The sequence below is a fragment of the Novosphingobium sp. UBA6272 genome (assembly GCF_002440635.1).
Classification (GTDB): Bacteria; Pseudomonadota; Alphaproteobacteria; order Sphingomonadales; family Sphingomonadaceae; genus Novosphingobium.
On the sequence record NZ_DJUW01000028.1, the window covers coordinates 168,585 to 225,366 of the forward strand.

General features: G+C 63.6%; 52 protein-coding genes and 1 tRNA gene (2 of these 53 only partly in view). 23 read left to right on the plus strand and 30 right to left on the minus strand.

Annotation, left to right across the window (positions count from 1 at the left end):
- From B2V17_RS13710 to B2V17_RS13735, 6 genes are all read right to left on the minus strand, one after another.
- Window positions 1-526, minus strand: partial view of a GMC family oxidoreductase gene (locus B2V17_RS13710; protein WP_292998620.1) — the start only. 1,091 nt of this gene lie to the left of the window's left edge; the window shows 526 of its 1,617 coding nt (coding positions 1-526); its start codon is at window positions 524-526; the stop codon falls past the left edge of the window.
- Window positions 523-1,713 (minus strand): mandelate racemase/muconate lactonizing enzyme family protein, encoded by a 1,191-nt coding sequence (locus tag B2V17_RS13715; protein WP_292998622.1) that lies wholly within the window; start codon window positions 1,711-1,713, stop codon window positions 523-525. The genes B2V17_RS13710 and B2V17_RS13715 overlap by 4 nt, the downstream gene beginning before the upstream one ends.
- The gene (locus B2V17_RS13720) at window positions 1,710-3,143 is read right to left on the minus strand and encodes an aldehyde dehydrogenase family protein (protein ID WP_292998624.1); all 1,434 of its coding nucleotides are present in this window, start codon (window positions 3,141-3,143) and stop codon (window positions 1,710-1,712) included. Before B2V17_RS13720 ends, B2V17_RS13715 begins: the two co-directional genes overlap by 4 nt.
- Window positions 3,136-4,434, minus strand: coding sequence for a spinster family MFS transporter (locus tag B2V17_RS13725; RefSeq protein WP_292998626.1), 1,299 nt, complete (start codon window positions 4,432-4,434; stop codon window positions 3,136-3,138). The genes B2V17_RS13720 and B2V17_RS13725 overlap by 8 nt, the downstream gene beginning before the upstream one ends.
- Before the next feature lie 14 nt (window positions 4,435-4,448).
- A complete protein-coding gene (locus B2V17_RS13730; RefSeq protein ID WP_292998628.1) occupies window positions 4,449-6,449 on the minus strand; it encodes a tetratricopeptide repeat-containing sulfotransferase family protein in 2,001 nt (666 codons plus the stop codon).
- Between the two features lie 132 nt (window positions 6,450-6,581).
- Window positions 6,582-9,317, minus strand: coding sequence for a TonB-dependent receptor (locus B2V17_RS13735; RefSeq protein WP_292998629.1), 2,736 nt, complete (start codon window positions 9,315-9,317; stop codon window positions 6,582-6,584).
- Window positions 9,318-9,715: 398 nt separating this feature from the next.
- Between B2V17_RS13735 and B2V17_RS13740 the strand changes: the two genes are divergently transcribed.
- Window positions 9,716-11,095 carry an L-serine ammonia-lyase gene (locus B2V17_RS13740; protein ID WP_292998631.1) on the plus strand — a complete coding sequence of 460 codons (1,380 nt, stop codon included), beginning with the start codon at window positions 9,716-9,718 and terminating at the stop codon, window positions 11,093-11,095.
- Between the two features lie 86 nt (window positions 11,096-11,181).
- Window positions 11,182-11,679, plus strand: coding sequence for a hypothetical protein (locus B2V17_RS13745; protein ID WP_292998633.1), 498 nt, complete (start codon window positions 11,182-11,184; stop codon window positions 11,677-11,679).
- A 9-nt stretch (window positions 11,680-11,688) separates the two neighbouring features.
- Here B2V17_RS13745 and B2V17_RS13750 read toward each other — a convergent pair whose 3' ends face one another.
- The 4 genes from B2V17_RS13750 to B2V17_RS13765 form a co-directional block, all read right to left on the minus strand.
- Window positions 11,689-12,501 carry a crotonase/enoyl-CoA hydratase family protein gene (locus B2V17_RS13750; RefSeq protein WP_292998635.1) on the minus strand — a complete coding sequence of 271 codons (813 nt, stop codon included), beginning with the start codon at window positions 12,499-12,501 and terminating at the stop codon, window positions 11,689-11,691.
- An 11-nt stretch (window positions 12,502-12,512) separates the two neighbouring features.
- Window positions 12,513-13,103 (minus strand): winged helix-turn-helix domain-containing protein, encoded by a 591-nt coding sequence (locus tag B2V17_RS13755; protein ID WP_292998636.1) that lies wholly within the window; start codon window positions 13,101-13,103, stop codon window positions 12,513-12,515.
- A 237-nt stretch (window positions 13,104-13,340) separates the two neighbouring features.
- Window positions 13,341-14,540, minus strand: a complete 1,200-nt coding sequence (locus B2V17_RS13760) for an LL-diaminopimelate aminotransferase (RefSeq protein ID WP_292998638.1) — start codon at window positions 14,538-14,540, stop codon at window positions 13,341-13,343.
- A gap of 42 nt (window positions 14,541-14,582) precedes the next feature.
- Entirely contained in the window at window positions 14,583-15,239 is a 657-nt protein-coding gene (locus B2V17_RS13765) for a DUF2306 domain-containing protein (RefSeq protein ID WP_292998640.1), read from the minus strand.
- On the opposite strand from B2V17_RS13765, the gene B2V17_RS13770 reads away from it, so the two are divergent.
- The 6 genes from B2V17_RS13770 to B2V17_RS13795 all read left to right on the plus strand — a co-directional run bounded on the left by B2V17_RS13770 (window position 15,238) and on the right by B2V17_RS13795 (window position 19,680).
- Window positions 15,238-15,711 (plus strand): hypothetical protein, encoded by a 474-nt coding sequence (locus tag B2V17_RS13770; RefSeq protein ID WP_292998641.1) that lies wholly within the window; start codon window positions 15,238-15,240, stop codon window positions 15,709-15,711. The two genes, B2V17_RS13765 and B2V17_RS13770, sit on opposite strands and share 2 nt — an antisense overlap.
- Before the next feature lie 13 nt (window positions 15,712-15,724).
- A complete protein-coding gene (locus B2V17_RS13775) occupies window positions 15,725-17,587 on the plus strand; it encodes a PHA/PHB synthase family protein (RefSeq protein ID WP_292998643.1) in 1,863 nt (620 codons plus the stop codon).
- A 143-nt stretch (window positions 17,588-17,730) separates the two neighbouring features.
- Window positions 17,731-18,486 (plus strand): phasin family protein, encoded by a 756-nt coding sequence (locus tag B2V17_RS13780; RefSeq protein WP_292998645.1) that lies wholly within the window; start codon window positions 17,731-17,733, stop codon window positions 18,484-18,486.
- A gap of 152 nt (window positions 18,487-18,638) precedes the next feature.
- The gene (gene clpS / locus B2V17_RS13785) at window positions 18,639-19,013 is read left to right on the plus strand and encodes an ATP-dependent Clp protease adapter ClpS (RefSeq protein WP_292998646.1); all 375 of its coding nucleotides are present in this window, start codon (window positions 18,639-18,641) and stop codon (window positions 19,011-19,013) included.
- 32 nt (window positions 19,014-19,045) lie between these two features.
- Complete coding sequence (locus B2V17_RS13790) at window positions 19,046-19,291, plus strand: type II toxin-antitoxin system Phd/YefM family antitoxin (RefSeq protein WP_292998647.1); 246 nt, start codon at window positions 19,046-19,048, stop codon at window positions 19,289-19,291.
- Window positions 19,288-19,680 (plus strand): type II toxin-antitoxin system VapC family toxin, encoded by a 393-nt coding sequence (locus B2V17_RS13795; protein WP_292998648.1) that lies wholly within the window; start codon window positions 19,288-19,290, stop codon window positions 19,678-19,680. Before B2V17_RS13790 ends, B2V17_RS13795 begins: the two co-directional genes overlap by 4 nt.
- On the opposite strand, the gene B2V17_RS13800 is transcribed toward B2V17_RS13795, so the two are convergent.
- Window positions 19,677-20,384, minus strand: coding sequence for a VIT1/CCC1 transporter family protein (locus B2V17_RS13800; protein ID WP_292998650.1), 708 nt, complete (start codon window positions 20,382-20,384; stop codon window positions 19,677-19,679). The two genes, B2V17_RS13795 and B2V17_RS13800, sit on opposite strands and share 4 nt — an antisense overlap.
- 145 nt (window positions 20,385-20,529) lie before the next feature.
- On the opposite strand from B2V17_RS13800, the gene lptF reads away from it, so the two are divergent.
- Together lptF and lptG are read left to right on the plus strand one after the other, a co-directional pair.
- Window positions 20,530-21,738 carry an LPS export ABC transporter permease LptF gene (lptF, locus tag B2V17_RS13805; protein WP_292998652.1) on the plus strand — a complete coding sequence of 403 codons (1,209 nt, stop codon included), beginning with the start codon at window positions 20,530-20,532 and terminating at the stop codon, window positions 21,736-21,738.
- Entirely contained in the window at window positions 21,738-22,835 is a 1,098-nt protein-coding gene (lptG, locus tag B2V17_RS13810) for an LPS export ABC transporter permease LptG (protein WP_292998654.1), read from the plus strand. Before lptF ends, lptG begins: the two co-directional genes overlap by 1 nt.
- Window positions 22,836-22,838: 3 nt before the next feature.
- On the opposite strand, the gene B2V17_RS13815 is transcribed toward lptG, so the two are convergent.
- Window positions 22,839-23,897 (minus strand): fatty acid desaturase family protein, encoded by a 1,059-nt coding sequence (locus tag B2V17_RS13815; RefSeq protein ID WP_292998656.1) that lies wholly within the window; start codon window positions 23,895-23,897, stop codon window positions 22,839-22,841.
- Between the two features lie 49 nt (window positions 23,898-23,946).
- On the opposite strand from B2V17_RS13815, the gene B2V17_RS13820 reads away from it, so the two are divergent.
- A complete protein-coding gene (locus B2V17_RS13820) occupies window positions 23,947-25,155 on the plus strand; it encodes an N-acetyltransferase (RefSeq protein ID WP_414690814.1) in 1,209 nt (402 codons plus the stop codon).
- Between the two features lie 172 nt (window positions 25,156-25,327).
- Here the strand turns inward: B2V17_RS13820 and B2V17_RS13825 are convergent, their stop codons facing one another.
- Window positions 25,328-26,569 carry a dicarboxylate/amino acid:cation symporter gene (locus B2V17_RS13825; protein WP_292998658.1) on the minus strand — a complete coding sequence of 414 codons (1,242 nt, stop codon included), beginning with the start codon at window positions 26,567-26,569 and terminating at the stop codon, window positions 25,328-25,330.
- A 91-nt stretch (window positions 26,570-26,660) separates the two neighbouring features.
- Here B2V17_RS13825 and glmM point away from each other — a divergent pair, with 91 nt between their 5' ends.
- From glmM to thiD, 3 genes are read left to right on the plus strand one after another with little or no spacing between them, the layout of a single operon-like run.
- A complete protein-coding gene (gene glmM / locus B2V17_RS13830; protein WP_292998660.1) occupies window positions 26,661-28,004 on the plus strand; it encodes a phosphoglucosamine mutase in 1,344 nt (447 codons plus the stop codon).
- Window positions 27,997-28,221 carry a DUF1272 domain-containing protein gene (locus B2V17_RS13835; protein WP_292998662.1) on the plus strand — a complete coding sequence of 75 codons (225 nt, stop codon included), beginning with the start codon at window positions 27,997-27,999 and terminating at the stop codon, window positions 28,219-28,221. The genes glmM and B2V17_RS13835 overlap by 8 nt, the downstream gene beginning before the upstream one ends.
- The gene (thiD, locus tag B2V17_RS13840; RefSeq protein WP_292998664.1) at window positions 28,221-28,970 is read left to right on the plus strand and encodes a bifunctional hydroxymethylpyrimidine kinase/phosphomethylpyrimidine kinase; all 750 of its coding nucleotides are present in this window, start codon (window positions 28,221-28,223) and stop codon (window positions 28,968-28,970) included. The genes B2V17_RS13835 and thiD overlap by 1 nt, the downstream gene beginning before the upstream one ends.
- Here the strand turns inward: thiD and B2V17_RS13845 are convergent.
- Window positions 28,967-29,839, minus strand: a complete 873-nt coding sequence (locus B2V17_RS13845; RefSeq protein WP_292998666.1) for a TIGR00730 family Rossman fold protein — start codon at window positions 29,837-29,839, stop codon at window positions 28,967-28,969. The two genes, thiD and B2V17_RS13845, sit on opposite strands and share 4 nt — an antisense overlap.
- Window positions 29,840-29,943: 104 nt before the next feature.
- Window positions 29,944-30,017, minus strand: a tRNA-Gln gene (locus tag B2V17_RS13850).
- 144 nt (window positions 30,018-30,161) lie between these two features.
- Between B2V17_RS13850 and B2V17_RS13855 the strand changes: the two genes are divergently transcribed.
- Together B2V17_RS13855 and B2V17_RS13860 are read left to right on the plus strand one after the other, a co-directional pair.
- Complete coding sequence (locus B2V17_RS13855) at window positions 30,162-31,355, plus strand: Ppx/GppA phosphatase family protein (protein WP_292998668.1); 1,194 nt, start codon at window positions 30,162-30,164, stop codon at window positions 31,353-31,355.
- Window positions 31,352-32,011 carry an RlmE family RNA methyltransferase gene (locus tag B2V17_RS13860; protein ID WP_292998670.1) on the plus strand — a complete coding sequence of 220 codons (660 nt, stop codon included), beginning with the start codon at window positions 31,352-31,354 and terminating at the stop codon, window positions 32,009-32,011. The genes B2V17_RS13855 and B2V17_RS13860 overlap by 4 nt, the downstream gene beginning before the upstream one ends.
- Before the next feature lie 216 nt (window positions 32,012-32,227).
- Here B2V17_RS13860 and B2V17_RS13865 read toward each other — a convergent pair whose 3' ends face one another.
- Window positions 32,228-33,115, minus strand: a complete 888-nt coding sequence (locus tag B2V17_RS13865) for a c-type cytochrome (protein WP_292998672.1) — start codon at window positions 33,113-33,115, stop codon at window positions 32,228-32,230.
- Window positions 33,116-33,229: 114 nt separating this feature from the next.
- On the opposite strand from B2V17_RS13865, the gene B2V17_RS13870 reads away from it, so the two are divergent.
- Both B2V17_RS13870 and B2V17_RS13875 read left to right on the plus strand, forming a co-directional pair.
- A complete protein-coding gene (locus B2V17_RS13870) occupies window positions 33,230-35,137 on the plus strand; it encodes an acetyl/propionyl/methylcrotonyl-CoA carboxylase subunit alpha (protein ID WP_292998674.1) in 1,908 nt (635 codons plus the stop codon).
- Window positions 35,138-35,297: 160 nt separating this feature from the next.
- Entirely contained in the window at window positions 35,298-36,824 is a 1,527-nt protein-coding gene (locus tag B2V17_RS13875) for an acyl-CoA carboxylase subunit beta (protein ID WP_292998675.1), read from the plus strand.
- Between the two features lie 37 nt (window positions 36,825-36,861).
- On the opposite strand, the gene B2V17_RS13880 is transcribed toward B2V17_RS13875, so the two are convergent.
- Window positions 36,862-38,319 (minus strand): glycerol-3-phosphate dehydrogenase, encoded by a 1,458-nt coding sequence (locus tag B2V17_RS13880; protein ID WP_292998677.1) that lies wholly within the window; start codon window positions 38,317-38,319, stop codon window positions 36,862-36,864.
- A gap of 5 nt (window positions 38,320-38,324) precedes the next feature.
- Window positions 38,325-39,593, minus strand: a complete 1,269-nt coding sequence (locus B2V17_RS13885) for a multidrug effflux MFS transporter (protein ID WP_292998679.1) — start codon at window positions 39,591-39,593, stop codon at window positions 38,325-38,327.
- Window positions 39,594-39,669: 76 nt separating this feature from the next.
- Here B2V17_RS13885 and dinB point away from each other — a divergent pair, with 76 nt between their 5' ends.
- Window positions 39,670-40,803, plus strand: coding sequence for a DNA polymerase IV (dinB, locus tag B2V17_RS13890; RefSeq protein WP_292998763.1), 1,134 nt, complete (start codon window positions 39,670-39,672; stop codon window positions 40,801-40,803).
- 2 nt (window positions 40,804-40,805) lie between these two features.
- On the opposite strand, the gene B2V17_RS13895 is transcribed toward dinB, so the two are convergent.
- From B2V17_RS13895 to B2V17_RS13940, 10 genes are all read right to left on the minus strand, one after another.
- Complete coding sequence (locus B2V17_RS13895) at window positions 40,806-41,282, minus strand: NUDIX domain-containing protein (RefSeq protein WP_292998681.1); 477 nt, start codon at window positions 41,280-41,282, stop codon at window positions 40,806-40,808.
- Window positions 41,270-41,890, minus strand: coding sequence for a 6-phosphogluconolactonase (locus B2V17_RS13900; protein ID WP_292998765.1), 621 nt, complete (start codon window positions 41,888-41,890; stop codon window positions 41,270-41,272). The genes B2V17_RS13895 and B2V17_RS13900 overlap by 13 nt, the downstream gene beginning before the upstream one ends.
- A gap of 62 nt (window positions 41,891-41,952) precedes the next feature.
- Window positions 41,953-42,501: a hypothetical protein gene (locus tag B2V17_RS13905; protein ID WP_292998683.1), complete on the minus strand. Its 549-nt coding sequence runs from the start codon at window positions 42,499-42,501 to the stop codon at window positions 41,953-41,955.
- 46 nt (window positions 42,502-42,547) lie between these two features.
- A complete protein-coding gene (phoB, locus tag B2V17_RS13910) occupies window positions 42,548-43,237 on the minus strand; it encodes a phosphate regulon transcriptional regulator PhoB (RefSeq protein ID WP_414690815.1) in 690 nt (229 codons plus the stop codon).
- Window positions 43,237-43,929: a phosphate signaling complex protein PhoU gene (gene phoU, locus B2V17_RS13915; RefSeq protein ID WP_292998685.1), complete on the minus strand. Its 693-nt coding sequence runs from the start codon at window positions 43,927-43,929 to the stop codon at window positions 43,237-43,239. The genes phoB and phoU overlap by 1 nt, the downstream gene beginning before the upstream one ends.
- Before the next feature lie 11 nt (window positions 43,930-43,940).
- Window positions 43,941-44,705 (minus strand): phosphate ABC transporter ATP-binding protein PstB, encoded by a 765-nt coding sequence (gene pstB / locus B2V17_RS13920; RefSeq protein WP_292998687.1) that lies wholly within the window; start codon window positions 44,703-44,705, stop codon window positions 43,941-43,943.
- Between the two features lie 4 nt (window positions 44,706-44,709).
- Window positions 44,710-45,603 carry a phosphate ABC transporter permease PstA gene (pstA, locus tag B2V17_RS13925; RefSeq protein WP_292998689.1) on the minus strand — a complete coding sequence of 298 codons (894 nt, stop codon included), beginning with the start codon at window positions 45,601-45,603 and terminating at the stop codon, window positions 44,710-44,712.
- Window positions 45,596-46,975, minus strand: coding sequence for a phosphate ABC transporter permease subunit PstC (gene pstC, locus B2V17_RS13930; RefSeq protein WP_292998691.1), 1,380 nt, complete (start codon window positions 46,973-46,975; stop codon window positions 45,596-45,598). The genes pstA and pstC overlap by 8 nt, the downstream gene beginning before the upstream one ends.
- Entirely contained in the window at window positions 46,975-48,009 is a 1,035-nt protein-coding gene (locus B2V17_RS13935; RefSeq protein WP_292998693.1) for a substrate-binding domain-containing protein, read from the minus strand. Before B2V17_RS13935 ends, pstC begins: the two co-directional genes overlap by 1 nt.
- Window positions 48,010-48,072: 63 nt before the next feature.
- On the minus strand, window positions 48,073-49,059 hold the full coding sequence (locus tag B2V17_RS13940) for a sensor histidine kinase (protein WP_292998694.1): 987 nt from the start codon (window positions 49,057-49,059) through the stop codon (window positions 48,073-48,075).
- Between the two features lie 549 nt (window positions 49,060-49,608).
- On the opposite strand from B2V17_RS13940, the gene B2V17_RS13945 reads away from it, so the two are divergent.
- Genes B2V17_RS13945 through B2V17_RS13960 form a run of 4 tightly spaced genes read left to right on the plus strand, consistent with a single transcriptional unit; the run spans window position 49,609 to window position 53,146 of the window.
- On the plus strand, window positions 49,609-50,733 hold the full coding sequence (locus B2V17_RS13945; protein ID WP_292998696.1) for a glycoside hydrolase family 68 protein: 1,125 nt from the start codon (window positions 49,609-49,611) through the stop codon (window positions 50,731-50,733).
- On the plus strand, window positions 50,723-51,469 hold the full coding sequence (locus B2V17_RS13950) for an ROK family protein (RefSeq protein ID WP_292998698.1): 747 nt from the start codon (window positions 50,723-50,725) through the stop codon (window positions 51,467-51,469). Before B2V17_RS13945 ends, B2V17_RS13950 begins: the two co-directional genes overlap by 11 nt.
- Before the next feature lie 11 nt (window positions 51,470-51,480).
- On the plus strand, window positions 51,481-51,612 hold the full coding sequence (locus tag B2V17_RS13955; protein ID WP_292998699.1) for a hypothetical protein: 132 nt from the start codon (window positions 51,481-51,483) through the stop codon (window positions 51,610-51,612).
- Window positions 51,599-53,146, plus strand: coding sequence for a tryptophan halogenase family protein (locus B2V17_RS13960; RefSeq protein WP_292998700.1), 1,548 nt, complete (start codon window positions 51,599-51,601; stop codon window positions 53,144-53,146). Before B2V17_RS13955 ends, B2V17_RS13960 begins: the two co-directional genes overlap by 14 nt.
- An 80-nt stretch (window positions 53,147-53,226) precedes the next feature.
- Here B2V17_RS13960 and B2V17_RS13965 read toward each other — a convergent pair whose 3' ends face one another.
- Together B2V17_RS13965 and B2V17_RS13970 are read right to left on the minus strand one after the other, a co-directional pair.
- The gene (locus B2V17_RS13965; protein ID WP_292998702.1) at window positions 53,227-55,689 is read right to left on the minus strand and encodes a TonB-dependent siderophore receptor; all 2,463 of its coding nucleotides are present in this window, start codon (window positions 55,687-55,689) and stop codon (window positions 53,227-53,229) included.
- 235 nt (window positions 55,690-55,924) lie between these two features.
- Window positions 55,925-56,782, minus strand: partial view of a LacI family DNA-binding transcriptional regulator gene (locus tag B2V17_RS13970; protein WP_292998704.1) — the 3' portion only. It continues 150 nt past the right edge of the window; only the last 858 of its 1,008 coding nucleotides appear in the window; its start codon lies off the right edge, out of view — the gene reads right to left on this strand; its stop codon occupies window positions 55,925-55,927.

Genomic DNA, 56,782 nt, shown 5'->3' on the forward strand with positions numbered 1-56,782 from the left:
TGAAATCGCGGCTTGCGGGCAGCCCCAGACTCTGCCCGGCGGCGATGAAGCGATGGCACAGCGGGTGCACCTTGCCCGAGATGTCGCTGACGTGCTGCGGACCGCCCTGCCCGCGCCAGCCGGGCTCGACGATCTCGCTATCCTCGGCCTTGATGAAGAAGGGCAGCACATCCTGCCAACCCCAGCCGGGATTGCCGAGATCGCGCCAGTCGTCGAAATCGTGCGGCTGGCCGCGAACGTGGACCATCGCGTTGATCGACCCCGACCCTCCGATTGCCTTGCCGCGCGGCCAATAGGAACTGCGCCCGTCCAGCCCCGGCACCGGATCGGTATCGTACATCCAGTTGACGCGGGAATCGAAGAAGGTCCGGCCATAGCCGATCGGCAGCTGGATCCAGACCGTCCGGTCGCTGCCCCCGGCTTCAAGCAGCAGCACCCGCGTGCCCGGACATTCGGCCAGCCGGCTTGCCACAACACAGCCGGCGGTGCCCGCGCCGACTACGATATAATCGTATTCGGTGCTCACTGACTGACCGGGTGCTGCGTCATATCCAGGTGCAGCATGTCGCCGGTGTAAGGATGGGCCGCAGCCACCTCCTCATCCAGTTCGATCCCCAGCCCCGGCGCGGTCGGCGGGATCACATGGCCTTGCTCGAACTGCATCGGGGTCTTGAGGATCTGCGCGTGGAACCCGCTCCAGTCCTCAATGCTTTCCAGAATCAGGAAATTGGGCGAACAGGTCGCCAGCTGGACATTGGCCGCGCCGACCACCGGGCCGCAATAGAGGTGCGGCGCGATCTGGACGTGGCGGACCTCGGCCATCCCGGCGATCTTCTTGGCTTCGAGCAGTCCGCCGACCCGGCCCAGGTTCATCTGCAGGATCGCCGCCCCTCCGCAATCGAGCAGGCGTGCGAAATCGTACTTGGTGGCCAGCCGCTCCCCCGTCGCGATCGGGATCGAGGTGGCACGGGCAACCTTGGCCATTTCTTCGGGCGCGTCGGGCGGAACCGGCTCTTCCAGCCATAACGGATCGTACTTCTCCAGCCGCCTGGCCAGCCGGATCGCTCCCGCCGCGGTCATCTGCCCATGGGTGCCGAACAGCAGGTCGGCCTTGTTGCCTACCGCTTCGCGCAGTTTCCGGCAGAACCGTTCCGACAGATCGAGCGCTTCGAGCGACAGCTGCCGCCCGTCAAAGGCAGAATAGGGTCCAGCCGGATCGAACTTCAGCGCGGTAAAACCCATGTCGAGATAGAGCTGTGCGCGCTCGGCGGCGAGATCGGGATCGTGGTAGACGTCGGTTTGATCGTCCGGGCGCGGGTAGATGTAGGTATAGGCGCGCAGCTTTTCGTGCACCTGCCCGCCCAGCAGCTTGTAGACCGGCTGCCCGGCCTCCTTGCCGACGATATCCCAGCAAGCCATTTCGAGCGCCGAAAGCACGCCCATCACCGTCAGGTCGGGATGCTGGGTGAACCCGGCGGAATAGACCCGCCGCCACATGCTTTCGATATCGTGCGGATCGCGCCCTTCGAGGTAGCGTGCGAACATGTCCTCGCACAGTTGCGCCACAAGGTGCGGCGAGAACGGCACGCAATAGGCCTCGCCCAGCCCGGTCGAGCCATTGTCGGTCTCAAGCTTGACGAACACGAAATAGCGCCCGCCGAAATGCGGCGGGGGGTTGCCGACCACGAAGGTCTTGATGCCGGTCAGTTTCATGCGCCGTAGCCGTTCATCACCTTGAGCTCGAGGAAGTCATGTAGCCCCCATTCGCCCCATTCGCGCCCGTTGCCCGATTGCTTGTAGCCCCCGAACGGTGAGCAATAGTCTTGCCCCGCGCCGTTGATGTGGACGCTGCCGGCGCGGATCTGCCGGGCGACGCGGCGCGCGCGCTCCAGGTCCAGGCTCTGGACATAGCCGGCCAGGCCATAGGGGCTGTCATTGGCGATCCGCACCGCCTCGGCCTCGTCGGCGAAGGGGATCATCACCAGCACCGGACCGAACACCTCTTCGCGGGCAATGGTCATCTGGTTGTTGACCGAGGCAAAGATCGTCGGCTTGACGAAATAGCCGCGCTCAAACCCATCGGCGCGGCCGGGGCCGCCGCAGACCAGCTCTGCGCCCTCATCGATCGCGACCTGGATCAGCCGCTGGATCTTGTCGAACTGGGGCTTGGAAACCACCGGGCCGAGGTGTGATCCGGGCTGAGCCGGATCGCCCAATTTCACCCCGGCGGCAACGGACCGCGCGATTTCAACCGCGCGGTCGTACGCCGAAGCCTCGACCAGCATCCGGGTCGGCGCGTTGCACGATTGGCCGGTGTTGTTGAAACAGTGCAGCACGCCGCGGGTGACCGCAGTCTCCAGCCCGGCAACGTCGAACAGCACGTTGGCCGACTTGCCGCCAAGCTCGAGCGAGACGCGCTTGACGGTATCTGCGGCGGCTTTGCTCACTTGAATTCCGGCAGCGGTCGATCCGGTAAAGGAAACCATGTCCACTTCCGGGTGCGCGGTCAGCGTCGGGCCGATACGGGCGCCGGTGCCGTGGACCAGGTTGAACACCCCGGCAGGAAAGCCCGCTTCCTCGACGAATTCGGCGAACAATTGCGCGGAGAGTGGCGCAACCTCGCTCGGCTTGACCACCATGGTGCAGCCGGCGACCAGCGCGGGGCCGATCTTGGCGGCGAGCTGGTTGATCGGCCAATTCCACGGCGTGATCAGCACGCAGACCCCGATCGCCTCGTGCACCAGCAGCGCGCCCGAACCGATCGGGCGCTCCCACTCCATCGCGCGTGCGGCGCGGATCGTGTCGCGCAAGTGGCCGGGGCCGCATTCGGCCTGCGAATTGTGCGACAGATCGTGCGGCGCGCCCATTTCGGTGGTGATTGCGCGGACCATTTCGTCATGGCGCCGCTCGAACACGGCAATCAAACGCTCGACCAGCGCGATCCGGGCATCGAGCGGAGTCTGCGACCAGGCTGCGAAGGCCGCCCGCGCCGCCTGCACAGCCGCGTCGGCCTCCCGCGGGGTGCACAGGGCGACCCGTGCGCAGACCTCTTCGGTCGCGGGATTGATCGCTTCGAAAATATCGACAGCCTGTTCCGGCGTGATCCACCGCCCGTCGATGTAGGACTTCAGCGGATCAGACATAGCCGATTGCCCGCTTCTGATCCTCGACGATGTACTTTTCAGCGCGCCAGTAGTGGAACGCGGCCCACAGCCCGGTGGGGGCCAGGACCAGTTGGGCAAGACGCAGCGAGGCTGCGTCAGCCGGGCCGCCCGCTGCGAAATAGTCGCTCAGCGAGCCGACGATCCACGGCGCGACGATCAGGTTGAGGACATTGGCGATCAGCAGCGAAATTGCCACCGTCATCGCCCGCATCCGCGGTGACGAGAGGTTCTGGCACAGCGCGAAGGCCGGGCCGATGTAGAAATAGATCGCCGGGATGAACAGCCACCACATCAGTTTGGCCATGCCAAGGTCATGCGTGTAATAGGCGAGGAACGAGGGGATCGTGGCGAGCCCCGTCACCACCGCCAGCAGCCGCGCGATCTTGCGCGGATCGGTATAGGCCGGGCGCGCGACGACCCAGGCGGTGAGCAGCGAAGCGCCGATCCCGCCGAACATGTAGATCCAGCCGAGCAGCCCGCCCGCCTCACCTTCGTTCATGCCATAGGTGCGCTGCAGAAACAGCGGCGTGAACCACATCAGGCCCCAGCCCCAGAAGGCCGAAAGGCCGCTGGCCCACAAGGCATGCACCGCCGACTTCTGTGACCACAGGAACTTGATCGTCTCGACCACGGTCGGTGCCTTTTCCTCGGTCACCGCATCGAGCCGGCCGCGCACCGGTTCCTTGATCGTGACCAGGATGATCAGCGCCAGAATGATCCCTGGCACGCCCAGGACGAGGAATGCCGCGCGCCAGCCGTGCAGGGTGGAGACATAGCCGGCGATATCGGAACCCAGCCACGCCCCGAGCGGCGCGCCCAGCGCGAAGACGGTCATCGCCATCGAGCGGCGGTCGGCCGGGAAATAGTCGGCGATGATCGCATTGCAGGCCGGGGTCCCGCCGGCTTCGCCGATGCCAACCCCAACGCGGGCCAGCAGCAGGTCGAAGTAGCCTTTGGTATAGCCGGTTACAGCAGTCATGAATGACCAGATCGCAACCGAAGCGGCCAGCAGCCGGGTCCGGTTGGAACGATCGCACAGCCATGAAAGCGGGATCCCCATCACCACATAGAACAGCGCGAGCGGGATGCCGAGCCAGGCAGTTTCGGTATCGCTAAGCCCGAATTCCTTGCTGATCGGTCCGAGCAGGGTGGAGAGGACATACCGATCGGCGATACTGATCGTGTAGACCAGCATCATGATGATCAGCACATACCAGCGTTGACCCAGCGTCGGCGTATCCACGCCCTCTGGTGTTGCCTTGGTAGCCATGTCCCCGTCCCCTTTCAGTTTGCGACCAGTTCCGGCCCCAGGACCTCGCGAAGCGGGTCCAGGTATTCCGAAAACTTCTCCCATTGATCGACGCCGCTCTTGAAGATCGGCTGCCGGACCTGTTCCGAACTGGCGGTACGCACCGCGCGTTCGGTCTGGTGAAAATCGAGGCAGGCCTGCTCGAACGGCAGGCCGCAGAAATCGAGCAGGCGGCGGACCTGGGTTTCCAGATCGGCCACCACATCCTCGTAGCGGGTCAGCAGCACCTGACCCGGCATGACCCGGTCCCAGTGGTCCATCAGCTGGACATAATCGCGGTAATAGGTCCCGACTTCGCGCAGACCGTAAGTGAATTCCTGCCCTTCGGCGAAGAGCTGCTTGAAGCCCGAAAAGCAGCAGCCCATCGCGCTGCGCCGCGCATCGATGATCTTCGCGTTGGGCAAGATCAGCTTGATCAGGCCGATGTGGCGGAAGTTGTTAGGCATCTTGTCGATAAAGAAGGGCGTGCCTTCCTTGCGGTAGATGCGAGTGTCGCGAATGTATTCCTCGCCAAAGCGGGCCAGGTCTTCGGTGCTCAGCTCGGCCAGGTTCGCGGGATAGGCCGATGCCTCGCCCGGGATGCCCCGCCGTTCCAGCTTGTTGGCCAGGGTCAGCACGTTGGGCAGCTCGGCTGTCCCTTCAACCTGGCTGTGCGAGGCGAGGATCTGTTCGAGCAGGGTCGATCCCGCGCGCGGCAGGCCAACGATGAAGATCGGATCGGGCGCATCGCAGCCCGCACCCTTGAACCGGTCAATCAGTTCCGGATCAAAATATTCGCGCTGCCGTCGCATTTCATTCGACAGGCGCTCGGGCGTGTAGCCCAGATCGTCGCGCTTCAGGCGGTTGCCGCGCTCGTAATAGCCGAAGGAATCGCCATAGGCGCCGCGATCTTCCAGTGCCTTGCCCAGCGCGAAACAGAGGTGATAGCGGTCCTCCAGCGCGGTGGTCGGCAAGTCCTCGAACTCACGCATCTGCGCGATCTCACTGTCCTCGAACTGGTAGGTCTTGAGGTTTGCCAGGCTCCAATAAGCATCGCCATAGTCCGGGCGCGCGGCATAGGCACGGCGGTAGACCGTGATCGCATCGTCCTGCCGCCCGACGGTTTTCAGCGCGTGGCCATAGGTCAGGTTTACGCCGGGATTGCCCGGCATTTCGCGCAGTAGCGCCTCGTAGGTTTCCAGCGCCGCGTCGAAATTGCCGACTGCCAGATTCTCGTTGGCGTAGAGCATCTCGAATTCGGGGTTGCCGGGTTCCTTGGCCCGCAGCTCGACCGCCTCGACCAACGCCTGTTCGAATTTCTGCCGCTTGCGCAGCACCTTTACGTAATCGAAGTGCGCGCTGACATTGTCGGGTTCCAGCACCTTGCAGGATTCGAGCAGGAATTCCGCCTCGTCATAGGCGTTGAATTTCATCCCGATCTCGGCGAGCAGCCGCATCGCCTCGACATGGTGGCCGTTGCGCTGCAGGAAGGCGCGGCACAGCTGCTCGGCCCTGGCCAGCTTGCCTTCCTGAAGGAAGCTGGCAACGCTCTGCAGTTCAGGCGGGAGGCTGGACAGATAGAGGTACTGGCGCTGGGCAAAGTCGGCCTGCGTCGCCCGGCCGACCGCGCCCTGCAGTTCCGCCAGCTGGCGCCAGCTGGCGGCGAGCGCGCCGTTGTGGCTGATTGCGCGCTGATAGGCGAACAGGGCATCTTCGCTACGACCGAGCGCGCGCATGCAATGGCCGCGTTCCTGCCAGGCCCGGCCATAGCCGGGCTGCAGTTCCAGCAGCCGGGCCAGCGTCACCAGCGCGGAAACGCTGTCGCCGCCGATCCGCTGGGCGGCAGCCTTGGTATACAGGGCTTCGGTATTGTCAGCATCACCAGCCAGGACCTGGTCGCAGGCGGCGATGCAATCAGCGATCTTCCCGGCCTGGAGCAGGCTCCGGGCCTCGCGCAATGCGGCTTGCGTCTGTTCGGGAGCCGAAAGCGTCTCCACTGTCACCCGATCTCCCCCTTTCGTCATACGTCGTATTCGGAAGATTGTGGTGCACCAACCGCGCCGATGGCAATGGCTAATCGCGAAAAGAGAAGCGGGGCCCGGTTCTGCAACCGGACCCCGCCAATTCACTTACATGCTGTACGAGACGCGCATCCCGACCGTGAACGGACGGTTGGTGGTCACGCGGCGTTCACCGTCGTTCGCGCTGGTATAGATCTGGGCGCGTTCGTTGGTGATGTTGTCGGCGAAGAGTTCAAGCCTCCAGCCATCCTTGCCGGCGCCAACGGCGGCCGAAAGGGTGTTATAGGCATCCATCTTCTGCGCGGCCGGGAGCGGTGCAATCACGTCGCCCGGACGGACCAGAACACCGTTGTAAAGTACCGGGGTCGAAGCCGCATAGCCCAGCGTCGGGTTAAACGACTGGTAGCGGATGTCGACGTTGTCGATCACGTCCGAGAAGCTGCTGCCCACGTGGTGGAACGCCACGTTGATATAGGGCTTCAGGCCCGACCCGGTTTCCCATTCGTAGTTCATGCGAACGTTGAACTGGAACTTCGGGCTCAACGCGAGCGGGCTGCCAAGCGGACGCAGAACCTGGGTGTTCCGGCGGTACTTGGTCAGTTCCGAGTCGTTGTACGAGAACGCCCCGTTGAGGGTCAGTTCAGGCGTTGCGCGCCAGGTCATATCCCCTTCCACACCATAGATCCTGGCATCGACCAGGTTGGTGGTGAAGGTCTGGTTGGAGATGTTCTGGTCGAACACGGTCATCTGGATGTTGGTCCAGTCGATCCGGTATGCTGCCAGGTTGATCTGCATCCGACGGTCAAGCAACGAGAACTTGCCGCCCACTTCATAGTTCTGGACCTTGTCCGGAACATAAGTGCCAAGCCGGACGAAGTCGGCCTGGGTCGGGCAGATCGCGCTGGGTACGCGGCACGGACGGCGGTTGAAACCACCCGGACGGAAGCCGTCCGAATAGGTCACATAGACCAGCGAGTTATCGAACTTGTAGGTCAGGTTGCCCTTCCACAGCACGCCCTTGTACTTCGCGGGCGAAGCGGTGGCGTAAAGCTGGTTCAGGTTGGCGCTGACCCCGTATGTGGTCGGCGGGCTGACCGCAGCGCTGTAAGTCCCGGTCAGCGGATTGTAGATCCCGCGTGCGCCGGTGGCGAAGCTGGTCTGCGACGACCCGTTGATCGAAGCGCTTTCGTTGTAATAACGGAAACCGCCGGTCACAGTCAGGGCTTCGGGAACGATGTCGAACGAAGCTTCGCCATAGACCGCGAACTGACGGTCACGGCGCTTCACATCGTTGAAGAAGCCGACCTGCAGGTCGCGCACGCCCGGATCGTTGGGGTTGGTCGGGAAGGCCGCCGGGCCAAGGTTGGCAGAACGGCGATAAATGAAGCCTGCGGCCGGCTGGAGGTACGACCAGTCCGTGTTGTCCCACAGCTTGTTGACGTCATAGAACACGCCCAGCGTACCGCGGATCCGTTCGCCGGCCGGGGTGGTGATGCGCGCTTCATGGGTCCACCGCTTGGTGGTGTTGCGGACCTTGTAGCTCTTGTTCGGGGTGTAGCAGGTGTTGCCGATATTGCCGTTATAGGCAGCGGTGTAATAGACCCCGCGGTCACACTCGTAATAAGGCACATAGAGGCCGATGTTCGAGTAACCGGCATAGTCGGCGGTCTGAACCGCCTTGTGGTGCAGGTACGAGCCCGTGTAAACCAGATCGAGCATGCCAAGACGGCCGTTGATCGTCCAGGTCGTCAGGTCAGCCTTGTCTTCCAGTGAGTTCGGGTTGAACTTTGTGACCTTGAGATCGCCAACATCGGGTTCATAATCGAACACGCCGTCGGTATCGAGCTGCTGACGCATGTGCATCAGGTCAAGCGACCAGTCGTCGGCCGGCTTGAAAGTCAGCGAGATGCGGCCGCCGCGATAAGTCGCATCGTTGTAATTGTCTTCAACCAACGCATCGTTGTTGATCGTCTGCCGGGTCGGAGCGTTGTAGAGGTAGGCCCCGCCCGAGGTGCCGCACGACGGCACGCCGCCGACCAGAACCACTGATTGCTGGCAAGCCTGCAGTGCGCGCATCACCAGCAAGGGGTTGCCGGTCGGGAGGCGGCCGGCCTGGCCCACGTTCGCGTTGAACGGCATCTGATAGGTGCCGGCTACGTTGTCGATGTAACCGCCCTGGCTGTCAGCATAGGCGACAAAGCGGATGCCGAGCGTATCCTTGATGATCGGCACGTTGACATAGGCATCGCCGCCGACGCTGTCATCACCACCCTTGGTGAAGGAGTAGCTGGCGTTGAACCCGGCCTTGAAGTCCGACAGATCGGGCTTGTTGGTGATGTAGCGCAGCGCGCCGCCCATGGCGCTGGCGCCGAACAGCGTACCCTGCGGACCCGCCAGCACTTCGACGCGCTGGAGATCGACCGCATAGACATCGAGGTTGCGTCCGACCAGCGAGGCCGGAGCGTCGTTGACATAGAGCGCAACGGTCGGCTGTGCACCAGCGGTACCGGCGATCTGCAGCCCCGGCGAGTCAGTCGACAGACCGCGGATGAAGATCGACGAAGCGCCCGGCCCGCGCGAAGCGGTGCGGACGTTGGGAAGGAATTCAACCAGCTTGTCGAGCTTGGTGATGTTGAGATCGCTCAGCGAGTCTCCGCCCAGCGCCTGGATCGCAACCGGAATCTTGTTCGCAGCTTCCGAACGGCGGGTCGCGGTCACAACGATGTCGCGCACGCCGCCTGCTTCTTCTTCACCAGATGCGGCATCCTGCGCATATGCAGGCGCCCCTGCCCCCATGATCGCAAAGGCGATCGCGGCAGATGACAACTTCAAGCTAGCTTTCATTTCAAATCCTCCCCCTGGACATCCAGGCACCAAACGCTGCTCCAAGCCCAGCAATGCAAGGTATGACCAAGCCGCAAGGCACGACGAAATCACATTTTCGCATGAGGCCATGCCTAGGCCTGCAGGTTGGCACTCACCCGTCGTCGTTCGCGCGGCGCCTGCGAAACTCCCACATCTGCGAGGGGCAGACTGGCATGCGCCCTCAGTCAAACAAATGAGGGTTTTTTCCGGATCGGTAAACTTCCTTTGCCTTGTATCACTGAGCCTGACGTGTGGCATTAGTGCGGATAAACAAACGTCCCGCGATTTGGCACCGCAGCTTTGCGCGGGTAAGGCGGATCAGCGCAGCACCAGACTGCTACGTGGGCAAATCCGGCCGGGAGGAGTGGCACCATTCGATGAGCTTCGGGGTTTTCGACCTGTTCAAGATCGGGGTTGGTCCGTCCAGCTCGCACACTGTCGGCCCGATGGTTGCGGCACGGCGTTTTTCCGAATGGCTCGAACGGCATGGCCTGCTCGATGGAACCGCTGCGATCGCGGTTGATCTTTACGGATCGCTGGCCCTGACCGGCAAAGGACACGCCACCGACACCGCGGTAATCATGGGCCTGTGCGGCGAAATTCCTGCGACCGCCGATACCGAAGGCACCCCTGCCCTGCTCGCCCGGGTCACCAGGAGCCGGCGGGTCACCCTGCTTGGCAGCCATGCCGTAGAATTCGACCCGGAACGCGATCTGGTCTTTCACATGAAGCAGCGCCAACCGTTCCATTCCAATGCGCTGGCCTTCACCGCCCGCGATGCCGAAGGTGAGATCCTGACCCGGCGGATGTATTATTCGATCGGCGGCGGCTTCGTGGTCGATGAGGATGAAGCAGGCGGAGCGAGCGACACTGCAAACGACGGTGTCAAGCTGCCCTACGATTTCGATTCCGCTGCCGAGCTGCTGGCGCTGGGTGACAGCACCGGTCTCAGCTTCGCCGAATTGATGCTGGCGAACGAATGTGCCCGCCTGCCAAGGGCTGAAGTGCTTGCCGGGCTGGACCGGATCGCTGCAGCCATGAGCGATGCGATCGATCGCGGTTGCCGCAACGAAGGCGTGCTGCCGGGCGGGCTAAAGGTAAAGCGACGCGCGCCCGGCCTCGCCACCGAACTGGCCTCGCGCCATGGAACCAACCTTGGCGACCCGCTGGGGGTGCTCGACTGGATCAACCTCTGGGCCATGGCAGTGAACGAGGAAAATGCCGCTTGCGGGCGTGTCGTTACGGCCCCGACCAATGGTGCGGCCGGGATCATTCCCGCCGTGATCCGCCTGCATGACCGTTGCTATGGCGGAACAGCGGACAGCCGGCGCACCTTCCTGTTGACGGCCGCCGCGATCGGCGCGCTCTACAAGAAGAACGCCTCGATCTCGGGCGCCGAAGTCGGCTGCCAGGGTGAAGTGGGCGTGGCCTGCTCGATGGCCGCAGCGGGGCTGACCGCAGCGCTGGGCGGAACCAATGCCCAGATCGAGAATGCAGCGGAAATCGGGATGGAGCACAACCTGGGGCTGACCTGCGATCCGGTTGGCGGGCTGGTCCAGATCCCTTGTATCGAACGCAATGCGATGGGTGCGGTCAAGGCGATCGACGCCGCACGGCTGGCACTGACCGGCGATGGATCGCATTATGTCAGCCTCGACAAGGTGATCGAGACCATGCGCCAGACCGGGCTCGACATGCGCGACAAGTACAAGGAAACCTCGCTCGGCGGCCTGGCTGTGAACGTAGTCGAGTGCTGAATAGCGACAGCCGACATGGCAGTGGACAATCGCGCGCCCGGAGTTAGGCTTGGCCCTATTCGCTTGCCGAAAGGGGGACTTCCACCATGCGCCGTTCGATCACTGCCGCTCTGGCTATCGCCATGTCGCTTGCACCGGCTTTGGCCCAACCAGCCAGGGCCGAGACCATGCCAAAGTTCTACGTCTACGGCGAAGATGACACACCCTCTGATATGCGGACATGCAAGGTAACTCATGCTGCGGCGATCAGCGCGGTCCAGTCCGAACTGCGAAATGGCGGCATCGTGATCCAGACCGACTCCAAGGATCCGGAAGCGGTGATGGACGCTTATGTCAACATCACCGCCATGCCGATCCCGTCCGCCGCTGCCAGTTGCACCTACAATTTCGAGCTGAACTTCGAATCCTTCAACGAGGTGCCCAACCCGTTCACGACCGCCAGCGAGTTCACCAAGCTGACCTATTGCAGCAAGGGTTCGCTGATGGTCTGGGACAAGGGCAGCGCGCAGGGTGCGATCAACAGCAAGCTGCGCGAATATGTCAGCGAATGCCTGACCAAGTACAAGGGCCGCAACAGCCGTTGAGGAACCGCATCACGGGTCGGTGAATTCGCCCCGGCGCTTTTCCATCTGGCTCATCACCGCCTCGATCTGGTTCTTCGAGCCGATCAGGGCTTGCTGTTCGACGCTTTCGGCCATCAGGATTTCATCCGTTCCGATTTCAAGATAGCGGTTGAACAGCCGCTTGGCCGCGCGCTGGGCATTCGGGTTGCGGTTGGCGATGTCCGCGGCGATCGCAGTGGCGCGGGCGTGCGGGTTGGCATCGACATAGGTGGCGAAACCCAGCTCCTTGGCATCGGCCCCGGTGAATTCGCGGTTGGTGTAGGTCAGTTCGCGCAGCACGTCATCGCGCACCAGGCCCTTCCACAGCGCATAGCCGGCCATGTCGGGGACCAGACCCCATTTCATTTCCATGACAGCCATTCGCGCTGCCGGATCGACCACGCGAATATCCGCGCCGCTGGCAATCTGCAGCCCGCCGCCGAAGCAGACGCCGTGAACAGCGGCGATCACGGGCACCGGCAGCTTGCGCCACTGCATCGCGACCTGCTGGGGCTGATTGGCATTGCCGTGAGTCCGCTCGGTCAGCGGCACGCGGTCATGCCGGGATGTGTTGGCCATGCTGGTCAGGTCAAGCCCGGCGCAGAAGCTGCGCCCTTCGCCAGACAGCACCACAGCGCGCAAACCCTTCAGATCATGCAGCACCCGGCCTGCATCCAGCAGCGCGGCAAACATGTCAGGATCGAGCGCGTTCATCTTGTCGGCCCGGATCAGCCGGACCTGCGCCACACCATCGTCACCAAGCGAAATGCTGACCCGATCGGCCGGGTTCACTGCCAGTCCCATTAGAACGCTCCCTAAGCACCTTGCTGCGCAAGGACCTGTTCCTTGCCGATCCGCAGGTATCCGTCCAGTGCCGAATCGTGCACTCCACCGATTGCCGGGCGATCGGGCGATAGTAGTCGATAGGAACCGTCTGCCATGGTTTCAACCAGACCATCCAATCCGGCTAACCGCAGCTTGGCGCGCAGTCGGCTGACGTGGACTGCCAGGCTGTTGGTCTCTGGCCTGAAGGCCAGCCGCCAGACATCGCACAGCAATTCGCGCGGGCTGACCGCTTCGCCCGGGTGATCGGCCAATCGCCACAGCAAGGCAAACTCGCGGGGGTGCAGGCCAAGCGCGCGCCCGGCCACAAAGGCCTCGCGGGCCAATAGGTCGATCTTCAACGCGCCGTGATTGCGGTAGCGCGGCAGCGACTGGGCGAAGTGGGCCAGCCTCAGCACCCGATATTCGAGTTCTTCCAGTGTCGTGCCAAAATCGATCGCATCGCCGAAGCCCATACGCAGCATCCGGGCGCGCTCGGACGAATCTGAAACGTCCAAAAGCATTATCCATTTGCGCTGGGCCGCACCGATCCCGGTCAGCTGCAGCCATTGCGACAGCGGCAAGTCCTTTGGTCGGCCTAAAACGGCGTGCGCGGGATCGCAACCCGACAAACTTGCGTTGCCAAGCAGCTGCCAGCCAAGCCGGCGCAGGTCGTAAGCAGCGGGAACAGGCCCCGCCGAAAACCAGCGAAACTGCCGCACAATGGCCTCACTCAGACAAAACCCACCCTGCGGCCATGGCTGCACCGAATACCGCAATCGCGCAAGAGTTTACCAACTGAGTTACGGGATCGGAACGACTCAGGCAGCAGAACTGTTGATACCCATGCTTTGGAGATAGCGCTTGATGTTACGCGCGGCTTGGCGGAGCCGCTGCTCGTTCTCGACCATGGCTATTCGGACGAAACCTTCGCCCTCTTCACCATAACCAACGCCCGGTGCCACCGCGACTTCGGCATGGGTGAGCAGCTGCTTGGAAAATTCGAGGCTGCCCATCTCCTTCAGTGCCGGAGGCAAGGGCGCCCAGGCGAACATCGAAGCGCGTGGGCTGGGAATTTCCCACCCGGCCCGGCCGAAGCTTTCGACCATCACGTCACGGCGCTTCTGGTATAGCGCTCGGTTGGCCTCGACGATGTCCTGCGGGCCATTCAGTGCGGCGCAGGCGGCGGCCTGGATCGGGGTGAAGGCCCCGTAATCGAGGTAGCTCTTAACTCGCTTCAGCGCCGCGATCAGCCGCTGATTGCCGACAGCAAAGCCGACCCGCCAGCCGGCCATGCTGAAGGTCTTGGACATCGAGGTGAATTCCACCGCGACGTCCTTCGCGCCGGCCACCTGCAGGATCGAGACCGTCGGGTTGCCGTCGAAGTACAGCTCGGAATAGGCCAGATCGGACAGGACCCAGACCTTGTTCTCTTTCGCCCAGGCCACCAGCCGCTCGTAGAACGCCAGGTCGACCGTCTCGGCCGTCGGGTTCGAAGGATAGTTGACGATCAGGATTGAGGGGCGCGGCACGGTGAAGGCCATCGCCCGCTCCAGCGCGCGCCAGTAATCCTCGTTCGGGGTGGTCGGGACCGAGCGGATCGTCGCCCCGGCGATGATGAAACCGAAAGTGTGGATCGGATAGCTGGGATTGGGGGCCAGGACCACGTCGCCCGGGCCGGTGATCGCCGTGGCGAGGCTGGCGAGCCCCTCCTTGCTGCCCATGGTCATCACCACTTCGGTTTCGGGATCGAGGTCCACACCGAAGCGGCGACCATAGTAGTTGGCCTGGGCCTTGCGCACCCCGGGGATCCCCGAAGAGGCAGAATAACCATGCGCATCAGGCTTTTGCGCGACTTCGCATAGCTTGTCGATCACATGCTGCGGCGGCGGCAGATCGGGGTTGCCCATGCCAAGATCGATGATGTCCCTACCGGCGGCGCGCGCCGCGGCCCGCATGCCGTTGACTTCGGCGATGACATAGGGCGGCAGTCGCTTGATGCGGTAGAACTCTTCGGACATGGAACCTTTCCTGGTTGCGCGGCCGGATTGGGCGCAGGAGCCTTATCGGGGAAGCGGCGCGATTGCGCCAGTCCGTTTGAGAAAAAAGGCCATGGCGAGGAGCGGCAGCGTCCAGGCGATCCAGGCATCGATTGCATAAAACTGCTGGTACTGGCGGGGATGACCATAGAGCGCGAACAGCGCCAGGTAGATCCGGAAGAACACCGCCCCGGTGGTGGTCGCCGCCATCAACAGCATGCAGGCCCGGTGCTGCGCGATCCGGCCATGGCGGACATGCCAGATCCCTAGCCCCAGCAAGGCCAGCCAGACCGCGCCTTGTGCAGCAAAGCCCCAGGAGGAAACCGCCGTGACCGGAGCGACCAGCGCCACCGGAAATGCGGTCAGCCCTGCTACCACTACAACCGGAACGGTCACGCGCGCCAGCCGCCGATGCCAGGCTGGACGACTGCTCGCAAGGATCATCGCCGGCACCAGCAGCAAGGCCAGACCTCCGGTGATCATGTGTGCCGGAAATATCCAAGGCAGCAGCTCAACCTTGATGTAGAGCGCTTCGGGAAAGTCCTCGACAAGCCACGGCGCGCGCAGGGCTTTCCAGGCGGTCTGGATCAGGAACAGGCCGACTGCCAATGCAATTGCAGCCATTTCGGCGCGGCGCCAGCCACCTTTCGCCCGGACCGGTTCGCCAGAGGAGTTTGCCATGACCGCCTTATTCCACCGCGCCGCCACCTTGTCGATTGCATTGACGGCGATCGCCAGCATGAGTCCCGCTGCCGCCGCGCCGAGCAGTCCGTACTGGGGGCGCTGGACGGTGACCGACCAGAGCGGTCCGTTCTCCAGCCGCGGCCGCGAGTACAAGACGATCGATATCGCGCCCTGCGGCAAGGATTTCTGCGGAGTGAGCGTTGCCGATAACGGCAAGTGCGGACCAACCCTGTTTCGCTTCCTGATGAAGCGCGCCGACGGTGAACAGGAACTGCGCGGCCACGGGAAATGGGGCTCGGCGCGCAAGAATGTCTTGATCTGGCTCTACGATGGCGAGGACGGCAAGCCCAAGCAAAACATGCAGCTCTATCTCGGCGACGGCTATGACTTTGGCGAGCGATCGGAAAACATGCCGAAATTCGACTCCACCTATCGGAAATCCGGGGTCGCGCGCTGCACCGCACGCTGATAGAACTGCGGGGATGACTCAGCCCCCCGATCCCACCGCCCTGCTCGGCCAGTTGTTTACCGCGCCGCAGCAGCTGTTCAGCCAGTTCACCCCCGGCGAAGGCGGCAAGCCTGGCGGGGACCTGGCGCAGTGGACCGATGTAGCCCAGCGGCTGCAGGCGATGTGGTTCGATTTCCAGCGCGAACAGGCCGAAGGGGCCATGGCCCGGCTGCCCGCAATGCTGTCTGACCCCGCCAGTTTCGCGGGGATCATGCAGGGCTGGCTCAAGACCCTGCCGCTGACCAATCCGGAAACCCAGAAGCGGATGTGGGAAGACAGCCTGGCGCTATGGGAATCGGTGCTGGGCCAGTACGGGATCGGGCCCAAGGCCGGCTCTGTCGGCGAAGGCGGGCCAGATCTTCCGCGCAAGGACCGCCGCTTTGCCGATCCCAAATGGCGCGAGCAGCCGTTCTATGCGCTGGTTCACCAGACCTACCTGATGCTGGCTGAGCAGGTCATGGCCATGGCCGATGCGGCGGAGCCCGGCGATCCGGCCAAACGTGAGCAATTGAAGTTCGCGGCCCGGACCCTGGTCGAGGCGCTCAGCCCGGCGCATTTTCCGATGCTCAACCCTCTGGTGATGGAAAAGGCGATTGAGAGCCGCGGCGAGAGCCTGGTCAAGGGGTTCGAACACCTCCTGGCCGATCTCAAGCGCGGGCAGCTGACTCATGTCGATCCGCAGGCCTTCAAAGTGGGCGAGAATATCGCCACCACCCCTGGCAAGGTGGTTCTGGAAACCCGGCTCTTCCAGCTTATCCAATACAGCCCGACGACGGAAAGCGTGCTGGAAGTGCCGCTGGTGATCTTCCCGCCGTGGATCAACCGGTTCTACATCCTCGATCTTTCCCCGCAGAAAAGCTTCATCCGCTGGGCGGTCGAACAGGGGCTGACGGTGTTCGTGGTTTCCTGGAAATCGGCCGACGCCAGCATGGCCGACGTGGTCTGGGACGATTACATCCGCGCCCAGATCGAGGCGATCGATCATGTCCGCGAGCGGCTTGGCGTCGGCTCGGCCCACACCATCGGCTATTGCGTGGCCGGAACCACGCTGGCGGCAAGCCTGGCCGTCCTGGCCCGCCGCGGCGAGGCGGACAAGGTCAAGAGCGCGACCTTTTTCACTGCGCAGGTCGATTTCGAAAAGGCGGGCGAGCTGAAGGTCTTCATCGACGAGCAGCAGCTTGGCGCGCTGGAAAAGCTTTCCGCCGAGACTGGCTATCTCGACGGGCGCTACATGGCGGCCACCTTCAACCTGCTGCGCGGCAACGATCTGATCTGGAACTATGTCGTCAACAATTACCTGCTGGGCGGCGACTATCCGGCCTTCGATTTGCTGCACTGGAACGGCGATGTCACCAATCTGCCGGCCAAGTGGCACATGGAATACCTGCGCGATCTCTACCGCGACAACCGGCTGGTTGTGCCCGATGCGCTGAGCGGCGATGGCACCCCGATCGATCTGACCCGGATCGAAACCCCCGCCTATATCCAGGCCGGGCGCGAGGATCACATCGCCCCGGCCGAAAGCGTCTGGAAGCTGATGCACCATCTGCGCGGGCCCAAGACCTTCCTGCTGGCGGGTTCCGGGCACATCGCCGGGGTGGTCAATCCGCCGACGGCGAAGAAGTACCAGTACTGGACCAATCCCGGCCCCGCCGACAGCCTGGCCGATTTCGTGGCCGGTGCGGTCGAAACCCCTGGCAGCTGGTGGCCGCACTGGATCGAGTGGATCCGCCGCCAGGATCAGGGCGAAGTCCCCGCCAAAGGCAAGCGTGCGCCCGGCGGCAAGGACGATACGGTGATCGAGGAAGCCCCCGGGAGTTATGTGAAGTCGCGGTAAATTACTGATTTTCCTAGTGCTTTGCGGCTTATGCTGCACTGCACAAAAATCTCTTGACTTCGCAAGTGCAATACCTATTTTGTGCACTGCAACATGAACCGCGCCATTTGTCCGGTGCGGAACCCTTGCGAAGGATTTATACCATGGCCGAAGCCACCGAAGCCAAGATCGATGCCGCCAAGGCCGAAGCCGCGGCCGAGAAAGCCTATGCCGCTGCCGCCGCTGCTGCGCCGGTGAAGGCCGAAGAAAAGACCGTTGCGGCAAAGCCTGCTCCGGTCGCCAAAGCGGCCCCGGTCGCCAAGAAGACCGCTGCCAAGCCTGCGGCCCCCAAGACCGTCATCAAGAAGGCTGCCGCCCCCAAGAAGGCTGCGGCGAAGAAAATCGTGAAGGCCGCTGCACCCAAGAAGGTTGCCAAGGCCGTTAAGACCACCCCCAGTTTCAAGGAAACCATCATGGCCAAGACCGAAACCATCACCGAAGACTTCACCGCGAAGATCAAGGAAACCCTCACCGACGCGCAGGACCGCGCCAAGCTGGCGTTCGAACGCAGCCAGGCGATGTTCGGCGAAGCCGGCGAATTCACCAAGGGCAACGTTGAAGCCCTGGTCGAATCCGGCAAGGTGCTGAGCGCCGGCATGCAGGACCTCGGCAAGGAATATGTCGCCGATGCCAAGACCGCATTCGAAACCGTCCAGGCCGATCTGAAGGATCTGGCTGCGGTCAAGAGCCCGGCTGACTTCTTCAAGCTGCAGAGCGAAATCCTGCGCCGCAACTTCGACGCCGCCGTCGCTTCGGGTTCGAAGCATTCGGAAAAGGTCGTCAAGATCGCCGGTGACGCTTTCGCCCCGATCCAGAACCGCGTCAGCCTCGCGGTCGAAAAGGTCAAGCAGGCCGCCTAAAGGCAGCTGTTCCTCGCGGCTCGGCGCTTCCTCTCCCCGCCGAACCGCGAGCCTGACAGCCAGGGCCGGACAGCACATCGTTGCTGTCCGGCCCTTCGCTTTGTTGCGAGAGCACTTGTCCTTAACCCTCGAGATGCGATATTTCACCCACCATGCACCATCCGACCGACCTTGAACTGCCCTTGATCCGCGCTGCCGGCGATGCCGACGGCGAAGGCGATTCGGGCGGTCAGGGGCAGATCGGGCTAGCCACCAAGACCCGTGCCAAGCCGAAGAAGCCTAGCCAGTTCAAGGTCTTGTTGCTGAACGACGATTACACTCCGATGGAATTCGTGGTGATGGTGCTGAAGCGCTTCTTCAGCATGGACCTGGAACAGGCGACCCGGGTAATGCTGCATGTCCACCAGCGCGGAGTCGGCGTCTGCGGGATCTTTCCCTACGAGATTGCCGAAACCAAGGTGAACCAGGTGATGGATTTCGCCCGGCAGAACCAGCACCCGCTACAGTGTACGCTGGAGAAGGCTTGACTTAGCTAAGTAAGTTAGCTAAGTTAGCCAACATGACTACAGTCACCGTCCATGAAGCCAAGACCAACCTTTCGCGACTGATTGCGGCTGTCCTCGCCGGCGAAGAAGTGGTGATCGCGCGCGGCAAGGTTCCGGCAGTAAAGCTGGTGCCGATTGAGCCCAAACCCAAGCGGGTGCCCGGGCTTTGGAAGGGCAAGGTGGAAATCGGCCCCGAATTCTTCGAGCCTATGTCGGATGACGAACTGGCCCAGTGGGAAGGTCGGGACGACGAGTTTTGACAGCCTATCTGCTCGATACCCATGCACTGATCTGGTGGATGTCAGCGAACCCCAGACTGCCCGCGAAGGCCGCTGTCACTATAGCTGCACCCAACTCGACCATTTATGCGAGTGCGGCCAATGCCTTTGAGATCGCCTTGAGATATCGGCTCGGCAAGCTGCCGATTGCGGCGCCTATCCTCGACAACTATGAGGTAGATCTGGCTTCGGTTGGCATATCGGAGCTGCCGATCTCAACCCGACATGCCCTTGCCGCCGGTGACCTTTCAATTGACCACGGCGATCCATTTGATCGGCTGTTGATTGCCCAGGCCAAAGTCGAGGACCTGACCCTGATTTCGAACGAGCAGATATTCGACCGGTTTGGTGTCAAACGCCTTTGGGATTAGCCGACAGTCGTCCCGAACAGGCTGCCGATCGCATAGGTCGCGGCCATCGCGATCACGCCCCAGAAGGTCACCCGCAGCGCCCCCTTGACGATCGGCGCACCCCCGACTTTTGCGCCGGTCGCGCCGAGCACCATCAGGAACACCAGCGATGCGAGCGAGACGCCCATCGGAATCGCGCCGAATGACAGCAGCATCGCCGTAACCAGCGGCAGCGCTGCGCCAACGGCGAAAGTCCCGGCAGAAGCCAGCGCCGCCTGAAGCGGCCGGGCGCGGTGCATTTCGGCAAGACCCAGTTCGTCGCGGGCATGGGTGGCCAGTGCGTCGTGCGCAGTCAGGGCTGCCGCGACCTGCTTGGCCAGGGCCTCGTCCAGGCCCCGCTCGCGATAGATCTGGGTCAGCTCGGCCAGTTCGAACTCGGGCTGCTCGGTCAGTTCATTGCGCTCGCGCGCCAGATCCGCGGCTTCGGTATCGGCCTGGCTCGAGACCGAGACATATTCGCCCGCCGCCATCGACAAGGCGCCCGCAACCATCCCCGCAACGCCGGCCACCAGCACTTCCTGCTTGGCACCGGCCGCCGCCGCGACGCCGACGATCAGACTGGCGGTCGACACGATCCCGTCATTCGCGCCCAACACGGCGGCGCGCAGCCAGCCAATCCGGTCCACGGCGTGGGTTTCGTCGGGCTTTCCCGGGATCGGCTGCATGCTGTCGGCTCCACTGCTGCTATCTTGACGCCCACATAGCGCCGACAGTGGTCCCAAACCATGACACAGCGCAAACCATTTGCGCTTTCGCCATTGCTCCGGGGCGGTTATGGGACAGGTCAGGAACCAGAGCGCCCAGCCCCCAGTGAAATCCATCCCCGCCATTGATCGCTATATCTTCCGGCTGGTGCTGGGGCCGATGCTGGCTGTGTTTGTCATCGCCGCGTCGCTGCTGGTGCTCGACAAAATGCTCAAGCTGTTCGAGTTCGTCGGCAACGAGGGCGGGCCGGTCAGCATCGTGTTCCGGATGCTCGCCAACCTGATGCCCGAATATGCCAGCTTGGCCATTCCGCTGGGGCTGCTGCTCGGGATCCTCGCGGCTTTCCGCAAACTGGCGACCACCAGCGAGCTCGACGTGATGCGGGCGGTTGGACTCAGCTATACCCGGCTGCTGCGGGTCCCCTATGCGATCACGCTGGTGCTGGCGGGCTGCAACCTGCTGATCGTCGGCTACCTCCAGCCGCTGTCGCGCTACTGGTACGAACAGCTCGATTTCGAACTGCGCTCGGGCGCGCTGGGCGCCTCGATCAAGGTTGGGGAGTTCACCACCCTTCAGGACCGGATGGCGCTCCGGATCGAGCAGTCGAAGGACAACGGCCACCAGCTGTCGGGAATCTTTGCCCGCTTTTCGTCCCCCAAGGGCCAGGTATTGACCATTTCGGCGCGGGAAGGCCGGTTCCTGGCGCTGAAGGACCATCCCGATACCATCATTCTGCGCCTGACCGACGGCCAGATCATCCAGGACGAGCCGGGTGCCAGCCCCCGCGTGCTGAGCTTTTCGCGTCACGACCTGCCGATCGACCTGCCCGCGCTGGAGAAATTTCGCGAACGCGGCGGGAACGAGCGCGAATATATCCTGCCCCAGCTGCTGCGGATCGGCTGGAGCGACCAGGTAACCCCGAAACTGCGCAACGAGGCGCGGGCCAGCCTCAACTTTCGGCTGGTCGAGGTGGTGATGATGTTGCTGTTGCCGCTGCTGGCGGTGGCGCTGGCAGTGCCGCCCAAACGCTCGACCTCGCCGCTGGGGGTATTCGTCTCGATCGTGATGGTGGTGGCCTATCACAAGGTCAACGAATACGGACAGGCGGCCGGAGCCCAGGGCCGCTTCTCGCCCGAGGTGATCCTGTGGGGTCCGTTCGTGATCTTCGCCGCGCTGATCCTGTGGATGTACTGGCGGGTCGCCTATGTGCCCGGCGGCCAGCCGATCGGCGCGCTTGAGAAATTCTTCGCGACGATCGCCAAGAAAGTCACCGCGCTGTGGAAGCGGCAGCGGCGCAAGGTCGGGACCGCCTGATGTTTGCCGGCATGTTCCCCTCACGCACCTTGACACTGTACCTGGTACGGCTGTTCGTCACCCGGATCCTGGGTGTCCTTCTGCTGCTCGTGCTGGTCTTGCAGATGCTCGACCTGCTGTCGGAAAGCGGCAAGATCCTGGCCGTACCGGGCAATGGCCAGGGCGAGATCTGGTATTACCTGTCGCTACGGGTGCCTCAGCTTATCGCCCGGTTCCTGCCCTATTCGGTGCTGCTGGCCACGCTGTTCACCTTCTGGCCGCTCAACCAGAACAGTGAAGTAATCGCGATGCGCGCGGCCGGGCTTTCCGCGCACCAGGTGCTGGCGCCGATGCTGCTGACCGCTGCCGTGATCAGCCTGGCCAGTTTCGTCTTCAACGAAACCGTGGTGACCCGCACTACCGGCACGCTCAAGCAGTGGAGCGCGCTCAAATATGCGCCGCTGCCCAAGGAAACCGGGATCAAGGCCAATGTCTATCTGCGCGACGGCACCGATATCCTGACCGCCACAAAAGTGACCGGCGAGGGCGATGCGATCGTCATGACCGGGGTGACCTGGTACCGCCGCGACAATGGCGGAATGGTGGTCGAACAGCTGCGCAGCGACCGCGCCAGCTATGCCGCACCCGGCTGGCGGCTGGAGAATCCGCGCCGCTTCGAGGTGCGCACTACCATGCAGCAGCAACTTGGCAGCCAGGTGGTAGGCACAGGGATTACTCCGGCGCAGGTGATGGTCGGCAAGGTCGATCCTGACGGCCAGAACGTGTTCGAACTCTATCGTTCAATCCAGGCGCTCAAGGCTTCCGGGCGCCGCACCAGCGAGCTTGAAGGCAAATGGTGGCACAAGTTCTCGGGCCCGCTATCGGCGCTGCTGATGCCGCTGCTCGGCTCGGTTGCGGCATTCGGCCTTGCCCGCTCGGGCCAGCTGCTGGTCCGCGCGATCGTCGGGATGGCGCTGGGCTTTGCCTATTTCGTGGTCGACAACGCCGCGCTGGCGATGGGCAACTTCGGCGGCTACCCGGCACTGGTTGCGGCCTGGGCTCCGTTCATGCTGTTCTATCTGGTCGGTGAGACCGTACTGGTCAGAACCGAGGAATAGAACTCAGTGCCGGACCATTGTGCTGCGCGCGATCTTGGCCAGCAGCGGCATGAAACCGGTGTAGCTGGCCTTATCAAAGGTCGAACCCGCCCCGAGATGCGCGCTGATCCGCCGGTGCGCCTCGCCCAGCGAGTGATAGGGCATCGAGGGCAGCAGGTGATGCGTCGCGTGATAACGCAGGCCGACCGGGGCCCACAGTGGAGCGAGCAGTTCGGGCGGCGGAACATTGACCGAATCAAGGTATTGCCCGGTCACTGTCATCGCCGCGCCATCGTTCTCCCACAAGTGCGCCACCAGGGTGCGGATCTGGTTGAGCACGGCCGTGGCCGAAACCACCGCGATTGCGATCAGCAGCGGGCGCCAGCCCCATACCTGAGTGCTCGCGAGCAGCGCCCACGACCAGACGAACACGCCCGCTTCCTGCCAGAATACCATCCGGGCAAAGTCACCCTCGGGCGGGCGGCGGCGGAAATCGGGGTTGATCGAGAGCGACGAGGCGCGCTCCCACACCAGCTTGCGCAGCGGGGGGATCACCAGCCCGAGCGGCACCAGCACGGCTGAGCGGATCAGCAGGCCGATCGGCAGCAGCGCCGCGATCAGGATGAAGGCCGGCAGCCGCCAAGGCTCCATCAGCGCCAGCGGCATATATTCCGGATCCTCCGCCGTACCATAGCGGGTCCGGGCGTGATGCAGGGTGTGCACCCCTTCGTACATGAACGAGGGCGTCAGCATCGGAATCCCGACCAATAGGTTCCAGACGAAACGGAAGCCCGGCAGCGCGGTCTTGTGGATATGGGTCAGCTCATGGATGAACAGCAGTGCACGGTAGAGCGTGAACACGCCGACAAGACCCGCCAGCCAGGCCTGCCAGCCGCTCAGCAGCACCGCACCGGCGATCCCGGCATAGCCGACCGCCGCCGAAACCAGCATGTCGGGCCAGTAGATCTCGGGCCGCGCAGCCGAAATATCGCGCGTCAGCTCGACCGCCGCGCGCAGCATTGCCATATCGTCGGGAATCGCCGACTTGGCCGGTGCGGCAGTAATGTTTTCCTGTACGGTCATTCGCAAAAGGGTCCGTGTGGTGGGCACATGCCGATCCATCGGCTTGACAATGTGGCTATGGCAAACGCAGGTCGCATTGACCCTGAACAAAGGCAGCATCGTGGCAGAACCCGAGATAATTGTCGCACCCGTGGCGGGCAAGGCCGACCTCAACGCTTTTATCGATCTTGCTTATCGGTTGAACCGATCCGATCCGAGCTGGGTGCCGCCATTGCGCAACGAAGTGGCCGAGCTGCTCAACCCGGCCAAGAACCCGTTCTTTGAGCACGCCGATGTGCAGTTGTTCCTGGCCCGCCGCGGCGATGCCGTCGTCGGGCGGATTTCCGCGCACATCGATCACCTGGCGACCGCGATGGACCCGGCCCAGGGCATGGGCCCGAGCACCGGCAACTGGGGCCTGCTCGAGGCCGAGGATCAGGCGGTGGCCGCGGCCCTGATCGCGCGGGCCGAGCAATGGCTGAGGGAAAAGGGCATGACCCGCGTGCTCGCCCCGCTGTCGATGTCGATATGGGAGGAACCCGGCCAGCTGACCAAGGGCTTCGATCACCCGCCTACAGTAATGATGGGCCACCAGCCGGAACGCTATCAGCATTATATCGAGGCGCTGGACTATGTCCCGGCCAAGCTGCTGCGAACCTATGACCTCAATATCATCAAGCCTTTCCCGCCGCTGATCGAGCGGATCGTCCAGTCGGGCGAACGCAATTCCAAGATCCGGGTGCGCAATGTCGACAAGGCGAAGTTCGATGCTGAAGCCGCGATCATCCTGCACATCCTCAACGATGCCTGGTCCGACAATTGGGGTTTCGTGCCCTTCACCGACCGCGAAATCGCCTATGCCGGCAAGAAGTTCAAACCGATCGTCCGCGAAGACCTGATCCAGATCGCCGAGTACGAGGGCGAGCCGGTGGCCTTCATGATGACCCTGCCCAACCTCAACGAGCAACTGATCGGGATGGGAGGCAGTCTGTTCCCATTCAATTGGGCCAAGCTGTTGTGGTGGTTGCGCAAACCCGCGACCAAGACCATGCGGGTGCCGCTCATGGGCGTGCTCAAGAAGCACCAGGGCAGTCGCCTCGCCAGCCAACTGGCCTTCATGATGATCGAGAACATCCGCCGCAATGCGGTGAGCCGCTATGGCGCCACGCGCGGCGAGATCGGCTGGGTGCTCGATGACAATCAAGGCATGAACGCCATCGCCGATGCGATCGAGAGCAAGGTCAACAAGGAATACACAATCTACGAGAAGAGGTTGTAGGTTTGTCCGGCTGACGCCAGTGCGGACAGGCATCCGCCTGTCCTTTGCAACACCAGCCCGCGCTCCCGGCCCAACCACCCGTTAAAGGTTACCCTGTGGGTGGTTGGGCCGGGGGCGCGGGCTGGTGTTGCAAGCCAATCGCGGAGGCGATTGGCGTACCAGGCAAAGACTCCTATTCCCGATCCACTGCCGAAGTCACCGCCACGTCCATCGTCACATTGCCGAGCGTACGCATGATATCGGGCAGCATCTCGACCGCGACCAGCAGCGCCAAGGGCGCAATCGGCACCCCCATGGCGTTGGCGATAGGCCCGACCGAGATCACGAAACTGATTGTTCCGGGCAGCGAGACCGAGCTCAGAGAGACGAGGAAGGCGACGAACACCCCTGCCGCCAGGGCCGCCGTCGATAACGGCGTTCCGGTCAGGTGCGCGGCATAGATCGCGACGCCCATGTTCATCGCCGGGCTGGTCGCGCGGAAGATCGCCACCGCGAGCGGCAGGGTGAAGTCGGCGGTCGCCTCGCGCACGCCCAGCCGCCGCGTCGCGGCCAGCATGGCCGGCAGGCTGGCGAGCGAGGACTGGGTCGAGATCGCCACCGCATTGACCGGCAGCATCGCCCGGGCAAAGTCGACCAGCCGCCGTCCGCCCAGCGTCGCCGCCACGACATAGCCCGCCAGCAGCACCACAAAGCCGGCCGCGCTGACCACCACGATGTAGTGCGCCAGCGCCCCGATCGCGTCGGCTCCGGTCTGCGCGCCGAGCGACACCGCGAGGCCAAACACGCCGAGCGGGGCGAGCATCAGCACCCAGCCGACGATCACCATCATCGCCCCGGCCAGCCCTTCGAAAAAAGTCATCACCGCCTGGCGCTGCGCCGCGCCGATCCGGGTCAGCGCCAGCGCAAACAACGAAGCGAAGATCACCACCGGCAACATCGCGCCGCCGGCTGCGGCTGCGAAAATGTTCTCCGGCATCATTGCGTTCAGGATATCGGCAACGCCCGGCACCTTGCCGGCATCGGCAGGCCCGCCGCTGAGCGCCGCGACCGCCTTTTCCGGGACCGGAAACATGGCCAGCAGCGCCGGAACCAGCAACGCCGACATGGTTCCGGCCGCCAGCAAGACCATCACGAACAGGCCGACCGCGCGGCGCGCCAGATGCCCGCCGCCTGCCGCAGCCAGGGTCTGCGAGATCCCGGTCACCACCAGGCCGATTACCAGCGGCAGGATCGTCAGTTGCAAGGCGCGCAGCCACAGGCTGCCCATCGGCCCGGCCACGGCCAGCAGCGAATCAAGCGCCGGAGTGCCCTTGAGCAGGATCGCCGCGACGAAACCCAGCACCAGCGCGGCAAAGGTCAGCAAGGCGGGCACGCGGATTTCCGGAAAGGCGCCGGCCGCCGGTTGCTCTGTCATCGATGCTCCCCGAAACTGTTTCTGGGGCGTGACTTTAGCGCCGCAAACCGACATAGCAATTTCTTGAAGCTTCACCTGTTACGGGACGCCCATGGGACGCAACTATTTCGGCACGGACGGGATCCGGGGCAAGACCAATGCGGGGGTGATGACCGCCGCCGTGGCGATGAAGGTCGGCCAGGCCGCCGGCACCCGCTTTCTGCGCGGCAAGCATCGCCACCGGGTGGTAATCGGCAAGGATACGCGGCTTTCGGGCTACATGATCGAGAATGCGCTGGTCGCCGGCTTCACCAGCGTGGGGATGGACGTGGTGCTGACCGGGCCGCTGCCGACTCCGGCAATCGCCATGCTGACCCGCGAACTGCGCGCCGACGTTGGCGTGATGATCTCGGCCAGCCACAACCCCTATGAGGACAACGGGATCAAGCTGTTCGGCCCCGATGGCTTCAAGCTGTCCGACGAAGACGAACTGGCGATCGAGGCGATGCTGGGCCAGGACCTGGCGCTAGCCCCCGCGGCCGAGATCGGCCGGGCGCGCCGGATCGAGGATGCGCGCGGGCGCTATATCCACGCGGTCAAGGGTTCGCTGCCCGACGACGTCCGGCTCGACGGGCTGAAGATCGTGGTCGATTGCGCCAATGGCGCGGCCTATCAGGTTGCGCCTTCGGCGATGTGGGAACTGGGCGCGGAAGTGATCGCGGTCGGGGTTCAGCCCAACGGCGTGAACATCAACGACAAGTGCGGCTCCACCCATCTGGCGCTGATCAAGGAGACCGTGGTTGCCAGCGGGGCTGACATCGGCATCGCGCTGGATGGCGACGCCGACCGGCTGATCGTGGTCGATGAAAAGGGCCAGACCGTCGATGGCGACCAGATCATGGCGCTGATCGGCACGCAACTGGCGGCGCGCGGTGCCTTGCGCGGCGGCGGGGTGGTAGCGACCGTCATGTCCAACCTCGGGCTTGAACGCTTCCTCGCCGGGCAGGGCCTGACGCTGGAGCGGACCAAGGTTGGTGACCGCCACGTGCTTGAAAAGATGAAGGCCGATGGCTTCAATCTGGGCGGCGAGCAATCGGGCCACATGATCCTGCTCGATCACGGCACCACCGGCGATGGCACCGTGGCGGCGCTGCAGGTGCTGGCCGCGCTGGTCCAATCGGGCAAGAAGGCGAGCGAGCTGCTCCACCTGTTCGATCCCGTGCCGCAGCTTTTGAAGAACGTCCGCTTTGCCGGTGGGAAGCCGCTCGACAATGACCGGGTCAAGGCGGTGATTGCCGAGGCCGAGGCGGCGCTGATCGGCAAGGGCCGCCTGGTGATCCGCCCATCGGGCACCGAACCAGTGATCCGGGTGATGGCTGAAGGCGACGATGGAAAGCAGGTCGAACAGGTCGTCGATGCGATCTGCGACGCGGTAAAGGAAGCAGCCGATGCTTGAGATGCGCCCCGATTGCGAAAGGTGCGGCACCGATCTGCCGGCCGAACAGCCCGGTGCCTTCATCTGCAGCTTCGAATGCACCTTCTGCACCGAATGTGCTGATCTGCTGGACGAGCGCTGCCCCAACTGCGGCGGCGAACTGATGGACCGGCCGAGCCGGGCGAAGCATCTGCATGCCAAGCACCCGCCCAGCACCGTCCGCAAGTTCAAGGGATAATGCCCCCGCCCCGCATCCTTGTCATTGCCGGGTCCGACAGTTCCGGCGGCGCGGGCATCCAGGCCGATATCAAGACCATCACCATGATCGGTGGTTACGCGATGACCGCGATCACCGCGATCACCGCGCAGAACACGCTGGGCGTCACAGCGGTGGAAGTGCTGTCTCCCGAATTGATCGCAGCACAGATCGATGCCTGCGTCAGCGATATCGGGGTCGATGCGGTCAAGATCGGGATGCTGGGCTCGCCCGCGATCGCCGCCGTGGTGGCCGAGCTGCTGGAGGCGCTGAGCGTGCCGGTGGTGTTCGATCCGGTAATGATCGCGACCAGCGGCGCGGCTTTGGCCGATTCGGCGACGATCGCCGGATTTGAGCGCCTTATGCAGCTGGCCATTCTGACCACCCCCAACGTCTCTGAACTGGAAGCTTTGGGCGGCCACGAGGGAATGCAGGCCCGCCGCATCGCCTACCTCGCCAAGGGCGGCGATGCAGAAGGCGAGCGGGTGGAGGACGCGCTGGTCCTGCCCGGAGAGGCGCCGCACGTCATGGCCGCAACGCGAATCCACACCCGCCACACCCACGGCACCGGCTGCACGCTGTCCAGCGCAATCGCAACCTATCTCGGCAAGGGCCTGCCGCTCCCCGAAGCGGTTGACCGGGCCCGGCTGTTCGTCCGCTCCGCGCTGCGCGCCGCGCCCGGCTTCGGCGCCGGGCACGGCCCGCTGGGGCATACCGAAGCGCGCGGCTAATCCAGCGCGTAGAACTCGCGGATCACGGCCCAGGCCTCCTCGGCAGTCTCCACCCGGTGGAACAGCTTGAGGTCGTCCGGGTTGATCACCCCTTCCTCGGCGAGCGCCTCGAAATTGACCACCCGGTCCCAGAACGCCTGGCCGAACAGCAGGATCGGGATCGGCTTCATCTTGCCGGTCTGGATCAGGGTCAGCAGTTCAAAGAATTCGTCGAAGGTTCCGAACCCGCCCGGGAACACGGCAACCGCCTTTGCTCGCAGCAGGAAGTGCATCTTGCGCAAGGCGAAATAGTGGAACTGGAAGGCCAGCCGCGGGGTGACGTAGAGGTTGGGCGCCTGCTCGTGCGGAAGGACAATATTGAGCCCGATAGTCTCGGCCCCAGCCTCGACCGCGCCGCGGTTGGCCGCTTCCATGATCGATGGCCCGCCGCCCGAGCAGACCACGAACTGACGCATGCCCTGCTCAACGATGTTGCAGCTGCTGGCGATGTGGGCAAGCTCGCGGGCGATGTCATAGTACTTGGCGTTGGCGGCAAGCCGCTCGGCCACGGCCTTGCGCTCGGGCGGAGCATTGGCAACCAGTTCCGCCGCCGTTTCGGGCGAAGGAATCCGCGCCGAGCCATAGCAGACCAGGGTCGAGCCAATATTGGCCTCGTCCAGCAGCATTTCGCATTTCAGCAGTTCGAGCTGGAACCGGACCGGCCGCAATTCCTCGCGCAGGAGGAAGTCGGTATCGCGAAAGGCCAGCTTGTAGGCCGGGCTGCGGGTTTGCGGGGTGGAGTGATCCTGCGATTCGACAAAGCCTGCTTCCTGCTCGGCCTTGTAGAAGCGGCGACGATGGAGCCGCTTTTCCTTTTCTTCTTCTGTCATTGCCTTCTTTTCGCTGGTTCCGGCACCGCTGTCAAAGCAGAACGCCAATCAGCGCCGTGGCCGCGTTTGCTGCAGGACGGGGTCTGGTTCTTACGAGGGGGAATTGGATGCCCGACAAGGATTCGAACCTTGATTGACGGAGTCAGAGTCCGCTCTCTTACCATTAGAGGATCGGGCAATCAGGGGCGTGCCTCTAGTGCCGCCGCGCCGCCCCGTCAAGCGCGCGAAGCGCCCTGCCCTTGCCCTGCTGCGCCGAGAGGTATAGCATCGCCTTCAGGTACCCGCCGCAACGGCCGGGAAAACGATAAAGAGTGCAGTGAACATGGCGGACAACCCTCCGCCGCCAGGTGGTTACGATGGGCCAGGTGCCCGCGAGGATTCCGGCAAGCCCGCAGCGGCTGACCATGCGAATCCGTGGAATGACCGCCAAGGTGGCCCCGGCCGGCCCCAATCGGGCCTGTGGCAGCAAGTGCAGCGCGCCCTTCCGTTCCATCGACAGGCCTTCGCAGCGATCGATCTTGGCACCAACAATTGCCGCTTGCTGATTGCCCGCCCCCAGGGAGAAAACTTCGTGGTGGTCGATGCCTTCAGCCGGGTCGTGCGATTGGGCGAAGGTCTGGCGCAGACCGGACGGCTGAGTGATGCCGCGATGGACCGGGCACTGGGTGCGCTCCACATCTGCGCCGACAAGCTTAAGCGCCGCAATGTCCACCTTGCCCGCTCGGTCGCGACCGAGGCCTGCCGCCGGGCCGAGAACGGAGCGGACTTCATCCAGCTGGTACGCGAGGAAACCGGCATCCTGCTCGACATAATCAGCGCAAAGGAAGAGGCCCGCCTGGCCGTGCTGGGCTGCCACCTGCTGCTCGAAGCCGGCGAAGGGCCGGCGGTGGTCTTCGATATCGGTGGCGGCTCGACCGAACTGGTTCTGGTCGAAACCCGCCCCGATGCGCCGCCACTGATCCATGACTGGCAGAGCGTGCCCTGGGGCGTCGTCTCGCTAACCGAAAGCTGCATGGCCGAACCTGCCGATGAAGCCGGCCGCGCAGCCCGCTATGCCCAGATGTGCGACCTGGTGCGCGGCAGCCTGGCCCCTTTCGCAGAGCGCGCGGCGGCCTGGCTGGCAGCGCGTGACGGCACCGATCAACCGCGCCTGCTTGGCACCAGCGGCACGGTCACGACCCTGGCCAGCCTGCATCTGGAGCTGCCGCAATACGATCGCAGCGCTGTTGACGGGTTGATCGTTCAGTCCGATTCGATGCGCGTGCTGTGCCAGTCGCTGGCCGCCATGCCGCCCGAGCAGCGCCGGGCCCAGCCCTGCATCGGCCGCGAGCGGTCCGACCTGGTGGTGGCTGGTTGCGCAATCCTTGAAGTGATACTCGACCTTTGGCCCGCCGACCGGCTCGGCGTGGCCGATCGCGGAATTCGCGAAGGAATCCTGCGCGGCCTGATGGCCTCAGGCGGGGCCGGCGACCGCGCCCGCGCGGCGATCCGCCGAATCAAGCAGGGTGCAGCATGAGCCGGTCCGGGAAAGATCCGCACGAGCGACTGCGCACCGCCAAAAAGCGCAGCACCAGCTCGGCCCGTTGGCTGACCCGTCAGCTCAACGATCCTTACGTCAAGCAGGCAAAGGCCGAAGGCTGGCGCAGCCGAGCCGCTTTCAAGCTGATCGAGCTCGACGAGAAATACAGCCTGCTCAAAGGCGCCCGCCGGGTGGTCGACCTTGGCATTGCTCCAGGCGGCTGGGCCCAGGTCGTGCGCAAGCGCAACCCCAAGGCGGCGGTGGTCGGGATCGATCTGCTCCCCACCGATCCGATCCCGGGGGTCACTATCTTCCAGATGGACTTTATGGCTGATGAGGCCCCGGCAGCACTGACCGAGGCATTGGACGGCCCGCCCGATCTGGTGATCTCCGACATGGCCGCCAACACCGTCGGCCACAAGCAGACCGACCACCTGCGGACCATGGGCCTGGTCGAGACCGCCGCCGACTTCGCGATCCAGCACCTCAGTCCTGGCGGAGCCTTCGTCGCCAAGGTCCTGGCCGGCGGGACCGACACCGAATTGCTGGCCTTGCTCAAGCAGCACTTCACCACCGTCAAACACGGCAAGCCGCCCGCGAGCCGCAAGGACTCGTCGGAATGGTACGTGATCGCGCAAGGCTTCAAGGGTTGAGCGTCTATCCGCCCAACTGAGGTGAAGTCTCCCCTCCCCGGCGGGGAGGGGTTGGGGGTGGGGGCTCCAACCTGGCCCGGCCCCCCATCCCAACCCTTCCCCCGGGGGAAGGGCTTTCTTTAGGCCCATCCCGTCAGCTTGATCCCATGGGAGCGCCCCAAACGAAGAGGGCGGAGCCTTGCGGCCCCGCCCCTTCGTGCTTCCTGGCAGGCGGCCTTACTTGACGCTCTTCAGGTAGGCGATGATATTGGCGCGTTCCTGGGCGTCGGAGAGACCCGCGAAGGACATCTTGGTGCCCGGGGCGAACTTGGCCGGATCGGTCAGCCAGGCGTCCATGGTCGCTTCATCCCACTTGCCGCCCTTGGCCTTGAGCGCATCGGAGAACGCATAGCCGCCGCGGCCCTGGGCCACGCCTTCGCCCATCACGCCAGCCAGGTTCGGGCCGATCCCGTTGGGACCACCGGGAGTGGCATTGTGGCAGGCAGCGCACTTGGCAAAGCTCTTCTGCCCCTTGGCGGCATCGCCGACGACGGCAGCAGCTTCAGGCGCGGCACCGGCAGCCGGAGCCTCAGGCACGGCCGGCAGCGGCAGATTCGAACCCTTCGAGTTGAGGTAAACAATCAGGTTCGCGCGTTCCTGCGGATCGGACAGCCCAGCGAAGCTCATCTTGGTGCCGGGCGCAAAGGCCGAGGGGCTGGTCAGCCACGCGTTCATGCTGGCCCAGTCCCACTTGCCGCCCTTGCCCTTGAGTGCTTCGGAGAAGGCAAAGCCGCCGCGGCCCTGACCCATGCCTTCACCCATCACGGCGTAGAGGTTCGGCCCGAGGCCGTTGGCTCCGCCCTGATCGATGGTGTGGCAGCTGGCGCACTTGGCAAAGGTCTTTTCGCCCTTGGCCATGTCGGCCTTGGCGAGGAAGGCCTCGAACGGGGTCGCATCGGCTCCGCCTTCGCCTTCCTGGACGACACCGGCAATCTCATAGCCCATCTTTTCGGGCCGCTGTTCCTTGCCGGCATGGAAATAGCGCGAGCTGACGGCCGAGAGGCCGAGCAGGACGATACCGGAAAACAGCGTCCACCCGGCAATGGTGTTGAAACGGTCTGACATATTGTGCCCCGTTGGGAATCCGCCTTAGGAGTTTCGCGGGCCGCTCTAGTGTCGCGTCGCGCTGTGCGCAAGGGGCATTGCAGCAAGGCAATTTGCAGCCTAGCCACTGTCCCCATGTTTTCATCGCTGCTGATCGCCAACCGGGGCGAAATCGCCTGCCGGATCATCCGTACCGCCCGCCAGATGGGGATCCGCACGGTCGCGGTCTATTCCGATGCCGATGCGCGTGCGCTTCACGTCCGCCAGGCCGATGAGGCCGTGCACATCGGCCCCAGCCCGGCGCGCGAAAGCTATCTGGTCGGCGAAAAGATCATCGCCGCCGCCAAGGCCAGCGGGGCCGAAGCGATCCATCCGGGCTATGGCTTCCTGTCAGAGAATGCCGATTTCGCCCGCGCGGTTATCGCCGCCGGGCTGATCTGGGTCGGCCCCCGGCCGGAATCGATCGAGGCGATGGGCCTGAAGGACGCCGCCAAGAAGCTGATGGCCGAGGCCGGGGTGCCGGTGACGCCCGGTTACATGGGTGAGAACCAGGACCCGGACTTCCTGGCCGGGCAGGCAGCGGCGATCGGCTATCCGGTGCTGATCAAGGCGGTGGCCGGCGGCGGCGGCAAGGGCATGCGGCGGGTCGATGCCGCCGAGGACTTCGCCGATGCACTCGCTTCATGCCAGCGCGAGGCGGCGGCAAGTTTCGGCAACGCGCATGTGCTGATCGAGAAATACATCCTCTCCCCCCGCCACATCGAGGTGCAGGTGTTCGGCGACAGCCACGGCAATGTCGTCCACCTGTTCGAACGCGATTGCAGCCTCCAGCGCCGCCACCAGAAGGTGATCGAGGAAGCCCCCGCGCCGGGGATGGACGAAGCAACTCGCACCGAACTCTGCGCCGCCGCCGTTCGCGCGGCCAAGGCAGTCGATTACGAGGGCGCCGGGACGATCGAATTCATCGCCGACGCCAGCCAGGGCCTGCGCGCCGACCGGATCTGGTTCATGGAAATGAACACCCGCCTGCAGGTGGAGCACCCGGTGACCGAGGAGATCACCGGCGTCGATCTGGTCGAATGGCAACTCCGCGTCGCCAGCGGCGAACCGCTGCCGCTGCAGCAGGACGAACTCAGCATCAACGGCTGGGCGATGGAAGCGCGGCTCTATGCGGAAGACCCGGCGAAGGGGTTTTTGCCGAGTGTGGGGCGTTTGGAGCACTTCTACCTGCACGACGAAGAACGGATTGAAACCGGTGTCGAGCCAGGAGATTTCATCTCCCCTTTCTATGATCCGATGATCGCCAAGATCGTGACACGTGGGGCCGACAGAGAAGAAGCACGCCTTGCATTGATGCGGACGATCTCGAAGTCCTTTGCCGCTCCGATCAGAACCAACAGCGGCTTCCTTTTCGCGTGTTTGGCAAGCCCGACTTTTGCAAGCGGCCAGATTACCACTGGTTTCATCGGCGAATCGCAAGATTCTCTGATGCCTCCGACCAAGCCAAGTCCAGCGGCTACGAACCAGGCCGCCGCCGCTTTGCTTGCTGCCCGCTCGGAGTTTGGAGGTATCGACTCCGAAAACGCTCCGGCTGGGCTCCAAAATTTTCGCCTGAATGCGCCATTTGACGAACAGCTGCGCATGGAAAGTCGAGGGGTAGTCGTGCTTGGAAACGCTGCTCAGTCGGCGGGCAGTTTTCCTGAGACTGGACCTTTCTACACCGCGCTAGCGGACGGAGCCGTGGTCGTTACCGAGTTTGGTGAGGCCTTTGTGTTCATTGCTCCACCCGCCATCCGCAGCACCGGCCACCACTCAGCACACGACGGCGATATCCTCTCCCCCATGCCGGGCAAGGTCATCGCGGTCGAAGTTGCCCAAGGGCAGGCCGTTACAAAAGGCCAGAAGCTGCTGACTCTGGAAGCGATGAAGATGGAACACACGCTGACCGCGCCGTTCGATGGCACGGTGGCCGAGCTGAACGCCGAGCCCGGCGCACAGGTTCAGGTCGAGGCGCTGCTGGCGCGGATCGAGGTAAGCGAATGAGCGGTACCACGCAAATCCTCCCCCTTGGGGGAGGGGGACCATCCGCAGGATGGGGGAGGGGTTCGCGCGGTGATCGCGACTTGGCCGGCAAAGCCCGGATCACCCGCCTGTACCCCTCCACCAGCTTCGCTGGTCCCCCTCCCCGTAGCGGGGAGGATGCATGACCTGGAAGCCTGAGGTCGAGGAACTGCGCCAGCGCCGCAAGCTGGCCGAGCAGATGGGCGGCTCCGAAAAGGTCGCGCGGCAGCATGGGCGCGGCAAGCTGGATGCGCGGGCGCGGATCAAGGGCCTGGTTGATCCCGGATCATTTCGCGAGATCGGCAAGATCGCCGGCAAGGGCCAATATGACGAAAACGGCGAGCTGCGCGATCTCGCCCCCAGCAACCTGATCTTCGGCCGGGCCGATATCGAAGGCCGCCCGGTGGTGGCGAGCGCCGACGATTTCACCGTGCGCGGCGGGGCCGCCGATGCGGCGATCCGGCGCAAGTTCGAACAGTGCGAGATGATGGCCCACAGCCTCAAGATTCCGCTGATCCGGATGATCGACGGCACCGGCGGGGGCGGCTCGGTCAAGACGCTGGAGATGGTCGGGGCGACATACGTCCCCGCGGTTCCCGGCTGGGGCGACGTGGTCAAGAACCTTGAGAGCGTGCCGGTCGTCGCACTGGCGCTTGGCCCCACGGCGGGGCTCGGCGCGGCGCGGGTGGTGGCGAGCCACTATTCGATCATGGTCAAGGGCCTCAGCCAGCTGTTCGCCGCCGGGCCCGCCGTGGTCGAGGCGATCGGCGAGGCGAGCGACAAGGAGAGCCTGGGCGGTTCGATCATCCACACCCGCAACGGCGTGGTCGACGAGGAAGTCGCCAGCGAGGCCGAGGCCTTTGCCCAGGCCCGGCGCTTCCTGTCCTACCTGCCCAGCGCGGTCGGCCAGCTCGCCCCGCGCACCGCGAATAGCGACCCGGTCGACCGCAAGGACCCATCGCTGATCAGCCTGGTGCCGAAAGAGGCCAAGCAGGTCTATTCGATGCGCAAGTTGCTGAACGCCGCGTTCGACAAGGGCTCGGTCTTCGAAATGGGCAAGCAATGGGGCCGCGCCGCGATCACCGCCTTCGCCCGGCTCGATGGCTGGCCGGTCGCGGTGGTGGCCAGCGACCCCAGCTTCCTCGGTGGATCGTGGGAAGCCAAGACCAGCGAGAAAGTCGAACGCTTCATCAAGCTGGCCGACCAGTTCCGCCTGCCGGTGGTCCATCTGGTCGACAACCCCGGGTTCATGATCGGGCGCGAGGCCGAGATGACCGGGACGATCCGCTATGGCGTCCAGGCGATGAACGCGATCTACAAGGCCACCGTGCCGCTGTGCTCGGTGGTGGTCCGCCGCGCCTATGGTATCGCCGGATCGGCGATGAGCAACGCCGAGACCTTTCAATACCGCTTCGCCTGGCCCAGCGGCGACTGGGGTAGCTTGCCGATCGAAGGCGGGATCGAGGTGGCCTACAAGAGCGAGATCGAGGCGGCCGAAGACCCCGTGGCGCACCTTTCCGCGATTCGCGACCGGCTCAACCGCGTACGCAGCCCGTTCCGCACCGCCGAGATGTTCGGGATCGAGGATATCATTGATCCGCGCGAGACCCGGCCCCTGCTGTGCGAGTTCGCTGATCTGGCCTGGAAAGCGCTGGGGGCGACTCCATAAGATCCTCTCCATTTTGCGCAGCCAGATGGGGAGGGCCTCAGGAGGCCAGGTACTTCTCCAGCTCCGCAGCCTGCTCCTTGCTCAGCCGCAGTCCCAGCTTGGTCCGGCGCCACAGCACGTCCTCGGCGCTGGCCGCCCATTCCTCGGCGACGAGGTAATCGACCTCGGCCTGGCGCAGCCCGCCGCCGAAATCGCGGCCTTGCGGGCGCTCCAACCAGATCCGCGCGCGGGTGCCATAGGCGCGAGCGATCCGGTCGGCGTCCTCTTCGTTAAGGAAGGCGAAGTCCCGGCGGAGGCCCGCCTTCAGCGCCTCGATCCCGTCGATCGCAAAGTCCCCGCCGGGCAGCGGCATATCGCGGGTCCAGCCCTTGCCGCTGAGCGCGGGAAGCCGCCGCGCCATCAGGTCGACCGCTTCTTCGGCAAGGTGGCGATAGGTCGTGATCTTGCCGCCATAGACCGACAGCAAGGGCGCCCCGGCTGCCGCATCGGACAGGTCGAGCCGGTAGCCGCGTGTCGCCGCCTCGGGCTTGCCGCTGTTGTCACTGACCAGCGGGCGCACCCCGGAATAGGTCCAGACCACGTCGGCCGGGGTAACGTGTTTGGAGAAGTAACGGCTGGCCCCGTCGCACAGATAGGCAATTTCCTCGGCGCTGGCCTCGACCTTGTCGAGCGAAGCATCATGATCGACATCGGTGGTGCCGATCAGGGTGAACTGCCGCTCATAGGGGATCGCGAAGAAGATCCGTCCGTCGGGCAGCTGGAAGAAATAGGAATAGTCGTGATCGAACATCTTCGGCACGACGATGTGGCTGCCGCGGACCAGCCGCATCGCATAGTCGGGCGTTTCGCCGACCAGCGTTTCCACCTCGAGAACCCTTGGCCCTGCCGCATTGACCAGCGCGCGGGCGTGGAACGTCTCGTTCCCGGCCTCGATCCGCCACAGCCCATCCTCGCGTCGTGCTCCGGTGACGCGGGTGCGGGTGCGGACCGCCGCGCCGTGTTCGACCGCGTCCCTGGCGTTCAGCACCACCAGCCGGGCATCGTCGACCCAGCCGTCGGAATATTCGAACCCGGTCGAGAACCCGCCCTTGAGCGGACCGCCCGCGGCATGGTGGCGCAGATCGACCGTGCGGGTGGCCGGAAGGCGCTTGCGCCCGCCGATGTGGTCATAGAGGAACAGCCCCAGGCGTAGCAGCCAGCGCGGGCGCAGGCCTTCGACATAGGGCAGAACGAAGCGCATCGGGTGGATGATGTGCGGCGCGATCCGCCACAGCGCCTCGCGCTCGCTGAGCGCCTCGCGGACCAGGCCGAATTCGTAATGCTCAAGATAGCGCAGTCCGCCGTGGATCAGCTTGGTCGAGGCCGAACTGGTCCCCTGGGCTAGGTCGCCGCCTTCAAGCAGCAAAACCTTCGCCCCGCGACCTGCCGCATCGCGCGCGATCCCCGCGCCGTTCACGCCGCCGCCGATCACTGCAAGGTCGTAGATCTCGCTCATGTTCGTCAATGCACTCCCGGATCAGCCACAGGCCGCGCCTGACCCGGTGGAGTCAAGCGGCGGAACAAGCGTCCATTCTCGCTGTAAAGGACCAGGACCAGCGCGAGCAAGCCGCCAGCCAGCAGCGCGGTGGCAAGCGGGCGCGCGGTGCCATCGAACGACTGGCCGATCGCCCCGCCAAGCAGCGACGACAGCACCGAACGTGTAAACATCTGCACCGAAGCGGCGGCACCGGCGATCCGTCCGAACGGCTGGAGCGAGATCGAAGTGAAATTGGCCCCCATCAAGGCACACAAACACATCTGCGCGGCCATCATCAGGGCGAATTGGCCAAGCGTTTCATCGCCGGCATAGGCGCGTGACACCTGCAATGCGGCCAGAGCGATGAAAGCCAGCAGCGCGCTGTGCGAAACCCGCCGCGCACCAAACCGTTCGACGATGCGCGAATTGACCAGGTTGGCCATCGCCATGCACCCCGCCATGCCCGCAAAATAGAGCGGAAAGGCCTGCCCAGCACCGAAATGCTCGGCAACCAACTGCTGCGAGCTGTTGAGAAAGCCGAACAACCCGGCCCAGACCAGGCCACTGGCGAGAACATAACCGATCGACGCGCGATTGCTGAGTGCCGTACCCATGTTGATTGCGATGCGCCGCGGTCGGATCTCTTGCCGGTTCGCGGGATCAAGCGTTTCGGAAAGCCGCAGCCAGACCCAGCTTGATACTGCAACCGCGAGCACCGCGGTCAGTCCGAAAATCCAGCGCCATCCGGCAAATTGCAATACGGCCTGGCCGAAACTCGGTGCCAGAACCGGCACGATCATAAACACCAAGGCTGTGGTCGACAGCATCCGCGCCATTCTGTCACCCTCGTGGCAATCGCGAACGATCGCGCTGGGCATGACGGTAAGCCCCGCGCTGCCCAAGGCCTGGATACCGCGCAGCACCAGCAATGTCGTAAAATCCTGCACAAGCGCGCAGGCAAGCGCGAGTACGGTGTAGATTGCCAGGGCTCCGAACAGCACCGGTCGCCGTCCAAAGCGGTCGGCCAGAGCGCCAGGCAGCAAGGCCCCGATCGCCGATCCGAACAGGTAGACACCGATCACCAGTTGCCGGTGGTTGGGATCGGTTGAGCCTAGTTCCGCAGCTATGGTTCCCAGCGCCGGCAGCATCGAATCGATGCTGAGGGCCTGCAGCGCCATCAGCGAGGCCATCATCACGATGAACTCACGCTCGCCCAGTGGCGGACGGGAAGGAGTGGAGCCGGGGCTGGACATGGCAGCGCCATGGCCGCAACCAGCCCCGCTGGCCAGTGCATTTTCGTCACAGTCCTATTCGCGCTATCGTCAGGTCATGGCACAGGACGACGCAGATTCGGACGATCAGACTTCCGAGGCAAATGGCCTGCGCAAGATCATCCACGTCGATATGGACGCCTTCTACGCCAGCGTCGAACAGCGCGATGAGCCCGAACTGCGCGGCAAACCGGTCGCGGTTGGCGGCGATGGACCGCGCGGGGTGCTCACCACCTGCTCCTATGAGGCGCGCAAATTCGGCTGCCGATCCGCCATGCCCTCGGTCACCGCCAAGCGGCTTTGCCCGCAGCTGATCTTCCGCCGCCCGCGCTTCGCGGTCTACACCGCAATCTCCCGCCAGATCCGCGAGATATTCCTGGATTACACGCCCCTGGTGGAGCCGCTCAGCCTGGACGAGGCCTTCCTCGACGTTACCGACGACCTCAAGGGGATCGGCTCCGCGACCCGCATCGCCGAACTGATCCGCGCCCGGATCAAGGCCGAAACCGGGCTGACCGCCAGCGCCGGGGTTTCCTACAACAAGTCCCTCGCCAAGCTGGCGAGCGACCGGAACAAGCCCGACGGGCTCTGCGTGATCCGCCCCGGCGAAGGCGCGCAGTTCGTCGCCGGCCTTCCGGTCCGGCGGTTCTTCGGGATCGGCCCGCGCGGCGCGGAAAAGATGGCTGCACTGGGGATCGAGAGCGGCGCCGACCTGCGCGACAAGGATATTCATTTCCTGCGCCAGCACTTCGGCAGCCAGGCCGACTACCTCTACCGCGCGGCGCGGGGGATCGACCTGCGCCGGGTCAAGGCCAACCGCGCACGCAAGTCGCTGGGGGCAGAGCGCACGCTCGACAAGGACATCTCATCGGGCTCGGCGCTGCGCGAGGTACTCGAACGGATCATCGCGATCACCTGGGAGCGGATCGAGAAGGCCGAGGCCAAGGGCCGGACCGTGACGCTGAAGCTGAAGCACAAGGATTTCACCGGCCTGACCCGCGCCCGCAGCCTGGCCCGGCCGGTCGCGAGCCTGGCCGAGTTCTCGAAAATCGGGCACGATCTGCTCGACGAAGTGCTGCCGCTGGCCCAGCCGGTACGGCTGGTCGGGCTGACGCTGTCGGCGCTGGAAGAGGACGAGCCCGAGGCTCCGGCTCTGGTCGGCGGCGCGGCGCAGGGCTCCTTGCCGTTCTAGGCTTACTCCGCCCGGGCCGCCGCCAGCCACTCCTTCATTCGTGCCGCGAGCATCGGCGATAACCGCTCGGGCAAGGCATCTGGCGCGAAGAAGGCCAGTTCGATCACCTCGCGTCCGTCGCCCTTGGGGGTCCCGGTGGCCAGTCCGGTGACGAGGTGGACGCGGTTGACCGTGCCGTAGAGCGGTTCCTCGACGACGGTGAATAGCCGCGCCTGATCGAGATTACAGGAACACTCCTCCTGCAATTCGCGCAAGGCGGCCTCCAAGGGATCCTCGCCGCGCCCGATTCCGCCGCCCGGCAGCATCCAGTTGCCGCTGCCATAGGAATGGCGGATCAGCAGGATCCGGCCAGCCTCGTCAAAAGCGAAAATCCTGCAGCCGTTGAGCCGGGTTCCGGCGAGCCGCCACCAGCGCCGCCGCACGGCATGGGCCAGACGCAGCGCCGTGCGGTGCAGCGGAGCGGGGATCAGGTGAAGCATGTCACCGGTTGATGCGCCGCCGCCAGCAGCCGCGCAACCGGCAAGTCGTGCGCGCCCGCCAGCGCCGCCTCGAACAGCGCCTGCTTTTCGTCCCCGCGAATAACGAACACCAGTTGGTCACTGTTCAGCAGCGCCGGGATCGTCAGGCTGAGCCGCGCGAAGGGTGCCTCGGGCGGTAGCGGATCGGGCACCAGACGGATCAGCCGTTCGGCCGTATCGGGCTGCGGATCGGTGTTGGGGAACAGCGAGGCTATGTGGCCGTCGGTCCCCATGCCCAGCCATGCCAGCCCGAAGCGGGGCGGCTCGAGACCTTCCTCCAGCGCGACCACTGTTGCACCCAGCGGCTCGAGGGTGCGGCGGATCCGGCCAACATTGCTGGCAGGATGATCTTCAGCGACGATCCGGTCATCCCCCGGCCAGACCGAGATCCTGCTCCAGTCGAGCCCGAGCGCCGCCAGTTCGGCAAGGATCGGGAACGGAGTCGAGCCGCCCGGAATCGTGATCGCAATTCTGCCCGGCGCGGCCTTTAGCGCAGCGCCAAGGGTGCGGTGCAGCCAGTCGGCGATTTCGGCGTCGCTGGCGCCGGGGATGATCCGGGTGGTGTCCATGCCCCGCGATAGCACGGCGCCGGCGCGGCCGGAACGCCGCTGCAATGCTATGCAAGCGGCGCTCAGCGATAGAATAGCAGCAAGCCGCCCACGACCAGCAGCAGCACAGCCCCCAGCCAGCGCCGCAGCCGCTGCAGCGGCAGGTCGAGCAGGGACTGCCCCGCTGCCCAGCCGACCGCCACTACCGCCATCCCGCCCAGCGCCCCGCCCAGTCCGGCCGCGCCCGGCAACATGCTGGCGACGACGATGCCGAACAGCAGAAACCGCGCGGCATCGAAGATCTGCAAGGCCAGCAGGACTATGCCGAAAGCACCGAGCGAATTGGTCGGCTCGTTTGGCGTCGCCCCGGGGCGCAGTACGATCATCTCCAGCGCGGCAAAGGCCAGCGCCAGGATCGCCAGCATCCGCCGGACTGGGGCCTCAAGCTGCGGCGCGAATGACGCAGCGATCCAGAACGCAGCCAGCGCGGCCAGCGCGGCGCTGACCACAGCGATCGCCAGAACAGCGGGCCGCTGGCCCTGACGTGCCGAAAGCCCGGCGATCAGCAATTGATCGCGCGCGCCCGCTCCCAGCAGCAGAGTAGCAATGAATGCGACAAGAAATCCGGTCATCCCTGCCCTGCTGACTGCAAAAGCTGTTGCAGGTCAAGCAGCTGGATCAGGCCGCGCCATCCATCGAATAGCCGGCCGAACGGATCGTGCGGATCAGTTCGGGGCTGCCGGGGCGTTCGATCGCCTGGCGCAGGCGGCGGATGTGAACGTCGACCGTGCGCTCGTCGATCTCCTTGTCCATCCCCCAGACCGCATCGATCAATTGCGCGCGGCTGTGGACCCGGCGCGGCTTTTCCATGAAATGGCGCAGCAGGCGGAACTCGGTCGGACCAAGGTGCAGCACATCGCCGCCGCGCTTGACCCGGTGAGCCGAAGGATCGAGCTCCAGATCGTCGAAGACCAGCACTTCGCCGGCCAGCGCCGGACGGCTGCGGCGCAGCAGCGCCTCGGCCCGGGCCAGCAGCTCGCGCGGCGAGAACGGCTTGGTGACATAGTCATCGGCCCCGGTCTTGAGCCCGCGGATCTTGTCTTCTTCCTCGCCCCGCGCGGTCAGCATCATGATCGGGACCTTGGCGCTGTCCTTTGCCTTGCGCAGCTGGCGGCAAACCTCGACGCCCGAAAGCGATTCGATCATCCAGTCGAGAACGACCAGATCGGGCAGCTGCTCGCGCACCAGCATCAGCGCATCCTCGCCATCGGCGGTAGCGCGCACGTCATAGCCTTCGGAGTTGAAATGCCATTGCAGCAGTTCGGACAGCGCCGTGTCGTCTTCAACGATCAGCACCGAGGGCTGCATCAGATCACCTTTTCCATGCCGCCGGGCATATCGCGTTCGGAATAATAGAGCCCGGTCGCAGCGAAATAGACCATTTCCGCGACGTTGGTGGCGTGATCGCCGATCCGTTCAAGATTGCGTGCAACGAACAGCAGCTGCGCCGCCGAACTGATCGTCGCCGGGTTTTCCATCATGTGCGAAACGAGGTTGCGGAACAGGCTCTCGTAGAAATTGTCGAGCTTTTCGTCGCGCAGGATTACTTCGACCGCCAGTTCGGCATCGCGGGCGCCATAGGCGTTGAGCACGTCGCGAACCATGCCCTGGGCAATCTCGCCCATCGCCGGAACCAGGGTGAGCGGGCCTAGCTTGGCTCGGCCTTCGATATGGCCGACGCGCTTGGCGATGTTCTTGGCATAGTCGCCGATCCGCTCGACCACGCCCGAGATCTTAAGCGCGGCGATCACGTCGCGCAGGTCGTCGGCCATCGGCGCACGCAGTGCGATCACCCGCACCGCCAGCCGGTCAACCTCGGCCTCCAGCGCGTCGAGCTTCTTGTCTGTATCGACCACGATCTGCGCCGCCGCTTCGTCCGAACGGGCGAGTGCGTCGATCGCGTCGCGGATCATCGTTTCGGCAAGTCCGCCCATCTCCGCGATCAAACCGCGCAGCTGTCCGATCTCGTTGTCGAATGCCTTGACTGTATGTTCGGCCATGCCGCTTGTCCTTACCCGTACCGTCCGGTGATGTAATCCTTGGTGCGCTCTTCGCGCGGATTGGTGAAGATCTGGTCGGTCGCCCCGTATTCGACCACCTTGCCGAGGTGGAAGAAAGCAGTGCGCTGCGAAACGCGCGCGGCCTGCTGCATCGAGTGCGTAACGATGACGATCGCGTAGCGGCCCTTGAGCTCGTCGATCAGCTCTTCGATCCGCGCCGTGGCAATCGGATCGAGCGCCGAGCACGGCTCGTCCATCAGGATCACTTCGGGGCTGACCGCGATCGCCCGGGCGATGCACAGCCGCTGTTGCTGCCCGCCCGAGAGCGCGGTGCCGGCATCCTGCAGCCGGTCTTTGACTTCGTCCCACAGCCCGGCACGGCGCAGCGACTTTTCAACGATCGCATCCATCTCGGTCTTGCCGTTGGCGAGGCCGTGAATGCGCGGGCCATAGGCGACGTTTTCATAGATCGACTTGGGGAACGGGTTCGGCTTCTGGAACACCATGCCGACCCGCGCACGGAGCTGGACCACGTCCATCGCCGGACCATAGATGTCTTCGCCGTCGAGCTCGATCTGACCAGTCACCTTGCAGCCGGGGATGGTGTCGTTCATCCGGTTGAGCGCGCGCAGGAAGGTGCTCTTGCCGCAGCCCGAGGGGCCGATGAAGGCAGTGACATATTCGGACGGGATGTCGATCGAGACATCGTCGATCGCCTGCTTGGCGCCGTAGAACACGTTGACGTTCTGGGCAGAGATTCGGAGCGTTTCGGTCATGGGTTTACCAGCGGGTCTCGAACTTGGCCCGCAGATAGATCGCGAGGCCGTTCATGGCGAGGAGGAAGAACAGCAGCGCGATAATCGCCGCCGAAGTGTTCTGGACAAAGGCGCGGTCGATTTCGCCCGACCACAGGAATACCTGCATCGGCAGGACGGTCGAACTGTCGGTGATGCCCTGGGGCGGTGTGGCCGCGAACATCCGCATGCCGATGATCAGCAGCGGGGCGGTTTCGCCCAGCGCGCGGGCCATGCCGATGATCGTGCCGGTCAGGATGCCGGGCAGCGCGAGCGGCAGCACATGGTGGAAAGTCGCCTGGACCGGGCTCGCGCCGACCGCCAGGGCCGCATCGCGGATCGAGGGCGGGACGGCCTGGACCGCGTTGCGCGCGGCGATCACGATAACCGGCATGGTCATCAGCGCCAGCGTCATGCCGCCGACCAGCGGCGAGGAGCGCGGCATGCCGAACAGCTGGATGAAGATTGCCAGGCCGAGCAGCCCGAAGATGATCGAGGGAACCGCCGCCAGATTGTTGATCGAAACCTCGATCCATTCGACCCATCTGGCGCGCGGAGCGAATTCCTCAAGCCAGATCGCGGAGAGTACGCCCAGCGGGAACGACAGCACCAGCGTTACCGCCATGGTCAGCAGCGAACCCTTGAAGGCGCCCCAGATCCCGGCATTACCCGCATCGGTCGAATCCGAGCCGGTCAGGAAGGCCCAGTCGATCCCGCCCAGCCCGTTCTTCAGCATGGTGAACAGCAGGAAGGCGAGAAACGACAGCGAGATTGCGATCGCCGCGACGCCCAGCAGCCGAAACCGCCGCTCAGCCGCATAGCGCCGGGCGAGCCGCTTGGTCATGTCGGGCGACTGCCACTGTGATGCGTACTTATTCATAAGCTTCCCGGAAGCGTTTGACCACGCGCAGCGCGACGATGTTGAGCACCAGGGTGACCCCGAACAGCACCAGCCCCAGGGCAAAGGCCGAAAGGGTGGAGGGATGGGCAAAATCGCCGTCGCCGGTCAGCAGGCGGGCGATCTGGTAAGTCACCGTAGTCATCGAATCGAATGGATTGGCCGACAGCCGCGCCGCAGCGCCGGCCGCCATGTAAACGATCATGGTTTCGCCGATCGCGCGGCTTATCGCCAGCATCACCCCGGCGACGATCCCGGGTAGCGCGGCGGGGATCAGCACCTTGCGGATCGTCTCGCTCTTGGTCGCGCCCATCGCAAGACTGCCGTCGCGCATCGCCTGCGGCACTGCGGCAATGCTGTCATCGGCCATCGAGGATACGAACGGAATGATCATCACCCCCATCACCAGCCCGGCGGCCAGCGCGCTTTCGGTGGTGGGATTGGCCACCCCGATCCCGGCGGCGAAATCGCGGACCAGCGGGGCCACGGTCAAGGCAGCGAAATAGCCATAGACCACGGTCGGCACCCCGGCGAGAATCTCCAGCATCGGTTTGACCCATTTGCGGAACCTGGCCGAGGCATATTGCGTCAGGTAGATCGCGCTCATGAGGCCCAGCGGCACGGCCACGATCATCGCGATGATCGCACCGATGAACAGCGTCCCCCAGAACAGCGGCACCGCGCCCAGCTTCTTGCCGATTTCGGGATTGATCGGAGCGAAGGGATCGGGGTTCCAGTTGGTCCCGAACAGGAAATCAAACGGGCTGACGAAGGTAAAAAAGCGGAACGCCTCGAACACCAGCGAGCCAATGATGCCCAGCGTGGTGATGATGGCAACGCTTGATGCGGCCAGCAACAGCCCCAGCACCGCGCGCTCGACCCGGGTGCGGGCCGGAAAATCGCGGGTCACGCGGGTATAGCCGAATGCTCCGCCGGCCAGCGCCAGAACCAGGCTCAGCCCGGCACCGATCCAGTCGAACCGGGCGAGGATTTCCTTGACCGGACCGGTCAGCGCCGCGGATTCAGGCCGGAATGCGCCGAAACCGCCGCTCTTGGCCGCCGCGATCGCCTCGTTGACGATCGCGTCGCGCTCCATGTCCATCGCCGGCAGGCCCTGGGCCGCGGGATGAGCCATGATCGCGCCATGGATCAGCCCGGGGGCGATCGCATTCCACACCCCCCAGCCGAGCAGGGCCGGCACCAGCACCCACAGCGCCATGTGCCAGCCATGATAGTTCGGCATCGCCCGCAGCGAGCCGCGACCGGTATACATCGCTTGCGCCCGGCCGCGGGCGGCGAACCACGCCGCGCCGCCGAGCGCCAGCAGCAATGCCAGGACGATTGCCGGGGACATTACTTGAGGGTCGAAGCGTCCATCGCCACCGGATTGGCGGCAATCACGGCGTTCTTGGCCCGCACATCATCCGGCGCAATGACCATGCCCTTCTGCTTGAGCAGCTGGTCCGGACCCCAGACCTTGGACCAGGCGGCGACGAAATCCTTCAGCCCGGGAACCGCGCCGAGATGTGCCATCTTGACGTAGATGTAGAGCGGGCGGGCGCCGGGATAGCTGAAGTCCGAGATCGAGGCATAGGTCGGCTCGATGCCGTCGATGGTGATGCCCTTCAGCTTGTCCATGTTCTCTTCAAGGAAGGAAAAGCCGAATACGCCGATCGCGTTGGGATTTTCGGCCAGCTTCTGGACGATCAGGTTGTCTTCCTCACCCGAATCGACATAGGCGCCGTCTTCGCGCACTTCGGTGCAGACCTTCTTGTGGGCGTCCTTGTCCTTTTCCTTGAGCGCCTTCATCGCCGGGTCGCTGTCGCAGCCCTTGGTCAGGATCAGTTCGGCCAGCGCGTCGCGGGTGCCGCTGGTGGTCGGCGGACCATAGACCAGGATCGGCAGCGCCGGGAGCGCCGGGTTGACGTCCTTCCAGGTCTTGGCGGTATTGGGCTTGCCGAACGGATTGGCGGCCAGCGCCTTGTAGACGTCGGTCGGGGTCAGCGCGATGCCGGGGCCGGTCTTGCCTTCGGCAAAGGCGATCCCGTCAAGCCCGACCTGGATTTCGGCGATATCCTTGACGCCGTTCTTCTGGCAATCTTCGAATTCCGACTTCTTGATCCGGCGCGAGGCATCGGCGATGTCGGGATGGGCCGCGCCGACGCCGGCGCAGAACAGCTTGATCCCGGCGCCCGTGCCGTTCTGTTCAACCTTGGGGGCCTTGATCCCGCCCTTGGCCACTTCTTCGGCCACGGCCGAGGCGAAAGGATAAAGTGTCGAGGAACCGACCGCCCAGGCCGCATCACGGCTGGCGTTCGAACCCCCGCCGCAAGCGGCCAGAGCGACGGTGGAAATGGCAGCAAATGCGATGGTCTTGAAACGGTTCATGGCAACCTCTGATCGATGAGTCGTTCTGCCAGTTAGGACTGCTCCATGACACTTATGTGACAATCATCCGGCAAGCAGCGGCAGGATGATCGAGGCGGTCGTTCCCTGCCCCGGAAAGCTAGAAATATCGAACCGTCCGCGGTGTCGCTCGACGATATGCTTGACGATCGCCAGACCCAGCCCGGTGCCGCCGGCGGCGCGGCTGCGGCCGGTATCGGCGCGGTAGAATCGCTCGGTCAGGCGCGGCAGATGCTCGGGATCGATCCCCTCGCCCTCGTCGCGGATGCTGATCGCGACCCGTCCGGTCTGGGTTGCTTCCAGCGTTACCTGGACCGGCGCGTCGGGCTTGCCGTATTTCAGCGCATTGTCGATCAGGTTGCGCATTACCTGGGCGAGCTGGCCGCGATCTCCGGCCACCAGCGCGCGCTCGACATTGGCGCTCAGCACCGCTTCACCGCGTTCGCGCACCTCGCCGATCGCCTCGCGGGCCAGGGCCACCATGTCGACCGGCTCGGTCGGCGCATCGTGCTTGATCGCCTCGATCCGCGACAGGCTCATCAGGTCTTCGACCAGCGCGCGCATCCGCGATGCCTCGTGCCGGATGATCCCCAGGAACCGCTGGCGGGTCGCCTCGTCGGCTCCTGCCTTCGGATCTTCCAGCGTCTCGACATAGCCAAGGATTGCCGCCAGCGGCGTGCGCAGTTCATGGCTGGCATTGGCGACGAAATCGGCATGGGCCCGGGCAACGCTGACCTTGACCGACAGATCCTCAAGCAGCACCAGCCGCCGGTCCTCGTCGATCCGCTGACAGGTCAGCTGCCAGCGGCTGCCAGGCACCGACAGCCCGTCGATCCGCACCGGCACCCCGGCGGGAGCCAGGACTTCAGCCAGCGCCTTGGGATCGCGCACCGCGATCCGCACGTTCTCGCCAACAATATGCCCGCCCAGCAGCTCGCGCGCGGCGGCGTTGGCAAAGCTCACCTGACCGGCATCGACGAAAAACGCAGGCGAAGGAACATGTTCGAGCAGGGCTGGTCCGGACAGGGGCATGGGGATGCCCTAGCCGAAGCCGCAGTCGCACTCAACGATTTGGAAAAACTGGAGGCGAAGGGAACCATAAAGTCAGCGTAATGAATTGATTTGATGTATGGTTTGGATAAGGTGTGACGGCAGTGGCCCCCAATATGGCTCCCTGAGGCGTTGGATAGCTGTGGAAAGTCTGAGATTATCCAAAATAGGCGCAGGCCGAAACGTCCGGACATTCGGACAATCCGGAACCGCTGGTTTTGGGGCGAAGCCATAGAAAACCTGCCGGTAGATTCTGGACCGCGCCATGAAGTCTAAGCAACACAGTCTCGGCCAGCCGCGCGCCAACATTGCAGACGCGTAGACGCTCCCTGCGATCAGCCGACAATCGACGGACAATTGCATGCCAGGGCTGATTGAAATGGCGGTCGCATCCGGGAATCAGGCTTGGTCGGCGAAGCGGCCCGCTTTCCATTCGATCTTTTATACAATCGATTGCAAATTTCTGTTGCGCAGCGTTGCCCCATTTCCTAGGCGTTGGCGAAAGACGGTTTTACTAGGAATCCTCTCGCCTTGACCTCAGCATGGACGCACGAGCATGTTTCCCGCATCGAGCAGCAGGATTTTCCTGCTGTTCGCCTGATTTCGGAAGAGCAAGCTCGCCCCCTACTTCCGGGAATTCTGCTGTGGGACATGTGGCCGCTGCAGCTTCCCGATGGCAGCATCGCGAAAGTCGATGGCGGATCGCTGTGGATGGCGCTTGCGGCTCCGGACCGGTCGGATCCAGGGCTGCGCCATTTTGAAGCGCGCATCAGGCTGTTGCACTTGCAGAACAGCCAGTGGCGCGATCTGGGTTGGGCTCTGCCCAATGCGGAATACGCGTTCGAGCGCGAATGGGCAGGAACGGCTTTGCTGAAAGGTCAGACCGTCTCCTTGTTCTTCACAGCCGCCGGCCGCGCCGACCAGCCCGGCGGCTATCAGCAACGGCTGTTTGAAGCGCACGGCACTTTGCAGCCAGACGGCCATATCGCGAACTGGAGCGAGCCGCGCGAATCCGTCGTCAACAGCGGCGATCATTACGATCTGGCTGATCAGCAAGAGGGCGAGCCGGGCAAGATCACCGCCTTTCGCGACCCCGCCTACTTCTGCGATCCGGCGGATGGTCAGGAATATCTGCTGTTCACGGCTTCACTGGCAGGGTCGAAATCCGAATATAACGGCGCCGTGGGCATTGCCCGCCGATCGGGCGAGGATGGCTGGGAATTGTTGCCGCCGCTGCTGCATGCCGACGGCGTCAACAATGAACTGGAACGCGCGCACATGGTCGCCAGAGATGGTCGTTACTATCTCTTTTGGGTGACCCAGGCCGGCACTTTTGACCCGGCTGGCCCGGTTGGGCCCACGGGACTCTATGGCATGGTCTCCAATCAGCTGTTTGGGGACTATGAGCCGATCAATGGCAGCGGACTGATCCTGGCCAATCCCCGCGAAGAGCCCTCACAGACCTATAGCTGGCACGTGACCAGGGAGCTGCTGGTGAGCAGCTTCGTCGATCATTGGGGCCTTAAGGGGCGCAGCCTGGCGAATGATCCGCAGCTTGCCGCCGAGAGCTTTGGCGGAACCCCGGCACCGTTCGTCAGGTTGGTTCTGGACGGCAATCGCGCAAGCCTGTGCCGTGACCTGGTCAATGTCGGCTGACGCGAGCAACCTGTTCGGCGCGGTCGAGGCGGGCGGAACCAAATTTGTCCTCGCCATCGGCAGTGGCCACGATGAGATCGTCGCCCAGACGCAAATACCGACAACTACTCGCGACGAAACGCTTCAACGCGCGATCGAATGGTTTCAAGGCCAAGGTGGCATTGCAGCCTTGGGCATCGCCTCGTTTGGGCCGGTGGACCTTGATCCGGCCTCGCCCGCTTGGGGCTTTATCACCGATACTCCAAAACCAGGCTGGAGCCAGACCGATGTTGCGGTGCGTCTTGGTGCAGCGCTAGGCTGCCCAGTCGGACTTGATACAGATGTGAATGGCGCTGCGATTGGTGAGTATCAGCACGGCGCGGCCAAGGGCTGCGATGTGGCGATCTATGTCACGGTCGGTACCGGCATCGGTGGCGGGGCGACCATCGGTGGGGAAACGGTCAAGGGAAGTCGCCACCCGGAAATGGGCCATGTGATGCTGCGCCGCCACCCTCAGGACCTGGACTTTGCCGGCGCCTGCCCGGTTCATGGCGATTGCCTGGAAGGCCTGGCATCCGGCCCGGCGATCAAGGCGCGTTGGGGGACCTCGCTTTCCGACCTGGCACCGGACCATGTGGCGCATCAGATCATCGCCGATTACCTGGCCCAGTTCTGCCAGACACTGATCGCGCTCTATTCACCGCAGCGCATCATTCTGGGTGGGGGGTCTTGCAGACAGCCGGGCTGCTCAACATGATCAGGGCACAGGTGGCCACCTATGCGGGCAGCTATTTTGGCGTGCATGCGGACAAGATCATCGTATCATCAGGCCTTGGCACTCGCTCTGGCATTGTCGGCGCGTTCGAACTCGCAAAGAAGGCTGTGAATGTCGAAGACTGACGCCGATCAAGGAGTGGCGATTGTCATTGTCGGCGGCGGCACGGCAGGCTGGCTGACTGCGGCGTTCCTGCAAAACCAGCTGCCTCACACCCTGAACCGACCGGTTGCAATTACAGTCATCGAAGCCGAGGACATTCCGACCGTTGGCGTGGGGGAGGCCACCATCCCCTCGATCCGCCAGACGCTGGCGGCTTGCGGTATCGAGGAACATCTCTTCCTGAAAAACTGCGGCGCCACCTTCAAGCAGGGCATCGAATTCATCAATTGGCGTGACGATCCCAAGCAGGACGGCACCAACAGCTATTTCCACCCGTTCGGTGACCAGATCATGGTCGCAGGTAGGGATGCGACCTGGCAATGGCTGCAATTGCCGCCAGATCAGCGCGGCGCCTATGCCGAGCAATTCTCGGTGCAGGCCGAAATTGCCCGCAGCGGCCGGGCTCCAAAGAGCTTCACCGACAAGCCCTATGACGGCGCGCTCGCCTATGCTTATCATCTTGATGCCGGGAAACTTGCGCAATTCCTGAAAACTCTCAGCAAAGGGCGCGGCGTCTGCCACAAAGTGCAAAAGGTCGTGGGCATCGAGCGCAATGGCGACGACATCATCGCACTGCGATTGGACAATGACGAACGGGTTGCTGCCGATCTGTTTGTCGACTGCACCGGTTTTGCCGCCAGGCTGATCAATTCCGACAAGCAGAACAGCTTCAACAGCCTGTCGGGCACCTTGTTTGTTGACCGCGCCGTTGTGACCAGGGTTGAAAATGACAGCCTGGCGGACGTCATCGGCTACACCAAATCGACCGCACAAAGCGCCGGCTGGATCTGGGATATCGCGCTGCAGGACCGCCGCGGCGTCGGCCATGTCTACAGCTCGCGCTATATCGACGACGATGCCGCCAAGGCGGAGCTGGCCGCCTATCTGCAGCAGCCGGTCGAAGAGCTGGAAACGCGCCGGCTTGATATGCGCATTGGCTATCATGACCAGCAATGGCGCGGCAATTGCGTGGCGATCGGGCTGTCGAGCGGTTTTCTGGAGCCGCTCGAATCGACCGAGATCTACCTGATCGAAATGGCCAATTGGGCCATGCTGGAATTTGTGCCGCGTTATCTGGGCGGGGCGCAGCCCCAGGCCAGTTACAACCGGATATTGCACAATCACTACGACAACATCGCCGATTTCCTGAAGCTGCACTATTGCCTGTCAAACCGGCGCGACACGGCATTCTGGCGTGACAATTGCGACGCCGCGACGATCCCGGCTTCGCTGCAAGCCAATCTGGCGTCGTGGGGATCTGCGGTGCCCAGCATCTATGATTTCCACAGCACGACCCAGTGCTTCTCGGCCACCAATTACAAATTCGTCCTTTACGGCATGGGCTGGGCAGGGGCCGGAAGTAGCTCGCCTGAACCGGGCGGGCAGGTCAGCGCGATGATGCAAGAGCTGGCCCAGCGCCGATCAAAGCTGCGTGATTTCGTGCAGCGCGACACCGTTGCGAATCTGGCCTATTTCGAGGCCCTCCAGAAACTCTAGGACCCGCCGATCAATCCGTGTTCCCGGACAAAAAAAAGGGCGCCCGCAACCAGCGGACGCCCTTCCTTTTTGCGACCCGATCAGAATTTGAAGCGGATGTTTGCAGCTACCGTGCGGCCCTGGATCGAACGACCGATCGTCACCGTGTTGGGTGCCGCGGCATAGAGCGATTCACGCCCGTCATTCGCCGATTCGGTAATCCCTGCCTTGTCGAACAGGTTGTTGACGTTGAGCGAAAGCTCCAGATTGTCGGTCAGGCTCAGGGCCCCGGTCAGGTGCACGACCGAGTAGCCCTTCTGGGTCAGCGTGTTGGCATCATTGGCAAAGCTGCTGCTTGTGCCGATCCAGCTGGCCGAAAGACGAACCCGGCCAAAGTCCAAGCTGGGCGTGACCGCCCAGATCAGCTTGGCCTGGCGCTGCGGCCGGTTACCGATCAGTGCCGTGTTCACGACGTTTGCGGAATTGCGCGCGTCGGTAATCTCGGCATCGGTGTAGGTGGCAGTGGCATAGAGATTGAACACGCCGCTCTTGTAGTAGGTTTCGAGCTCAAGGCCCTTGGCGTCATACTTGCGGATCTGCCCAGTCGGAGGCGTGATGGTGATGTTCGATTCTTCGGTTTTCGACAGGAACACGGTCCCGTAGAAATCGAGCTCGCCGCCGCCCAGCTTCAGGTTCTGAGCCTTGAAGCCAACTTCGTACTGCTTGACCTGATCGACATAGGCACCTTCAGCGCCGGCCAGCAATCCGCCGCTCGCATCGCGAACGCCGAAATCAAGGGCGCGGTCAAAGTTGAAGGAGGCACCGCTCGAGGCGCGGCCAAAGATCGAGAAGTTGTCGCCGACCAGATAGTTGGCGCCAACCGACCAGGCGAAATTGTCGGCCTTCAGGTCGGCACGGGCATCGACCACGCCGGTGTTCAGCGAAACGGTGGCTTCCGATCCGGTAATCAAGCCATCGCCATTGACATCGAACGGAGCACCGGCGCCAGCCGTGCGCACACCATTTTGGCGCATGAAGTCGTAACGCATGCTGGCGTCAAAGCTGAAGTTGCCCGACTTTACGGCGATCGCAGCAAAGGGCGAACTTGCTTCGGCTTCCAGATCGTAGTTGCGGTTCGAACCATCCCAGCCAAACGCCTGGTTGACGCCGGCAATGCCATTGATCGAACCCGGAGTTGCAATCAGCGCAGCATCGTTCTCGGTAGTGGTGACCAGCCGGGTCCAGTGCCAGTCCTGCTGGAAATTCTGATGCATGAAGAAGTGACCAATGGTGAAGTCCACGGTCGAGCCACTGCCAATGTCAAAGGTCTTGGAAAGGCGGACATCGTTGGCAAAGTTGCTCATGTCATCAAGATTGACGTCGAAAACCGCCACTTCGGATGCCAAGCCATTGGGCAGGTTGCCAGCGGTCACCGCCTGGCCGGCCAGGGGGCCGTTGTAATAGGTCGAACCTGCGAGCGAGGCCGCGTCCAAGGCTCCATAAGTGAAGAAGCCCAGGAACTGACCCGAGATGTCCTGGTAGCGGCTCTTGGTCGCCAGATTGATGCCACCGCCAAGGTCAAATTTGGTTTCCAGGCCAATCGACTTCACCTTGTGGTGCAGCCCATCGGCAGCGTCGTAGGGTTCAAGCTGATTGCGGCCGTTTACCGCAAGACCGTTGCGGGTCAGGTTGCTGTAGAGGCTGTGGTTGGCAGCATCGAAATTGCCAAGGCTGGTGCCAACTTCACCGCTGGTTGCATTGCCGGTGCGCGAGACCAGCTGCGGGAAATAGGCCTGTTCCTTCTTGTCGATGAACTTGCCGGTGACGCGGACATAGCCGGCGTCAAATTCCTTGGTCAGGCTCAGGCGCAGCTGGCCGCCGGATACGGGGCTGTAACCTGAATCGCGATAGTCACCGCCCTGCTGGAAGTGACCGCCCAGATGGAAGTACAGATCGTCAGCCAGCCTGGCGCCGTATTCCGCATCGACGCGGTAGTCCTTGTGGTCAACGCCGATCCCGAAAGCGACCGATCCGCCGCCGGTTTTGCCGGTCTTGCCGATCAGGTTGATGATCCCGCCCGGGCCGTTGGTGGTGAGCGTCGAGGCAGTGCCGCCGCGCACCGATTCAACACGGGCCAGCGTTGAATCCGATTTGAAGAAGCCATCGGCCGGGGCAAACAGGTGATCGCCGAACAGCAGGATCGGCAGGCCGTCTTCCTGCATCGAAAGGAACTTTGCACCGCCGGTCGAGATCGGAATGCCGCGAACGTTGATGTTCGAGTTGCCACCGCCCGATGAGCTTTCCGAACGGATGCCCGGCAGCTGGCGGAAAACTTCGGCCAGGTTGGTCGGATTGCTGTCAGCGATCGCTTCCGAATCCAGCGAAGATACTGAAACCGACGTGTCGATCTTGTTCTTGCCCGCCGCTGCGACCACACCGGTGACCACAATCTCGTTGTCTTGAGCGGCATTGTCCTCAGGCTGCACATCCTGCGCATGGGCGCTCGCACTGATCAAGGCTGTCACAGCAGCCGTTGCCAACAAGGCGCGACGGATCACTTTCATCGGTCATATCCTCCCAAGATCGCCCTTATAATTGGGGCGCAATATTGCAGTGTGCGGGACAAGTCCTAATTCCAGAAACAAACGATTGCAAACAAAAAATACAACCGATTGCAAAAAATGCTCCAAACGGGCTTTCTGCAAAAATTACAGTTATATTACAGATATTTGAGGCGATTTGCCGAGATCACCGCTGGCAACCCCGACAGCTGGGCACGGAGCTTCATCCCTGGCGGCCCTAAGGCTTGGGTATTGCGCCCACAGTACTGCCACGAATCACCAGCTTTGTGGGCGTCAGCGTGGCACTGACTTGCTTGCCGGCAATCTTGTCGATCAGGGCATTGACCATGATCTCGCCGCCCAAAGCAATATTCTGATCGATGGTAGTCAAGCCGGGCGAGATCATCTCAGCCTGTCCGATATTGTCGTAACCGACGATGGCAACATCTTCGGGCACCCGCAGACCCTTGGCCTGAACGGCATGAATGGCTGCGATGGCAAGCACGTCCGACGCAGCAAAGATGGCATCAAATCCGGTTGAACCGTCGCACAGCTCAAGGACTTTGCGGTAAGCTTCATGGCCATCGAAGGACGAAGGGATCAGCAAGGGGGCGGACTTCCCATCCCCCTGTCCTTGCAAGACAGACACCAGCCCATCGTAACGCAGCTTCACCTCAGGCAGATCCACATCGCCGAGAAACGCGATTTTATGACGACCGATACCCGTAAGGTGCTGACCAACCAGTCGCCCACCCTCGAAATTGTCGCTGCCCACCAGGGTATAGTCTGCCGCGTCGATCATGCCCCCCCAGACGACAACCCGATTGGCCGCGTCGCCGAGCGATTTCAGCCGTTCGGTTCGTCCGGCCTGACCGATAACGATCAGGCCATCCGCCTTGCCCGAAAGCAGCAGGCGCTGCTCGGCAATTTCGGATGGGCTGTGCGGCAGATTGATGATCAGGTCATAGTCATGCTTTGCAGCCGCCTGCGAAACAGCGCCGATCATTTCGAGGAAAAACGGATCGGAGAGGTTCTGGTGCGAACCCGGATAGACGGGAATGACGATACCCAGCGTCTGGCTTGATTGCTTGCGCAA

Coding starts and splice junctions, on each gene's coding strand:
- B2V17_RS13940 (WP_292998694.1), bottom strand. CDS start 49,059: ATGCCCCTGTCCGGACCAGCCCTGCTCGAACATGTTCCTTCGCCTGCG.
- B2V17_RS13825 (WP_292998658.1), bottom strand. CDS start 26,569: ATGACAGAGCAACCGGCGGCCGGCGCCTTTCCGGAAATCCGCGTGCCC.
- B2V17_RS13965 (WP_292998702.1), bottom strand. CDS start 55,689: ATGAAAGTGATCCGTCGCGCCTTGTTGGCAACGGCTGCTGTGACAGCC.
- phoU (WP_292998685.1), bottom strand. CDS start 43,929: ATGGCCGAACATACAGTCAAGGCATTCGACAACGAGATCGGACAGCTG.
- B2V17_RS13800 (WP_292998650.1), bottom strand. CDS start 20,384: ATGCAGCCGATCCCGGGAAAGCCCGACGAAACCCACGCCGTGGACCGG.
- thiD (WP_292998664.1), top strand. CDS start 28,221: ATGCCCCCGCCCCGCATCCTTGTCATTGCCGGGTCCGACAGTTCCGGC.
- B2V17_RS13860 (WP_292998670.1), top strand. CDS start 31,352: ATGAGCCGGTCCGGGAAAGATCCGCACGAGCGACTGCGCACCGCCAAA.
- B2V17_RS13905 (WP_292998683.1), bottom strand. CDS start 42,501: ATGACCGGATTTCTTGTCGCATTCATTGCTACTCTGCTGCTGGGAGCG.
- glmM (WP_292998660.1), top strand. CDS start 26,661: ATGGGACGCAACTATTTCGGCACGGACGGGATCCGGGGCAAGACCAAT.
- phoB (WP_414690815.1), bottom strand. CDS start 43,237: ATGCAGCCCTCGGTGCTGATCGTTGAAGACGACACGGCGCTGTCCGAA.
- B2V17_RS13815 (WP_292998656.1), bottom strand. CDS start 23,897: ATGACCGTACAGGAAAACATTACTGCCGCACCGGCCAAGTCGGCGATT.
- B2V17_RS13855 (WP_292998668.1), top strand. CDS start 30,162: ATGGCGGACAACCCTCCGCCGCCAGGTGGTTACGATGGGCCAGGTGCC.
- B2V17_RS13745 (WP_292998633.1), top strand. CDS start 11,182: ATGCGCCGTTCGATCACTGCCGCTCTGGCTATCGCCATGTCGCTTGCA.
- B2V17_RS13835 (WP_292998662.1), top strand. CDS start 27,997: ATGCTTGAGATGCGCCCCGATTGCGAAAGGTGCGGCACCGATCTGCCG.
- B2V17_RS13735 (WP_292998629.1), bottom strand. CDS start 9,317: ATGAAAGCTAGCTTGAAGTTGTCATCTGCCGCGATCGCCTTTGCGATC.
- B2V17_RS13780 (WP_292998645.1), top strand. CDS start 17,731: ATGGCCGAAGCCACCGAAGCCAAGATCGATGCCGCCAAGGCCGAAGCC.
- B2V17_RS13880 (WP_292998677.1), bottom strand. CDS start 38,319: ATGAGCGAGATCTACGACCTTGCAGTGATCGGCGGCGGCGTGAACGGC.
- B2V17_RS13870 (WP_292998674.1), top strand. CDS start 33,230: ATGTTTTCATCGCTGCTGATCGCCAACCGGGGCGAAATCGCCTGCCGG.
- B2V17_RS13770 (WP_292998641.1), top strand. CDS start 15,238: ATGACCGCCTTATTCCACCGCGCCGCCACCTTGTCGATTGCATTGACG.
- pstC (WP_292998691.1), bottom strand. CDS start 46,975: ATGTCCCCGGCAATCGTCCTGGCATTGCTGCTGGCGCTCGGCGGCGCG.
- B2V17_RS13715 (WP_292998622.1), bottom strand. CDS start 1,713: ATGAAACTGACCGGCATCAAGACCTTCGTGGTCGGCAACCCCCCGCCG.
- B2V17_RS13885 (WP_292998679.1), bottom strand. CDS start 39,593: ATGTCCAGCCCCGGCTCCACTCCTTCCCGTCCGCCACTGGGCGAGCGT.
- B2V17_RS13775 (WP_292998643.1), top strand. CDS start 15,725: ATGACTCAGCCCCCCGATCCCACCGCCCTGCTCGGCCAGTTGTTTACC.
- B2V17_RS13820 (WP_414690814.1), top strand. CDS start 23,947: ATGTGGCTATGGCAAACGCAGGTCGCATTGACCCTGAACAAAGGCAGC.
- B2V17_RS13900 (WP_292998765.1), bottom strand. CDS start 41,890: ATGGACACCACCCGGATCATCCCCGGCGCCAGCGACGCCGAAATCGCC.
- clpS (WP_292998646.1), top strand. CDS start 18,639: ATGCACCATCCGACCGACCTTGAACTGCCCTTGATCCGCGCTGCCGGC.
- B2V17_RS13750 (WP_292998635.1), bottom strand. CDS start 12,501: ATGGGACTGGCAGTGAACCCGGCCGATCGGGTCAGCATTTCGCTTGGT.
- B2V17_RS13720 (WP_292998624.1), bottom strand. CDS start 3,143: ATGTCTGATCCGCTGAAGTCCTACATCGACGGGCGGTGGATCACGCCG.
- B2V17_RS13760 (WP_292998638.1), bottom strand. CDS start 14,540: ATGTCCGAAGAGTTCTACCGCATCAAGCGACTGCCGCCCTATGTCATC.
- B2V17_RS13935 (WP_292998693.1), bottom strand. CDS start 48,009: ATGAACCGTTTCAAGACCATCGCATTTGCTGCCATTTCCACCGTCGCT.
- B2V17_RS13845 (WP_292998666.1), bottom strand. CDS start 29,839: ATGACAGAAGAAGAAAAGGAAAAGCGGCTCCATCGTCGCCGCTTCTAC.
- dinB (WP_292998763.1), top strand. CDS start 39,670: ATGGCACAGGACGACGCAGATTCGGACGATCAGACTTCCGAGGCAAAT.
- lptG (WP_292998654.1), top strand. CDS start 21,738: ATGTTTGCCGGCATGTTCCCCTCACGCACCTTGACACTGTACCTGGTA.
- B2V17_RS13740 (WP_292998631.1), top strand. CDS start 9,716: ATGAGCTTCGGGGTTTTCGACCTGTTCAAGATCGGGGTTGGTCCGTCC.
- B2V17_RS13725 (WP_292998626.1), bottom strand. CDS start 4,434: ATGGCTACCAAGGCAACACCAGAGGGCGTGGATACGCCGACGCTGGGT.
- pstB (WP_292998687.1), bottom strand. CDS start 44,705: ATGACCGAAACGCTCCGAATCTCTGCCCAGAACGTCAACGTGTTCTAC.
- B2V17_RS13895 (WP_292998681.1), bottom strand. CDS start 41,282: ATGCTTCACCTGATCCCCGCTCCGCTGCACCGCACGGCGCTGCGTCTG.
- B2V17_RS13960 (WP_292998700.1), top strand. CDS start 51,599: ATGTCGAAGACTGACGCCGATCAAGGAGTGGCGATTGTCATTGTCGGC.
- B2V17_RS13875 (WP_292998675.1), top strand. CDS start 35,298: ATGACCTGGAAGCCTGAGGTCGAGGAACTGCGCCAGCGCCGCAAGCTG.
- B2V17_RS13865 (WP_292998672.1), bottom strand. CDS start 33,115: ATGTCAGACCGTTTCAACACCATTGCCGGGTGGACGCTGTTTTCCGGT.
- B2V17_RS13950 (WP_292998698.1), top strand. CDS start 50,723: ATGTCGGCTGACGCGAGCAACCTGTTCGGCGCGGTCGAGGCGGGCGGA.
- B2V17_RS13765 (WP_292998640.1), bottom strand. CDS start 15,239: ATGGCAAACTCCTCTGGCGAACCGGTCCGGGCGAAAGGTGGCTGGCGC.
- B2V17_RS13790 (WP_292998647.1), top strand. CDS start 19,046: ATGACTACAGTCACCGTCCATGAAGCCAAGACCAACCTTTCGCGACTG.
- pstA (WP_292998689.1), bottom strand. CDS start 45,603: ATGAATAAGTACGCATCACAGTGGCAGTCGCCCGACATGACCAAGCGG.